The sequence below is a fragment of the Aquitalea pelogenes genome, from assembly GCF_041914625.1.
Taxonomy (GTDB): Bacteria; Pseudomonadota; Gammaproteobacteria; order Burkholderiales; family Chromobacteriaceae; genus Aquitalea; species Aquitalea pelogenes.
Genome location: NZ_JAYSDA010000006.1, coordinates 55258 through 110255, shown reverse-complemented (window position 1 = coordinate 110255; position 54998 = coordinate 55258). Strand labels below are relative to the sequence as shown.

Annotated in this window: 55 protein-coding genes (1 of these 55 running past the window's edge); 30 read left to right on the top strand and 25 right to left on the bottom strand. The window is 61.6% G+C overall.

What is annotated here, in order from left to right; translation table 11 throughout:
- Nucleotides 1-83 carry the 3' end of an aspartate carbamoyltransferase regulatory subunit gene (pyrI, locus tag ACE3SE_RS07035; protein ID WP_045845950.1) on the top strand. The gene continues 376 nt to the left of window position 1, outside the view, so the window shows 83 of its 459 coding nt (coding positions 377-459); its start codon lies beyond the left edge, outside the window; it ends in the stop codon at nucleotides 81-83.
- 182 nt (nucleotides 84-265) lie between these two features.
- Here the strand turns inward: pyrI and ACE3SE_RS07030 are convergent, their stop codons facing one another.
- Nucleotides 266-778 carry a GNAT family N-acetyltransferase gene (locus ACE3SE_RS07030; protein WP_374554353.1) on the bottom strand — a complete coding sequence of 171 codons (513 nt, stop codon included), beginning with the start codon at nucleotides 776-778 and terminating at the stop codon, nucleotides 266-268.
- A gap of 60 nt (nucleotides 779-838) precedes the next feature.
- Entirely contained in the window at nucleotides 839-1732 is an 894-nt protein-coding gene (locus ACE3SE_RS07025) for an NYN domain-containing protein (protein WP_374554352.1), read from the bottom strand.
- Between the two features lie 172 nt (nucleotides 1733-1904).
- On the opposite strand from ACE3SE_RS07025, the gene ACE3SE_RS07020 reads away from it, so the two are divergent.
- Nucleotides 1905-2144: a hypothetical protein gene (locus ACE3SE_RS07020; RefSeq protein ID WP_045845953.1), complete on the top strand. Its 240-nt coding sequence runs from the start codon at nucleotides 1905-1907 to the stop codon at nucleotides 2142-2144.
- 151 nt (nucleotides 2145-2295) lie between these two features.
- On the opposite strand, the gene ACE3SE_RS07015 is transcribed toward ACE3SE_RS07020, so the two are convergent.
- A complete protein-coding gene (locus ACE3SE_RS07015) occupies nucleotides 2296-5772 on the bottom strand; it encodes an indolepyruvate ferredoxin oxidoreductase family protein (RefSeq protein ID WP_374554351.1) in 3477 nt (1158 codons plus the stop codon).
- 391 nt (nucleotides 5773-6163) lie between these two features.
- Here ACE3SE_RS07015 and rarD point away from each other — a divergent pair, with 391 nt between their 5' ends.
- The 8 genes from rarD (at nucleotide 6164) to gmhA (ending at nucleotide 11682) form a co-directional block, all read left to right on the top strand.
- Nucleotides 6164-7078, top strand: coding sequence for an EamA family transporter RarD (rarD, locus tag ACE3SE_RS07010; protein WP_062788950.1), 915 nt, complete (start codon nucleotides 6164-6166; stop codon nucleotides 7076-7078).
- Between the two features lie 141 nt (nucleotides 7079-7219).
- Nucleotides 7220-7420, top strand: coding sequence for a hypothetical protein (locus tag ACE3SE_RS07005; RefSeq protein ID WP_374554350.1), 201 nt, complete (start codon nucleotides 7220-7222; stop codon nucleotides 7418-7420).
- Between the two features lie 165 nt (nucleotides 7421-7585).
- Nucleotides 7586-8050: a GNAT family N-acetyltransferase gene (locus tag ACE3SE_RS07000; protein ID WP_374554349.1), complete on the top strand. Its 465-nt coding sequence runs from the start codon at nucleotides 7586-7588 to the stop codon at nucleotides 8048-8050.
- Between the two features lie 5 nt (nucleotides 8051-8055).
- Entirely contained in the window at nucleotides 8056-8985 is a 930-nt protein-coding gene (locus tag ACE3SE_RS06995) for a methyltransferase domain-containing protein (protein WP_374554348.1), read from the top strand.
- Nucleotides 8982-9635 (top strand): alanyl-tRNA editing protein, encoded by a 654-nt coding sequence (locus ACE3SE_RS06990; RefSeq protein WP_131356872.1) that lies wholly within the window; start codon nucleotides 8982-8984, stop codon nucleotides 9633-9635. Before ACE3SE_RS06995 ends, ACE3SE_RS06990 begins: the two co-directional genes overlap by 4 nt.
- On the top strand, nucleotides 9629-10024 hold the full coding sequence (locus tag ACE3SE_RS06985; protein WP_374554347.1) for a GFA family protein: 396 nt from the start codon (nucleotides 9629-9631) through the stop codon (nucleotides 10022-10024). The genes ACE3SE_RS06990 and ACE3SE_RS06985 overlap by 7 nt, the downstream gene beginning before the upstream one ends.
- A 56-nt stretch (nucleotides 10025-10080) precedes the next feature.
- Nucleotides 10081-10968, top strand: a complete 888-nt coding sequence (locus tag ACE3SE_RS06980) for a DMT family transporter (RefSeq protein WP_374554346.1) — start codon at nucleotides 10081-10083, stop codon at nucleotides 10966-10968.
- Between the two features lie 129 nt (nucleotides 10969-11097).
- Nucleotides 11098-11682, top strand: coding sequence for a D-sedoheptulose 7-phosphate isomerase (gene gmhA / locus ACE3SE_RS06975; RefSeq protein WP_062788943.1), 585 nt, complete (start codon nucleotides 11098-11100; stop codon nucleotides 11680-11682).
- 254 nt (nucleotides 11683-11936) lie between these two features.
- Here gmhA and ACE3SE_RS06970 read toward each other — a convergent pair whose 3' ends face one another.
- The gene (locus tag ACE3SE_RS06970; protein WP_045846006.1) at nucleotides 11937-12722 is read right to left on the bottom strand and encodes an inositol monophosphatase family protein; all 786 of its coding nucleotides are present in this window, start codon (nucleotides 12720-12722) and stop codon (nucleotides 11937-11939) included.
- Between the two features lie 272 nt (nucleotides 12723-12994).
- Between ACE3SE_RS06970 and ACE3SE_RS06965 the strand changes: the two genes are divergently transcribed.
- Nucleotides 12995-13723: a 16S rRNA (uracil(1498)-N(3))-methyltransferase gene (locus ACE3SE_RS06965; RefSeq protein WP_374554345.1), complete on the top strand. Its 729-nt coding sequence runs from the start codon at nucleotides 12995-12997 to the stop codon at nucleotides 13721-13723.
- A 465-nt stretch (nucleotides 13724-14188) separates the two neighbouring features.
- Here ACE3SE_RS06965 and ACE3SE_RS06960 read toward each other — a convergent pair whose 3' ends face one another.
- Together ACE3SE_RS06960 and ACE3SE_RS06955 are read right to left on the bottom strand one after the other, a co-directional pair.
- Nucleotides 14189-14758: a hypothetical protein gene (locus tag ACE3SE_RS06960; protein WP_199102964.1), complete on the bottom strand. Its 570-nt coding sequence runs from the start codon at nucleotides 14756-14758 to the stop codon at nucleotides 14189-14191.
- Nucleotides 14759-14846: 88 nt separating this feature from the next.
- Nucleotides 14847-15692 carry a D-hexose-6-phosphate mutarotase gene (locus tag ACE3SE_RS06955; protein WP_374554344.1) on the bottom strand — a complete coding sequence of 282 codons (846 nt, stop codon included), beginning with the start codon at nucleotides 15690-15692 and terminating at the stop codon, nucleotides 14847-14849.
- Between the two features lie 183 nt (nucleotides 15693-15875).
- Here ACE3SE_RS06955 and hutC point away from each other — a divergent pair, with 183 nt between their 5' ends.
- From hutC to hutH, 6 genes are all read left to right on the top strand, one after another.
- Nucleotides 15876-16592, top strand: coding sequence for a histidine utilization repressor (hutC, locus tag ACE3SE_RS06950; RefSeq protein WP_231588830.1), 717 nt, complete (start codon nucleotides 15876-15878; stop codon nucleotides 16590-16592).
- Between the two features lie 123 nt (nucleotides 16593-16715).
- Nucleotides 16716-17540 (top strand): undecaprenyl-diphosphate phosphatase, encoded by an 825-nt coding sequence (locus ACE3SE_RS06945; protein WP_045845965.1) that lies wholly within the window; start codon nucleotides 16716-16718, stop codon nucleotides 17538-17540.
- A 198-nt stretch (nucleotides 17541-17738) separates the two neighbouring features.
- Complete coding sequence (gene hutI, locus ACE3SE_RS06940; RefSeq protein ID WP_374554343.1) at nucleotides 17739-18989, top strand: imidazolonepropionase; 1251 nt, start codon at nucleotides 17739-17741, stop codon at nucleotides 18987-18989.
- On the top strand, nucleotides 18986-19921 hold the full coding sequence (gene hutG / locus ACE3SE_RS06935) for a formimidoylglutamase (RefSeq protein WP_374554342.1): 936 nt from the start codon (nucleotides 18986-18988) through the stop codon (nucleotides 19919-19921). Before hutI ends, hutG begins: the two co-directional genes overlap by 4 nt.
- A 168-nt stretch (nucleotides 19922-20089) precedes the next feature.
- A complete protein-coding gene (gene hutU / locus ACE3SE_RS06930) occupies nucleotides 20090-21772 on the top strand; it encodes a urocanate hydratase (protein ID WP_374554341.1) in 1683 nt (560 codons plus the stop codon).
- Nucleotides 21773-21989: 217 nt separating this feature from the next.
- Nucleotides 21990-23522 carry a histidine ammonia-lyase gene (gene hutH, locus ACE3SE_RS06925; protein WP_374554340.1) on the top strand — a complete coding sequence of 511 codons (1533 nt, stop codon included), beginning with the start codon at nucleotides 21990-21992 and terminating at the stop codon, nucleotides 23520-23522.
- A 79-nt stretch (nucleotides 23523-23601) separates the two neighbouring features.
- Here hutH and ACE3SE_RS06920 read toward each other — a convergent pair whose 3' ends face one another.
- The 4 genes from ACE3SE_RS06920 to ACE3SE_RS06905 form a co-directional block, all read right to left on the bottom strand.
- Nucleotides 23602-24726, bottom strand: a complete 1125-nt coding sequence (locus ACE3SE_RS06920; RefSeq protein WP_131356897.1) for an SLC13 family permease — start codon at nucleotides 24724-24726, stop codon at nucleotides 23602-23604.
- A gap of 54 nt (nucleotides 24727-24780) precedes the next feature.
- Nucleotides 24781-25080, bottom strand: a complete 300-nt coding sequence (locus tag ACE3SE_RS06915; protein WP_374554339.1) for a superinfection immunity protein — start codon at nucleotides 25078-25080, stop codon at nucleotides 24781-24783.
- Between the two features lie 40 nt (nucleotides 25081-25120).
- Complete coding sequence (locus ACE3SE_RS06910) at nucleotides 25121-25747, bottom strand: LysE family translocator (RefSeq protein WP_374554338.1); 627 nt, start codon at nucleotides 25745-25747, stop codon at nucleotides 25121-25123.
- 81 nt (nucleotides 25748-25828) lie between these two features.
- A complete protein-coding gene (locus ACE3SE_RS06905; protein WP_374554337.1) occupies nucleotides 25829-26722 on the bottom strand; it encodes a DMT family transporter in 894 nt (297 codons plus the stop codon).
- Nucleotides 26723-26802: 80 nt separating this feature from the next.
- Here ACE3SE_RS06905 and ACE3SE_RS06900 point away from each other — a divergent pair, with 80 nt between their 5' ends.
- A complete protein-coding gene (locus ACE3SE_RS06900; protein ID WP_374554336.1) occupies nucleotides 26803-27396 on the top strand; it encodes a helix-turn-helix domain-containing protein in 594 nt (197 codons plus the stop codon).
- 42 nt (nucleotides 27397-27438) lie between these two features.
- Here the strand turns inward: ACE3SE_RS06900 and ACE3SE_RS06895 are convergent, their stop codons facing one another.
- Nucleotides 27439-27978, bottom strand: a complete 540-nt coding sequence (locus tag ACE3SE_RS06895; RefSeq protein ID WP_045845975.1) for a DUF2059 domain-containing protein — start codon at nucleotides 27976-27978, stop codon at nucleotides 27439-27441.
- 117 nt (nucleotides 27979-28095) lie between these two features.
- Nucleotides 28096-28668: an RBBP9/YdeN family alpha/beta hydrolase gene (locus tag ACE3SE_RS06890; RefSeq protein WP_199104330.1), complete on the bottom strand. Its 573-nt coding sequence runs from the start codon at nucleotides 28666-28668 to the stop codon at nucleotides 28096-28098.
- A 226-nt stretch (nucleotides 28669-28894) separates the two neighbouring features.
- On the opposite strand from ACE3SE_RS06890, the gene ACE3SE_RS06885 reads away from it, so the two are divergent.
- From ACE3SE_RS06885 to ACE3SE_RS06875, 3 genes are all read left to right on the top strand, one after another.
- Nucleotides 28895-29893 (top strand): sulfate ABC transporter substrate-binding protein, encoded by a 999-nt coding sequence (locus tag ACE3SE_RS06885; RefSeq protein WP_045845977.1) that lies wholly within the window; start codon nucleotides 28895-28897, stop codon nucleotides 29891-29893.
- A gap of 337 nt (nucleotides 29894-30230) precedes the next feature.
- On the top strand, nucleotides 30231-31004 hold the full coding sequence (locus ACE3SE_RS06880; protein WP_374554335.1) for an alpha/beta fold hydrolase: 774 nt from the start codon (nucleotides 30231-30233) through the stop codon (nucleotides 31002-31004).
- On the top strand, nucleotides 30937-31920 hold the full coding sequence (locus tag ACE3SE_RS06875) for a dienelactone hydrolase family protein (RefSeq protein ID WP_374554334.1): 984 nt from the start codon (nucleotides 30937-30939) through the stop codon (nucleotides 31918-31920). The genes ACE3SE_RS06880 and ACE3SE_RS06875 overlap by 68 nt, the downstream gene beginning before the upstream one ends.
- 99 nt (nucleotides 31921-32019) lie before the next feature.
- Here ACE3SE_RS06875 and pyk read toward each other — a convergent pair whose 3' ends face one another.
- On the bottom strand, nucleotides 32020-33429 hold the full coding sequence (pyk, locus tag ACE3SE_RS06870; protein ID WP_374554333.1) for a pyruvate kinase: 1410 nt from the start codon (nucleotides 33427-33429) through the stop codon (nucleotides 32020-32022).
- A 602-nt stretch (nucleotides 33430-34031) separates the two neighbouring features.
- On the opposite strand from pyk, the gene glpK reads away from it, so the two are divergent.
- The 5 genes from glpK to yddG all read left to right on the top strand — a co-directional run bounded on the left by glpK (nucleotide 34032) and on the right by yddG (nucleotide 40115).
- Nucleotides 34032-35528 carry a glycerol kinase GlpK gene (gene glpK, locus ACE3SE_RS06865; RefSeq protein ID WP_374554332.1) on the top strand — a complete coding sequence of 499 codons (1497 nt, stop codon included), beginning with the start codon at nucleotides 34032-34034 and terminating at the stop codon, nucleotides 35526-35528.
- Nucleotides 35529-35769: 241 nt separating this feature from the next.
- Complete coding sequence (locus tag ACE3SE_RS06860; protein WP_045845980.1) at nucleotides 35770-36474, top strand: MIP/aquaporin family protein; 705 nt, start codon at nucleotides 35770-35772, stop codon at nucleotides 36472-36474.
- 292 nt (nucleotides 36475-36766) lie between these two features.
- Complete coding sequence (gene glpD / locus ACE3SE_RS06855) at nucleotides 36767-38302, top strand: glycerol-3-phosphate dehydrogenase (protein ID WP_374554331.1); 1536 nt, start codon at nucleotides 36767-36769, stop codon at nucleotides 38300-38302.
- A 140-nt stretch (nucleotides 38303-38442) separates the two neighbouring features.
- The gene (locus ACE3SE_RS06850; protein WP_131356919.1) at nucleotides 38443-39177 is read left to right on the top strand and encodes a helix-turn-helix transcriptional regulator; all 735 of its coding nucleotides are present in this window, start codon (nucleotides 38443-38445) and stop codon (nucleotides 39175-39177) included.
- Nucleotides 39178-39251: 74 nt separating this feature from the next.
- The gene (gene yddG, locus ACE3SE_RS06845; RefSeq protein WP_374554330.1) at nucleotides 39252-40115 is read left to right on the top strand and encodes an aromatic amino acid exporter YddG; all 864 of its coding nucleotides are present in this window, start codon (nucleotides 39252-39254) and stop codon (nucleotides 40113-40115) included.
- 6 nt (nucleotides 40116-40121) lie between these two features.
- On the opposite strand, the gene ACE3SE_RS06840 is transcribed toward yddG, so the two are convergent.
- The 5 genes from ACE3SE_RS06840 to ACE3SE_RS06820 form a co-directional block, all read right to left on the bottom strand.
- Nucleotides 40122-40670 carry a peroxiredoxin gene (locus tag ACE3SE_RS06840; RefSeq protein WP_045845983.1) on the bottom strand — a complete coding sequence of 183 codons (549 nt, stop codon included), beginning with the start codon at nucleotides 40668-40670 and terminating at the stop codon, nucleotides 40122-40124.
- Nucleotides 40671-40818: 148 nt separating this feature from the next.
- Nucleotides 40819-41583, bottom strand: coding sequence for a DeoR/GlpR family DNA-binding transcription regulator (locus tag ACE3SE_RS06835; protein ID WP_445290648.1), 765 nt, complete (start codon nucleotides 41581-41583; stop codon nucleotides 40819-40821).
- A 98-nt stretch (nucleotides 41584-41681) separates the two neighbouring features.
- A complete protein-coding gene (locus ACE3SE_RS06830; protein WP_374554329.1) occupies nucleotides 41682-42281 on the bottom strand; it encodes an MOSC domain-containing protein in 600 nt (199 codons plus the stop codon).
- Between the two features lie 7 nt (nucleotides 42282-42288).
- The gene (locus ACE3SE_RS06825) at nucleotides 42289-43389 is read right to left on the bottom strand and encodes an NAD(P)/FAD-dependent oxidoreductase (protein WP_374554328.1); all 1101 of its coding nucleotides are present in this window, start codon (nucleotides 43387-43389) and stop codon (nucleotides 42289-42291) included.
- Entirely contained in the window at nucleotides 43389-44825 is a 1437-nt protein-coding gene (locus ACE3SE_RS06820; RefSeq protein ID WP_045845987.1) for an aminotransferase-like domain-containing protein, read from the bottom strand. Before ACE3SE_RS06820 ends, ACE3SE_RS06825 begins: the two co-directional genes overlap by 1 nt.
- Nucleotides 44826-44939: 114 nt before the next feature.
- On the opposite strand from ACE3SE_RS06820, the gene ACE3SE_RS06815 reads away from it, so the two are divergent.
- Nucleotides 44940-46202 carry a benzoate/H(+) symporter BenE family transporter gene (locus tag ACE3SE_RS06815; RefSeq protein ID WP_374554327.1) on the top strand — a complete coding sequence of 421 codons (1263 nt, stop codon included), beginning with the start codon at nucleotides 44940-44942 and terminating at the stop codon, nucleotides 46200-46202.
- Between the two features lie 51 nt (nucleotides 46203-46253).
- On the opposite strand, the gene ACE3SE_RS06810 is transcribed toward ACE3SE_RS06815, so the two are convergent.
- From ACE3SE_RS06810 to ACE3SE_RS06800, 3 genes are all read right to left on the bottom strand, one after another.
- Nucleotides 46254-47279: a fimbrial protein gene (locus ACE3SE_RS06810; protein WP_374554326.1), complete on the bottom strand. Its 1026-nt coding sequence runs from the start codon at nucleotides 47277-47279 to the stop codon at nucleotides 46254-46256.
- Between the two features lie 110 nt (nucleotides 47280-47389).
- On the bottom strand, nucleotides 47390-48004 hold the full coding sequence (locus ACE3SE_RS06805; RefSeq protein ID WP_374554325.1) for a hypothetical protein: 615 nt from the start codon (nucleotides 48002-48004) through the stop codon (nucleotides 47390-47392).
- A gap of 202 nt (nucleotides 48005-48206) precedes the next feature.
- Complete coding sequence (locus tag ACE3SE_RS06800; RefSeq protein WP_045845990.1) at nucleotides 48207-48656, bottom strand: DUF441 domain-containing protein; 450 nt, start codon at nucleotides 48654-48656, stop codon at nucleotides 48207-48209.
- A 373-nt stretch (nucleotides 48657-49029) separates the two neighbouring features.
- Here ACE3SE_RS06800 and ACE3SE_RS06795 point away from each other — a divergent pair, with 373 nt between their 5' ends.
- Both ACE3SE_RS06795 and ACE3SE_RS06790 read left to right on the top strand, forming a co-directional pair.
- Nucleotides 49030-50418 carry an aminopeptidase P family protein gene (locus ACE3SE_RS06795; RefSeq protein ID WP_374554324.1) on the top strand — a complete coding sequence of 463 codons (1389 nt, stop codon included), beginning with the start codon at nucleotides 49030-49032 and terminating at the stop codon, nucleotides 50416-50418.
- A gap of 415 nt (nucleotides 50419-50833) precedes the next feature.
- Nucleotides 50834-51436: a CBS domain-containing protein gene (locus ACE3SE_RS06790; RefSeq protein ID WP_045845992.1), complete on the top strand. Its 603-nt coding sequence runs from the start codon at nucleotides 50834-50836 to the stop codon at nucleotides 51434-51436.
- Nucleotides 51437-51460: 24 nt separating this feature from the next.
- Here ACE3SE_RS06790 and ACE3SE_RS06785 read toward each other — a convergent pair whose 3' ends face one another.
- Complete coding sequence (locus ACE3SE_RS06785) at nucleotides 51461-51952, bottom strand: Lrp/AsnC family transcriptional regulator (RefSeq protein WP_062786964.1); 492 nt, start codon at nucleotides 51950-51952, stop codon at nucleotides 51461-51463.
- 119 nt (nucleotides 51953-52071) lie between these two features.
- Between ACE3SE_RS06785 and ACE3SE_RS06780 the strand changes: the two genes are divergently transcribed.
- Nucleotides 52072-52977: a DMT family transporter gene (locus ACE3SE_RS06780; protein ID WP_374554323.1), complete on the top strand. Its 906-nt coding sequence runs from the start codon at nucleotides 52072-52074 to the stop codon at nucleotides 52975-52977.
- 82 nt (nucleotides 52978-53059) lie between these two features.
- Here ACE3SE_RS06780 and ACE3SE_RS06775 read toward each other — a convergent pair whose 3' ends face one another.
- The 3 genes from ACE3SE_RS06775 to ACE3SE_RS06765 all read right to left on the bottom strand — a co-directional run bounded on the left by ACE3SE_RS06775 (nucleotide 53060) and on the right by ACE3SE_RS06765 (nucleotide 54945).
- Entirely contained in the window at nucleotides 53060-53440 is a 381-nt protein-coding gene (locus ACE3SE_RS06775; protein ID WP_374554322.1) for a hypothetical protein, read from the bottom strand.
- A gap of 120 nt (nucleotides 53441-53560) precedes the next feature.
- Nucleotides 53561-54529: a DUF2145 domain-containing protein gene (locus tag ACE3SE_RS06770; RefSeq protein WP_374554321.1), complete on the bottom strand. Its 969-nt coding sequence runs from the start codon at nucleotides 54527-54529 to the stop codon at nucleotides 53561-53563.
- On the bottom strand, nucleotides 54493-54945 hold the full coding sequence (locus ACE3SE_RS06765; protein WP_374554320.1) for a hypothetical protein: 453 nt from the start codon (nucleotides 54943-54945) through the stop codon (nucleotides 54493-54495). Before ACE3SE_RS06765 ends, ACE3SE_RS06770 begins: the two co-directional genes overlap by 37 nt.
- Between the last annotated feature and the right edge of the window lie 53 nt (nucleotides 54946-54998).

Here is a 54998-nt window from a genome sequence, read left to right as displayed (position 1 = left end):
GCGCACAATCCAAGGACGTGAAAATGAAATGCAAGTATTGCGAAAAGGTGTTCAGTAAGGATATTGTTGCAGTCGTGCGCTAAGTCGTGCAGAGGCAGAGAATAGAGAACTTCAAGAACGGACGCTGTTTCAACAGCGCAGTAGCAGAACAGAAAACGCCGCAGGAAACTGCGGCGTTTTTCTTTATTCCCGCCTCCCTTACAGGGCAAGGGCGGGAGAAAGGGAGTAGACGGGAAAGCTGCCTGCCAGGCAGCCAGCTTGTTGATCAGGCCGGGCCTTCGCTCTGGCCGTCGATGAATTTCTGCATGTAGACCAGGTCCAGCCAGCGGCCAAACTTGAAGCCCACCTGCGGCAGTACACCCACCTTGATGAAGCCCAGTTTCTCGTGAAAGCGGATCGAGCCTTCATTGGCGGCATCCACCGCGCCCAGCATGGTGTGCTTGCCCAGCGTCTGCGCGCGCGGGAACAGGGCGCTGACCAGAGCGCTGCCAATGCCCTTGCCACGGGCGGCCGGGGCCAGATGCACGCTGTGCTCCACGGTAAAGCGGAAACCGGGGCGCGGGCGGAAATCGCCAAAACTGGAAAAGCCCAGGATTTCGCCGTTTTCTTCGGCTACCAGGACCGGATAGCCTGCGGCCAGACGGTCCTGGAACCAGACGGCAAACTCGCCGGGATTGAGCGGGTCGTCATTGTAGATGGCGGTGGAGGTGGCAATCACCTCGTTGTAGATATCCAGGATGACGGCCAGATCTTCCAGCTTGGCATCACGAATTTGCATGGTTTCTCCTCTTGCTTGCTTGGTGGCCGGGCAGGGCAGTGCCACGGCCGATAGTCTGTTTCAGCCTTGTTCGGCCGGGGTATCGGTTTTCTTGCGCGGGCTGCGTTTTTTACGCACGCTGGCCGGCTTGCCGGTGCTGGCTGACTCTGGGCTGTCCGGCTTTGCCGCCGTGTTGTTGGCCGTCTCGCTGCTGTCGATTTCCTTGAGCCGGATTTCACTGTGCAGCTTGGAGCCGTTGCGCTGCTCCTGCACGGTGAGGAAATCCAGTTTTTTCACCATTTGCGACAGGCGCGAATGGCCGTAATTGCGCGGGTCGAACGAAGGGTCGTTCTTGGCGATGTAAGACCCAACTGCTGATAATTCTGCCCAGCCGCTTTCCCGTGCCACCGCGTCGATGGCAGAGGTGAACATGGCTTGCAGCGGGTGGATGTCCCTGGGTGCTGCGGGTTTGCTCTTGCTTTGGCGCGTGCTGCGTGTCTTGGGCTTGTCGCTGCTGACTGCCACCTCCGGTGTTTTTTCCGGGCGCAGGATTTCGGTAAACACGAACTTGTCGCAGGCGGCGATGAAGGGGCGCGGTGTCTTGGATTTTTCGCCGATGCCGATGACAGTGAGCCCGCCTTCGCGCAGGCGGGTCGCCAGCCGGGTGAAGTCGCTGTCGGATGACACCAGGCAGAAGCCATCGAAGTTGCCGGTGTACAGCAAATCCATGGCGTCGATGATGAGGGCCGAGTCGGTGGAGTTCTTGCCGCTGGTGTAGGCAAACTGCTGAATGGGGTGAATGGCGTGTTTGTGGAGCACCTCTTTCCAGCTCTTGAGCTGGGTGGTGGTCCAGTCGCCATAGGCGCGCTTGACAATGGCCGTGCCGTATTTGGCCACTTCGGCCAGCAGTTCGGCGGTGAGGCTGGCCTGGGCATTGTCGGCGTCAATCAGTACAGCGAGTTTGCGGTTTTCCATGCACGCGGTTCCCGTGGGGCAATGGGTCATGCTAAGCCGCAGGCAAGCGGACGTCAAAAACTGTGCAGCTTGTGATCAGACGGCTGCGCCGGCTTTTCATGTTGCCTTGCACAAAGCTGGCACGGCATTTGCTGTACCAACAGTGGCATATCGCCCAACAGGAGGTTTCGCCATGCCCTTCTTTTCAAGCCCGCGCAAGCATACCCCCGCTGTGCAAAAAACCAGTGATATCGTGATGTTCAACTACCGTCGTCCGGTGCGTGCCCGTCAGGTGGCACTGGGCAGCAATGGCCGGCTGTGGCTGGTGGAGGCGCTGGATGCGGTCCATGGCATCTGGGTCTGGCAGGATGAATACAATGGTGTGGACCAGGCGCTGGATGAAGCGCGCCGCCTGAGCCTGATGCTGTCCTGATGGCCCAGCGAGGCTTTTGTCGCATCGGCACTGCCTTGAAACAGTGCAGTGATTCACCAGAACCGGGATTTTTTGATCAAAAAAAGGGCGCGGATGATGTCATCCGCGCCTGAACCACCCTCTCTTTACTGCTACAACACTCACAAATCCATCAGGCTACCTTGCGTTTGCCTGCCTGCTGGCGAAACTGCTCCAGCAAGGTTTTCTGTTTGTCACTGGCCTGACGATAGGCCGCTTCCTTGACATGACCAAAGCCACGCACGCCTTCGTATAGCTTCACCAGCTCGGTAGCCGTTGCCAGATTGTCCAGGCTCAAACCAGATAGCAGGCCGTCAACCAGTTGCTCGAACTCGGTAATCAGCCGGCGTTCCAGTTTGCGGTCGCTCTGCCAGCCAAACGGGTCCAGTGCAGTGCCACGCAAGAAGCGCAGCTTGGCCAGCAACTTCATGCCCTTGAACAGCCAGGGGCCGAAGGCGATTTTCTTGGCCACGCCACCGGTCACCCAGCTGGCACCAATATGGAAACGCAGCTGGTAATCACCTTCGAACTGGCTGGCAAGCTCGCGCAGGAAGTCGCCATCGGTGTACAGGCGGGCTACTTCGTATTCGTCCTTGTAGGCCAGCACATGGAAGTAGGCACGGGCCACCGCCAGCGACAGGCTGCTGCTGGCCGGGTTCAGCGCCTGTTCCGCTGCCTGAACCTTGCCCACCAGCGCTTTGTAACGCTCGGCCAGCGCCTGGTTCTGGTAGTTCAGCAGTTCCTTGGCGCGGTGATGCAGTACGCCATCCAGCGTTTCACGTGGAACAAACTGCACCACGGAAGACGGGTTGGTCAGTGCTTCCACCCGGCCCGGATCGTGGGCGGCATGACGCCCCCAGATAAAGGCCTGCTGATTGAATTTCACCGCAGCGCCATTCAGGCGGATGGCTTCCATCAGCGCTTCTTCGCTGACCGGCACCAGGCCCTTCTGCCAGGCGTAACCCAGCATGAACATATTGCTGGCAATGGCATCGCCCATCAGCGCGGTGGCCAGACGGGTGGCATTGACTTCCCAGAAGCGGCCGGCACCGACCGATTCGATTACCGCATCCTTCATGGCACGGCTGGGGAAGCGTACGTCCGGGTTTTTCAGGAAGGCGCTGGTAGGGGATTCGTAGCTGTTGACGATGGCGTGGCTGAAGCCCTCGCGCATCTTGGCCAGTGCTTCCTCCGCGGCGGTGACCACCAGGTCACAGCCCAGCACCAGGTTGGCATCGCCAGCGGCAATGCGCACGGCATGCAGTTGCTGCTGGCTGTTGGCAATACGCACGTGCGACCACACCGAGCCGCCTTTTTGTGCGAGGCCTGCCATGTCCAGTACGGTAACGCCCTTGTTGTCCAGATAAGCAGCCATGCCCAGTACCTGGCCGATGGTGACCACACCGGTGCCGCCCACGCCGGTAATCATGATGCTGAACGGGTCTTCAAGCGCCGGAATCTGCGGCGCAGGCAGGGTGGGCATGCTGTCCAGCGTGGCGGCGGCACCGCTTTGCTTTTTCAGCGTGCCGCCTTCCACGGTGACAAAGCTGGGGCAGAAGCCTTCCACGCAGGAGTAGTCCTTGTTGCAGCTGGACTGGTCGATCTTGCGTTTGCGGCCCAGTGCCGTTTCCACCGGCAGCACCGACAGGCAGCCGGATTTCTTGCTGCAGTCGCCACAGCCTTCGCACACTTTTTCGTTGATGAAGGCGCGCTTGGCCGGGTCGGGGAATTCACCGCGTTTGCGCCGGCGGCGCTTTTCTGCGGCGCAGGTCTGGTCGTGAATCAGCACGGTGGTGCCTTCGGTTTCACGCAGCTCTTTTTGCAGGCGGTCCAGTTCGCGGCGGTGGAACACGTCCACGCCGGGAGCCAGGCCTTGCACGCTCTGGTATTTGTCCGGGTCGTCACTGGTGATGACGATGCGCTTGACGCCTTCGGCCGCCAGCTGGCGGGTAATCATCGGCACGTCCAGATAGCCATCCACATGCTGGCCGCCGGTCATGGCCACCGCGTCGTTGTACAGCAGCTTGTAGGTGATGTTGACCTTGGCCGCCACCGCCGCGCGGATGGCCAGCAGGCCGGAGTGGAAGTAGGTGCCGTCACCCAGGTTGGTGAAAATGTGTCTGGTATTGGTGAACGGTGCCTGGCCTACCCAGGTAATGCCCTCGCCACCCATCTGGGTGAAGGTTTTGGTGCTGTCGCCTTCAATCCAGTGCGCCATGTAGTGACAGCCGATGCCGGCCACGGCGCGGCTGCCTTCCGGCACGCGGGTGCTGGTGTTGTGCGGACAGCCGGAGCAGTAATGCGGCACGCGGGCAATGGCTTCGCGCGGCTTCACCAGCTGGGCTTCTTTTTCGTCGTAGAACTTCAGCCGGTCGTGAATCACCGGGCTGTCGAAAATCAGCGCCAGGCGGCTGGCAATGGCGCGGGCAATCATGGCCGGGGTCAGCTCGCCGGCAGCGGGCAACAGCCAGTCGCCGTGCGGCAATGCCCATTCACCTTTTTCGGCAAACTTGCCCACCACGCGCGGGCGCACGTCATCACGCCAGTTGTATAGCTGTTCCTTCAACTGGTATTCGATGATCTGGCGTTTTTCTTCCACCACCAGGATTTCATCCAGCCCTTCGGCAAAGTGGCGCACGCCTTCCGGTTCCAGCGGCCACACCATGCCCACCTTGAAGATGCGCAGGCCGATGTCGGCGGCCAGGGCTTCGTCGATGCCCAGGTCGTCCAGCGCCTGCATCACGTCCAGATAGCTCTTGCCACAGGTGATGATACCCAGACGCGGCTTGGGCGAATCCAGCGTGATGTGGTTGAGCTTGTTGGCGCGGGCATAAGCCAGCGCGGCATACAGGCGGTGGTGCAGCACGCGTTTTTCCTGCACCAGCGGCGGGTCCGGCCAGCGGATGGACAGGCCGCCTTCCGGAATGGGGAAGTCCTGCGGAATGACAAAGTTGAAGCGTTCCGGCGAAATGTCCACTACCGCCGAGCTTTCGATGGTGTCGGAAATGGCCTTGATGGAAACCCAGCAGCCGGAGTAGCGGCTCATCGCCCAGCCGTGCAGGCCGAAGTCGATCACTTCCTGCACGCCGGACGGGGACAGTACCGGAATCATGCTGGCGGCCAGGATGTGGTCGGACTGGTGCGGAAAGGTGGAGGACTTGGCCGCGTGGTCGTCACCGGCCACCAGCAGCACACCGCCCTTGGCACTGGTGCCAGCCACGTTGCCGTGCTTGATCACGTCGCCGGAGCGGTCCACACCGGGGCCCTTGCCGTACCACATGGCGTACACGCCATCGTACTTGGCCCCTTCGAACATGTTGACCTGTTGCGTACCCCACACCGCGGTGGCGGCCAGGTCTTCGTTCAGGCCGGGATGAAACACCACATTGTGTTGCTTGAGGTAGGGCTCGGCCTTCTGCATGGTCTGGTCGACATTGCCCAGGGGCGAGCCACGATAGCCGGTGACATAGCCTGCGGTATTCAGCCCGGCTGCACGGTCCAGCTCCTGTTGCAGCATGGGCAGGCGAACCAGCGCCTGGATGCCTGTCATCAGCACCTGGCCGGTGGGGGCGGTGTATTTCTCTTCCAGATCAACATGACGGATCGACATGGTTTCTCCTCCTGCCGCTCAGGTCCTGTCCGGTAAGGTGGCCGGTACGGCCTGCGGCTTGTTTTCGCTTGTGGCGGGGGCGGGTTTTCCGGCAAGAAAGCACCCGCCTTTCATTATGTTGTAGGCCGTTTTGCTGCCAGAGAGCAGCCTTTTGGCAGGCACAGTGGCAGGGGCTTCATGTGGCGGACTGTAGCTTACGTTTACGTCAACGTCAAAGGTATTGACGGACAGGCAGGGCAACTGCGGCGATTGTGCCAGTGCAGCATGGTCTGGCCGTGTTGCCGCGGCCGATTGTTTGTCTGGCAGAACAGCATGTTATGGCAGCCATGGTTTTTCTGCGCGGCAGAAGCCGTTAAGCTGCACAATCAAAAAACCAGTCATCGAGCGTGTCATGTCCGCTATCCCTTCCCGTCAGGATGCCACCCGTGGCGTCCTGTTTGCGTTTATTGCCTTCGTTATCTGGGGCCTGTTTCCGCTGTACTGGAAGCCGCTGCACCAGGTGCCTGCCTTGCAGATTCTCTGTCACCGCATTGTCTGGTCTGCCGTGTTTGTGGCCGGCATCCTCACCGTGCGTCACAACTGGGCCTGGCTGGGCGAGGCAGTGCGCCAGCCGCAAAAGCTGGCCATTTTCGGCTTGTCCTCGCTGATGCTGTCGCTGAACTGGCTGATTTACATCTGGGCGGTGAATGCCGGCCATGTGGTGGAAGCCAGCCTGGGTTATTTCATCAACCCGCTGTTCAATGTCTTGCTGGGGCGTCTGTTCCTGGCGGAGAAGCTCACGCCCATCCAGCGCACGGCGGTGGCGCTGGCTGCGGCCGGTGTGGCCTGGATTACCTGGTGTACCGGCACCTTGCCGCTGATTGCCCTGTCGCTGGCGGCCACCTTCGGCCTGTATGGCCTGCTGCGCAAGAAAGCACCGCTGGCCTCGCTGGAGGGACTGGCGCTGGAAACCTTCCTGATGGCACCGCTGGCCTTGCTGGCGCTGGGCTGGTTTCAATGGCAGGGGCAGGGTGCTTTCCTGCATCAGGCGCTGTCGCTGGATGTGCTGCTGGTGGGTGCCGGCGTGGTGACTGCCATCCCGCTGTTGCTGTTTGCCGCCGGCGCGCGACGGCTGAAGCTGGCCACGGTGGGATTGATCCAGTACATCGGCCCCACCATTCAGCTGGCACTGGGTGTGCTGTTGTTTGGTGAGCCCTTCGATAGCGGCAAGCTGTTCGGTTTCAGCCTGATCTGGCTGGCCTTGCTGCTGTATTCGGCCGCCGGCCTGCTGCAAATGCGGGCCGACAAGCGAACAGCTGCCGCCTGATGTCTCCCTGCGTGCCAGTTGTGCAGCAATAGGTAATCACCACGACTTGGCACTGTAATGACTTTGGCATTAAATGTGCAAATCATGGCCTGTCATATTTTATTCCCAGTCAGGCCGGGTTTTTGCACAGGAAATGTCAGCATGGTACGCATCTTTTCCCGGGTGAAGCACAGGCGGCAAGCCCGGTCCTCCTCCTTGCCCGAAGAGCTGTCGGCGCATGAATATGCCCGCCTGAGCCAGACCTCAGGCGAAGTGCCCCCAGAGGTGGCGGCACATGCCGCGCCGGATAGCTGGCTGCAACGCTGCTGGCAATACTGTAAACAGCGCATGCACCGTGAATAGCCGTTGACCGCAAACGGCTTCCGGTCGACACTGCCAGCTGGCCTGACCGGCGCGTCCATACCGCCTTGTCGGGCAGCAATGCCTTGATCCGGCAACCATTGCCGTGGCATTGAATGCAGACACCGTGCCGGCCTCATCCGGCACCGACCATTACGGAGCGTGCGCATGCCTCAGTCGCTGCCACTGGAATTTGATTGTGATCCGGCCCGGCTGGACCGCGACATGATTCACCATTACCTCAGCCAGCAGTCCTATTGGGCTGCGGGGTTGCCGCGTGACATTCTCGAGCGCTCGCTGGCCGGCTCGCTGTGCTTTGGCGCGTATGCCGACGGTCAGCAGGTGGCCTTTGCCCGCATGATTACCGACCAGGCCACCTTTGCCTATCTGGCCGATGTTTTTGTGCTGCCCCAGTGGCGCGGGCAGGGCATCAGCAAGGCCTTGATGAATTTCGTCATGGCGCATCCCGGCTTGCAGAACCTGCGGCGCATGATGCTGGCCACGGCGGATGCGCATGGCCTGTATGCGCAATATGGCTTTACCGCGCTATCCAGCCCGGAGCGCATGATGGAAAAGCTGGATCAGCAGGTCTATCAGCGGCTATCCGCTGAATTGAGCGCGCAACAAGGATAGGAATCATGGAACTGGCAACTCAGTATTTGCAGGGCAAGGGAATCGAGCTGGGGCGCGGCGCGCATAATCCGCTGGCTCCGGCCGACTGCATCAGCGTGGCGCCGTGTGACGGGGTGCGCTATGTGGATGAACGCGACCTGGCCGACTACCGGGTGTATGCCGCCGAACAGCAGCGGCATGGCCGCGGGGTGGATCAGGTGGATGTGGTGGCCGAGGCTACCGACCTGCCGTTTGCCAATGGCGAGCTGGACTACGTGGCCAGTTCGCATGTGCTGGAGCACCTGCCTGCCATCTTTACCGCCTGGCAGGAATGGTTGCGGGTGCTACGTCCGGGCGGCATCAATTTCATGATTGTCCCCAAGCGCGATGCGCTGGTGGAGGACAGCGTGCGGCCGATTACCGGCTTGCAGGCCCATGTGGAGGCCTTCGAGCAAAGGGTGACGCCGCAATCCCTGCTACCGGAACTGCCCTGGCGCACGCATTATCACGTGTTCACCCTGCAAGGCCTGTTCGATGCACTCAACTGGTTCAACCAGCAAGGTCTGGGCGCTTACTGGCTGCTGGAAGCACAGGAGGAAAGCGACAGTAATGTCGGCAACGGCCATACCCTGGTGCTGAGCAAGCAAACCAGCTTGCCGGCACTGGAAGGCAGCGTTGGCCAGCTGGGCAGCGCCTTCAGCAGCGAACGCTATGAGGAGGCGGCCTTGCTGGCCCGCCAGGCCCTGTCGCTGAATTTCCGTATTCATGAAGCCTGGTTCATCCTGGCCATGTCCCAGCTGCAACTGGGCGATTCGCGCGCGGCCGTGCAGTCGCTGACCCAGGCACTGGTCTTGCAGCCCAAGCATGCCGAGTACCGCAATGTGTACCAGCAACTGCTGGGCCAGCCGTTCAGCTACCCGATGAGCCTGGTCGACTACCTGGCGCGCATGCTGTGACCGGCAAGCTGTTCTGGACCGATCCTTACCAGACCACGCTCACCACCACCGTGGCGCGGGTGGACGGCCAGCAGTTATGGCTGCAGGACACCATCTTCTATGCCTTTTCCGGCGGGCAGGAAAGCGATGCCGGCACCATTGCCGGCTGGCCTGTCGAACTGGCGGAAAAACAGGGACAGGACATTGTCTACACCCTACCGCCGGAGCATGGCCTGACTGCCGGGGCGCAGGTGACGGTGGCCATTGACTGGCCGCGCCGCTACCGCCTGATGCGCTTGCACTTTGCCGCCGAACTGACGCTGGAAACCATTTACCGCGACTTTGCCGGGGTGGAGAAAATCGGCGCACACATTGCGGCGGACAAGGCGCGCATCGACTTTGCCCTGCCCGAACCCATCACCCCGCATCTGCCCGCCATCACGGCCAGCGTGCAGCGCCTGATCGATGCTGACAGCGAGATTGTCAGCGCCTTCTCCGACCTGGAAGCCCAGCGGCGTTACTGGGAAGTACCCGGCTACTGCCGGGTGCCCTGTGGTGGCACGCACTTGCGCCGTACCGGCGAGGTGGGCCGCATTGCGCTCAAGCGCAAGAATATCGGCAAGGGCAAGGAGCGGGTGGAAATCACCCTGCTGGACGGTGCGCCATGCTAGGCAGCTGTCTGTGCGGTGCCATCACGTATGAAGCGGATCAACTGGACCTGCCCGTCAGCCATTGTCATTGCCACACTTGCCAGAAAGCCCATGCCGCGCCCTTTGTGCCAACGGCCGGGGTGCTGCGCCAGCATTTCCGGTGGCTGTGTGGTGTGGAACAGCTGGGCAGTTTTCAGTCCTCTCCCGGCAAGCTGCGCCATTTCTGTCGCCAGTGCGGCAGCCATCTGCTGGCCGAGCGCGAGGGCAGCCCTTATGTCATCCTGCGCGTGGCCACGCTGGACGAGGCCCCGGCACAGCAGGCCAGTCAGCATATCTGGACCAGCCATGACCGGCCCTGGCTACTCGCCGACACGGCACCGCGCTGGCCGGAGTGGCCGCCGGACAGGTAAGCTGGCGCTTTTCCCAACACCTATCCGGCCCTGTGCCGGGGACTGACTGGATTGTCATGTGGTACGACCTTGCCGCCGTGGGCGCGGCAGCCTGCTGGGCCTGGGGCGCCATTCTGGGCGCCGGCCCGGCCATGCATTTTGGCCCCTTCACCTTTACCCGCCTGCGGCTAAGCCTGATGACGCTGCTGTTGGGCGGTATCAGCCTGGCCATTGGCGGCTGGCACAGCATGCAGTGGGCCAATGTGCTGCCCGCCTTGCTCTCCGGCCTGACCGGCATTTTCCTGGGCGACACCCTGTATTTTTCTGCAATGAACCGGCTGGGGCCGCGGCGTTCCGGCCTGCTGTTTGCCACGCACTCGGTATTTTCCGTACTGCTGGGCATGTTGTTTCTGCAGGAAAAGCTCAGCCTGCTGGCCTTTGTCGGCAGTGTGATGGTGTTTGGCGGTGTGATGCTGGCAGTGGCATTTGGCCGTGGCAAGCAGCAAGGGAAGGCCTGGGAGCATCCGGCCCATTTCAAGCTGGGCGTGGCACTGGGCATGGCGGCAGCACTGTGCCAGGCCTTGGGCACCTTCTTTGCCAAACCGGCGATTGCCGGCGGGCTGGAGCCGGTCACCGCTTCGGCCATCCGCATGGGTGTGGCCTGTCTTGCGCACAACGTGCTGTGGCTGGGTGGCCTGCCGCTGGCCAGGAGCCGTGGCGTCTACAGCCTGCGCATGCTGGGGCAGACGGGGCTGAACGGCGTGGTGGCGCTGGGCCTGGGCATGACGCTGATCATGCTGGCACTGCAACATGCCAATGTGGCCACGGTGGGCATGCTCTCCGCGCTCAGTCCGGTGTTGATCCTGCCCATGCTGTGGTGGGTGAACAAACAGCCGCCGGCGCTGGTGGCCTGGCTGGGCGCTTTTGTCAGCTGTGCCGGTACGGCCTTGATCGTACTTCGCTGAAATTTACCCGCCTGCCATTCCCTGTGGCAGAAGGCATCGGGGTATGATGTCGGGGCTGGCACATGAGCCAGCCCTGTTTACTGGTGGCAATGGCAGTGTGCCTTTGCCCGCAAGCATGATGGATCGCTGATGATTTCCCATATCCAGTCCAGCCTGACTGAAGCGCAAACTGCACTGAACAATCTGCTGGCCAATCCAGAGGCGCTGGCCAGCATCGAGGCCGCTGCGCAGCAACTGATTGCCAGCCTGGCCGCCGGTGGCCGCATCTTTTCCTGCGGCAATGGCGGCTCCATGTGCGATGCCATGCACTTTGCCGAAGAGCTGACCGGCCGTTACCGCAACAACCGGCGCGGCATGGCGGCCATTGCCATTTCCGACCCCAGCCACATGAGCTGCGTGGCCAACGACTTTGGCTACGAACACGTGTTTTCGCGCTATCTGGAAAGCCATGGCCGGGCTGGCGATGTGCTGATCGGCATCAGCACCAGCGGCAATAGCCAGACCATCGTCAACGCCGCCACGGTGGCGCGTGAGCTGGGCATGAAGGTGATCATCCTCACCGGCCGTGCCGCCACCCGGCTGGAACCGCTGGCCGATGTCTACGTCAACACCCCGGGCGGCCAGTATGCCGACCGCGTGCAGGAGCTGCACATCAAGGTGCTGCACATCCTGATCGAGCTGGTGGAACGGCATTTCTGCCCGGAAAACTACTGATTGCTGCATTGTTGGATCGGTAATAAAAACGGCCCAGATGGGCCGTTTTAGGCTGCTGACAAAGTAATCTGGTTCGCTTGCACCGGACCCGGCAAAGCCAGGCCTTACGACCAAGCACCTGATTGCGCAGCCTTCCCGTCTAATCCCAATCCTCCCGCCCTTTCCCTGCCAATTTAAGCAGCGAGCCTCGCTTTCTTTTCAGAAAGCGAGAGGGGGTTTGTCAACAAGTTGAAACGGCCCAGACGGGCCGTTTTTTACTGATTCGCCCGCACCCAGCGGTGCCACTGGCAGTACAGCTCGGGATCGATGGCGGCAATCACCGAACGTTTCCACACGGTATCCGTCCAGTAGTCGTCGGTATTCAGGCTGGCCAGCCGGCCGCCGGCTTCTTCCAGGATGACCGCGCCGGCAGCGTAATCCCACAGCCGCTGACCGCCATGCAGGTAGAGGTCGTAGCGGCCTGCTGCCAGAAAGCACCAGTCCAGCGTGCTGGAACCCATGCTGCGCTGGCTGCCGAACGGTGCCACGCTGCTCATGCGTGCCGCCAGTTTGCCGGAGCGCAGGTATTTCACTTCCACCGCAGCAATGGCATCGCCCATGCTGTTGCGGGTGGTTTTCAAGGGCAGGCGACGGCCGTTGAGCCAGGCCCCCTGGCCGCGGCGGGCATAGAACATTTCGTCGGACACCGGGTTGTAGATCACCCCCAGCTCGCTGACGCCGCGCACCACCAGCGCAACGGAAATGGCAAAGTAGGGCAGGCCGTTGACGAAGTTGGTGGTGCCGTCGATGGGGTCCACCACCCACAAGCCGTCAGGGTTGTCCTGCCACAGCGCATCCTGCTCTTCGCGCGTCATTTCCTCACCCAGCACCGGGTGCGGCAACACGCGCGGCAGCAGTTCGCCCAGCGCCTGCTGGCAGGCCATGTCGGCTTCGGTAAACAGCGAGCCGTCGTCCTTGCGCGTTTTACCCACGCGCAAAAAGCGCGGCATCACCTCCTGGCGTGCCACGTCACGGACAACCTGCATCACCTGTTCAACCACCTGCATTATGTTCTCCTGGGTCCCGCTGCTATCGGTCAGCCGGTGCGGGCAAGGTAGGGTAAGCTTGGCTCACTCTGGAAGAATAGTTGCAAATCCGGCATGCCATGCCCCCATTCAATGGTGGTGCTCATCAGGAATGCGGACGCGTCATGCGTCGTCAGGGCCGGGCCTGGCGGGAAAAGCTGTCAGAATAGCCACTTGCCAAAGACGAGTTGTTGCAACTGCAGCAAACAAAGCAAAATACCGTTATCACCACGGACTTTCAATACGCCATGCCAAGGTTTTTTATCGAAACAGCCCTGGCGGCAGGCCAAACCCTGTCGCTGCCCGATGCCGTTGTCCGTCACATCCAGGTGCTGCGCCTGAAGGAAGGCGACAGCCTGACCCTGTTCAACGGACAGGGCGGGGAATACCAGGCCAGCTTGCTGTCACTGCAAAAGCGCGATGCCAGCTGTGAAATCACCCGCTTTGACGACATCAGCCGCGAATCGCCCATCTGGCTGGGCCTGGCGCAGGCCATTTCCAGTGGCGACCGCATGGAATTCACCCTGCAAAAAGGGGTGGAAATGGGCGTATCGCTGTTTCAGCCGATTGCCGCCGAACGCTCGGTGGTGAAGCTGTCCGGCGACCGGGCCGACAAGCGGGTGCTGCGCTGGCAGGAAATCGTGCAATCAGCCTGTGAGCAATGCGGCCGCAATACCTTGCCGCAGGTGCTGCCCATCCTCAGCCTGAATGAATGGCTGCAGCAGCAACAGCAGGCGGATGCACGGCTGATCCTGTCGCCCCTGGGGACGCAAAAGCTGGCGGATATCGCCAGCGCACCCAAGCGGGCCTGGCTGATGGCCGGGCCGGAAGGTGGTTATTCCGCCCGCGAGGAAAGTACCGCGCTGGATGCCGGCTGGACCCCGCTGAAACTGGGCCCGCGCATCCTGCGTACCGAAACTGCTGCGCTGGCGGCGGTGGCGGCGGTGCAGGCGGTGTGGGGGGATTACTGTATCTAGAGCTTCGCCGTTGTTGCCAACTCCGGCAGGGAATTAAATTTTGAACCGCTTCGCGGTGCTGTTTTTCATGGCGGGGCTGCCCGCCGAGCAGGCAGGGGAGCTGCCTCGCCAGCTCCCCTGCACCCCTGGGCGACCCCGGGTTGCGCGAAACCCCGCCTGATTCGGGCCGGGCAAGGCACCGCCGAACTCGCCATTCGCTATTGTCGAATGGCTCAGACATTGCGGCGGCTTAAAACCTTGCCCAACCCGCCCCAGTCGGCGCGCGCCACGGGGAGAAGGGGCTGCGTCGTCAGCGTGATGGCTTCCGGTTTTGCCACAGCACCGGCATGTAAACATCACCGTGCAGCGGACAGCCAGCTGTTAAAACGTAGGCATTGCGATCCCGCTATGACTTGGCTGGTAAACGCGGCCAACAAAAAGCCCGGCTAGGCCGGGCTGGTGTCAGGTATCCACATACCGGCCATTTCAAGCCGTGGTGGCGATTTCCTGTTGCCGGTAAATCAGCGCACCGGCCAGCAGCAACTCGTGCTCGCTCAGGGAAAACTGACCGGGCGGCGCGGCGCGTTCGAACAGGAAGCGGCGGCCTTCGTATTCCACCCAGGCGCTGATGGTCTGGTCGTGAAAACGCCCCAGGATTTCACTGGAGTGTGTCACCGCATTCACATCCGGCACCACAATGCCCACCGGCAGCGGCACTTCCTCGGCCACTTCCCAGTTTTCCCGCGCCGGCAGCTGCGGGCTGTTGCGGGTGGCCAGTTGCAGCCACAGGCGGTAAGCCCACAAGGGCAGCATCACGCGGTGTACCCGTTTGTCGTCGGTGATGACGCAGGCAATGGGAAAGCGATGATGGCACGCCGGGCAGGTGCCTTTGGCGGCCAGAAACAGCTTGTCCTGCTGCAGGCTGGCCAGTCCGGACATGTGTTCGCACCCTACCATGGCATGGCAATGCGGGCAGTGCTTGCCAAAGCGGCGCACCCGGTTGCCATTGGAAAAGGTGACGGGGAGATAACTGGAAATCGTGTTCTGTCTTGCCATTGACTACCTGTCCACTACAACGCCAAGCATGGCGCGATGCTGTGCAGTATACCCTGTCCACCGGGATGGGGGCATCGGGAAGCCGGCTTCAGTCGGCCCTTATCTGGCAGCCCAGTGTATGGCTGCTTCCCGGTTCCAGCGTGTAGCTGTCTTCACCCGCATTGGCTGCCTCGATGCAGACAAAGTCGTGCCAGCCCTCGTCCGGCAGGTCGGCCAGCCGTGCCGCCTTGTCCTGCCAGGGGTTCCACAACACCACGCTGCCAGAACCGCTGCGGCTGATGCGCAGGCAGCGCTGCCATTGCGGGTCGTGCAGGATGACATCGGCCTCGCTGTAGACAATGGCATCGAACTCGCCATTCAGCTGTAGCGGGCTTGATGGCAAGCGACTGTAGCGAGCGGCTACCTTGTCTTCGAAAACGGCTTCTTCCACCCCGGTCAGCTGAATGCGGCGGCTGTCGCTGACCGCGAGATAACTGTGCAGCGCCGTGCTCATCGTGTGTGGCTGCTGGCTGTGATTATGGGTGTGCAGCTGCATGGCAATGTGGTCGGACAGGGTGTATTCCAGCTCAACATCCAGCCCTTGCCAGTGCGGGCCTTGCAGTTTCACGTGAAACGCATCGCCATCCTGCTCCACTGACAGCAGCTGCCAGTCTTGCTGCCGCGCCACACCATGGGCCGGAGCGGCAGTGTCGGTCGGGTGCGGGCCAAACCAGGGCCAGCAAACCGGTACGCCACCGCGAATGGCCTTGCCCTGTTGCAGCATGGCTTGTGGCGACATGTACAGCCAGGGCTGTTGTCCATAGGGCTGGAAGGAAAGCAATTGCCCACCCAGCAAGGACAGGGTGGCGGAGAAACTGCCGCCATCCAGTTGCAGCAGGGTGAGTGCATTGCCAAGCGGAATCAGCTGGGCGGCGGGGGGCAGGGAAATGGACATTCGGATGACTCGCTGGCGGGAAATGGACAAATCATAACTCAAGGCGGCCGTGACAACTGCCTGGCGGGTGATGGGCAGAGCGGGCAAGGCTGTTGTACATTGGCTGAACTCTGCGCTGGATCAGCCACAGCCGCCGCAGTCCGGTCTAGAATGCCTCATCTTAACGTTTGCATGGAATACAAGGTGTCTGCCACAGCTCAACCGCGCTATCTGCGTATCAAGGAATACATTCTGGAAGGCATCCGCAAGAAGGAGTTCCTGCCAGGCTGCAAGATTCCACCCGAGCTGGAACTGGCCAGCCAGTTTTCCGTGTCGCGCATGACCGTCAACAAGGCGGTACGCGACCTGGCCGAGGCCGGCATCCTGCTGCGCTTTGCCGGGGACGGTACTTATGTGGCCGAGCGCAAGGCTGAATCGCCGCTGCTGGACATCAACAATATCGCTGCCGAAGTGGCGGCGCGCGGCCACACCCACAGTGCCGACGTGCACCAGCTGGAAACCATCGCGGCAGGTGAAGAGATTGCCCTGCAACTGGGGGTGAAGGTGGGCACGCCGATTTATCACTCCATTCTGGTGCATCGCGAAGACGGCCTGCCCATTCAGCTGGAAGACCGCTATGTGAACCCGGCCTGGGCACCGGATTACATCCTGCAGGATTTCACCCGCCGCACGCCCAATGAATACCTGATGGAAACCTGCCCGCTGACCGATATCGAGCACAGCGTGGAAGCCATTTTGCCGGATGCTCGCGAGCTGGCCATGCTGGATATCGCCGCTGGTGAGCCCTGCCTGCTGGTATTACGCCGCACCTGGTCGTACAAGAATCTGGTGACTTTTGCCCGGCTGGTGCATCCGGGCGGACGTTACAAGCTGCGCTCGCAAAGCCGGGTGAAGAAATAAGGCTGGCTACGTGTATCGGTTCGGCGCTGCACATCAGTTGTGATTCTGTCATCGCGACAGGTTATGCTAGCGGATTATTTCTCTGCTTCTTCCTTTTAACCCGCCCACATCATCAATCACATCATGGACACACTGCTTTTGCTCAAGGCAGCCATTCTCGGCATTGTCGAGGGGCTGACCGAATTCCTGCCCATTTCCTCCACCGGTCACCTGATCCTGGCCGGCGAGTTGCTCAAGTTCAACGACGAGCGCGGCAAGCTGTTTGAAATCGTCATCCAGTCCGGTGCCATCCTGGCGGTGATCTGGGAATACCGCGCGCGCATCGCCGCCGTGGTCGGTGGTGCACGTCATGATGCGGCAGCCCGTCGCCTCATCCTCAACCTGGCCATCGCCTTCTGCCCGGCCGCAGCACTGGGCTTTCTGTTCAGCAAGGCCATCAAGGCCCACCTGTTCAACGCGCCGGTGGTGGCCAGCATGTTCATCATCGGTGCGCTGGTCATCATGTGGGCCGAGCGTCGCCAGCACAGCATCCGGGTGCAGACGGTAGAGGAAATGAGCCCGCTGGATGCGCTCAAGGTAGGCTGCGCCCAGGCCTTTGCGCTGGTGCCGGGTACTTCGCGTTCCGGTGCCACCATCATCGGCGGCATGCTGTTTGGCCTGTCGCGCAAGGCGGCTACAGAGTTTTCCTTCTTCCTGGCCATTCCCACGCTGATCATTGCCTCGCTGTACTCGCTGTATAAGGACCGCGCGCTGCTGGCGGCGGACGATCTGGGCATCTGGGCGGTGGGCCTGCTGTTTTCCTTTGTCTCGGCCTTCTTCTGCGTGCGCTGGCTGCTGCGCTTCATTTCCAGCCACAGCTTCATGGTGTTTGCCTGGTACCGCATCGTGTTCGGCATCATCGTATTGCTGACCTGGCAGTACGGCTGGGTGAACTGGGTGGATAGCTGAAAGTCGTCAGTAGATAATTGACTATACAAATACTGTTGGATTTTTGATGCACAAAGGGAGCCGTTGGCTCCCTTTTTTATTTGCACAAATATTTGATAAATAAAGACTTTTGTGCAAATACATATTGTATGCAAAGTTGAATCGTGGTTGACAAGCATCAATGCAGGGTTTATTTGTATATACAAATCAGGAGCAGACATGAGCAAGCCTATCAACCGCACCCGCAGCCTGTGGCTCAATGCCCGGCTGGCCACCATGGATGCGCAGCACCCCGCGCCCTACGGCGCGCTGCACGACCACGTGCTGGTGGTGGAGCAGGGCCGTATTGCCGCCATCCTGCCGCAAGGCCAGCTGAACCCGGCCAGCTTTGATGGCGAGGTGGTGGACGTGGCCGGCCGCTGGATCACCCCCGGCTTTATCGATTGCCACACCCATCTGGTGTACGGCGGCAACCGGGCGGCGGAATGGGAACAGCGTTTGCTGGGCGTGCCGTATCAGCAGATTGCCGCCCAGGGCGGTGGCATTGTCTCCACCGTGCGCGCCACCCGTACACTGAGCCAGGCGCAACTGGCTGCTGCCAGCCTGCCGCGCTTGCAGGCGCTGATGGCCGAGGGCGTCACCACGCTGGAATCCAAGTCCGGCTATGGCCTGAACCTGCAAGACGAAATCAAGCAATTGCGGGTAGCCCGCCAGCTGGCAGACAGCCAGCCGGTGGAGATTGCCCCCACCTTGCTGTCCGCCCATGCCTTGCCGCCGGAATTTGCCGGTGATGCCGATGGCTATATCCAGCACGTCTGCCAAGACATTCTGCCCACCGTGGCAGAACAAGGCCTGGCCGAAGCGGTGGATGTGTTCTGCGAAAGCGTGGGTTTTTCCCCGGCGCAAACCCGCCGCGTGTTTGAAGCCGCGCAACAACACGGCCTGCGGGTGAAGGGCCATGTCGAGCAGCTGTCCAATCTGCAGGGTGCGGCGCTGGTGGCCGAATTCGGCGGCCTGTCGGCCGACCATATCGAATACCTGGACGCTGCCGGCGTGGAGGCCATGCGCACGGCAGGCACGGTAGCGGTATTGCTCCCCGGCGCATTTTACTTCCTGCGCGAAACGCAAAAGCCGCCAGTCGAACTGCTGCGTGCGGCCGGTGTGCCGATGGCGGTGTCCACCGATCTGAACCCCGGCACCAGCCCGTTTGCTTCCATCCGGCTGGCGATGAACCAGGCCTGCGTGCTGTTCGGCCTGTCGCCGGAAGAAGCGCTGGCCGGTACTACCCGCCATGCCGCCCAGGCACTGGGCCGTGGCCACAGCCACGGCAAGCTGGCGCTGGATCATGTCGCCGACCTGCTGCTGTGGGATATCGAACACCCTGCCGAAATCGTCTACGGACTCGGCGTCAACCCGCTGGCCGAACGGGTATTCCGTGGCCAGCGTCCGGGCAAGGAAACAACACAATGACTCCAGACATGAAGCTGTGGACCGGCCGTGTGGACGCCGGTGAAGGCGAACTGGCGCGCCGTTGGCACCAGCTGGCCACGCCGTTTGCACCCGGCCTGCCGGCAGGCATCGCCATTGCCGGTTTTGCCTGCGACGAAGGCGTGCGCCGCAATCAGGGCCGTGTCGGCGCAGCGGCAGCCCCCGCCGTCATCCGCAAGGCGCTGGCCAATCTGGCCTGGCATCAGGCTTATCCGCTGTGCGATATGGGCGATGTGGCCTGTAGCGATGGCGATCTGGATGCAGCCCACCTGCGGCTGGCGGCGGCGGTGGAGCAACTGGCGCGTGCCGGGCACTTTCCGCTGGTGCTGGGTGGTGGCCACGAAACCGCCTACGGCACCTGGCGCGGCCTTGCCGCAGCGCATCCTGAGAAGGTAATCGGCATCATCAATTTCGACGCCCATTTCGACATCCGCGAGGCAGCCGAGGCCACTTCCGGCACGCCGTTTGCGCAGATTGCCGCTGACTGTGCCGCGACTGGCCGTCCCTTCCATTACCTGTGCCTGGGCGTGGCCGAGCCATCCAACACCCAGGCACTGTTTGCCCGTGCCGGGCAGCTGGGCGTGCAGTGGCTGCTGGACAGCGCACTGAATCAGGCGGGCCTTGCCAATGCCCAGCGTACGGTGCAGGACTTCATCGACCAGGTGGACATGGTCTATCTCACCATCGATCTGGATGTGCTGCCCGCCAGCGTGATGCCCGCCGTATCCGCCCCTGCCGCCATGGGGGTGGAGCTGCCGGTGGTGGAAGCACTGGTCACCGCCATTGCCGCCAGCGGCAAGCTGGCCGGGGCCGATCTGGTGGAGCTAAACCCGCAATTCGATATCGACAGCCACGGCGCGAAGACGGCGGCCCGGCTGGCGTGGAGTATCACCCGTCATCTGGCCTCGCAGTAAGAAGCGCGAACAAAACCGCGTAGCGAACCCGGGCCAAGGCGCGCCGCCGCAGACAGTACATGCCGTACGGCAAGGCGGCGCAACGCTGGAGCGGGGGTTTTGTCAGCGGTTCCCGGTAAGGAATTCAGGGCAGTTGCCCGACAACATGGCAGTACCAAGGAGACAGCAATGAGCGCAGCACAACAAGACAGCCGCTTCGACCCGACCCGTGTGATCCGCGCCCCGCGCGGCACCGAACTTTCCTGCAAAAGCTGGCTGACCGAAGCCGTCTACCGCATGATCCAGAACAATCTGGACCCGGAAGTGGCCGAGCATCCGCAAAGCCTGGTGGTATATGGCGGCATCGGCCGCGCCGCCCGCAACTGGGAATGTTTCGACACCATCCTGGACGTGCTCAAGCGTCTGGAAGACGACCAGACCCTGCTGATCCAGTCCGGCAAGCCGGTGGGCGTGTTCAACACCCACACCGACGCGCCGCGCGTGCTGATTGCCAACTCCAACCTGGTACCGCACTGGGCCAACTGGGAGCACTTCAACGAGCTGGATAAGAAGGGCCTGATGATGTACGGCCAGATGACCGCCGGCTCCTGGATCTACATCGGCTCGCAAGGCATCGTGCAGGGGACTTACGAAACCTTCTTTGCCGTGGCCAACCAGCACTTCGACGGCAAGCCGCAAGGCCGCTGGATCCTGACCGGTGGTCTGGGTGGCATGGGTGGTGCCCAGCCGCTGGCCGCCACCATGGCCGGCTTCAGCATGATTGCCGTGGAATGTGATGAAACCCGCATCGACTTCCGCCTGAAAACCCGTTACGTGGACCGCAAGGCCACATCGCTTGACGAGGCGCTGGCCATCATCGAAGACGCCAAGCAAAGCGGCAAGGCGGTGTCCGTCGGCCTGCTGGGCAATGCCGCCGACGTGTTCACCGAGCTGGTGAACCGTGGCATCACCCCGGATGTGGTGACCGACCAGACCTCCGCTCACGACCCGGTACACGGCTATCTGCCGCAAGGCTGGACGGTGGAACAATGGCGCGCCAAGCAAAAGACCGACGCCGCTGAAATCACCGCTGCCGCCAAGAAGTCCATGGCCGTGCAAGTGCGCGCCATGCTGACCCTGCAACAGCGCGGTGCCGCCACGCTGGACTACGGTAACAACATCCGCCAGATGGCGCTGGAAGAGGGCGTAGAGAATGCCTTCGACTTCCCCGGTTTTGTCCCGGCCTATGTGCGCCCGCTGTTCTGCGAAGGCATCGGCCCCTTCCGCTGGGTGGCGCTGTCCGGCGACCCGGAAGACATCTACAAGACCGACGCCAAGGTGAAGGAACTGATTCCGGATGACCCGCACCTGCACAACTGGCTGGACATGGCGCGTGAGCGCATCAGCTTCCAGGGCTTGCCGGCACGTATCTGCTGGGTGGGCCTGAAAGACCGCGCCCGTCTGGGTGCAGCTTTCAACGAAATGGTGAAGAATGGCGAACTCAAGGCGCCGATCGTGATCGGCCGCGACCATCTGGACTCCGGCTCGGTGGCTTCGCCCAACCGCGAAACCGAATCCATGCTGGATGGTTCGGATGCCGTGTCCGACTGGCCGCTGCTCAACGCCCTGCTGAATACCGCTGGCGGCGCCACCTGGGTGTCCTTGCATCACGGTGGTGGCGTGGGCATGGGCTTCTCGCAGCACTCCGGCGTGGTGATCGTGTGTGACGGCACGGATGAAGCCGCCAAGCGCGTGGGCCGTGTACTGCGTAACGACCCGGGTACCGGCGTGATGCGTCATGCCGATGCCGGTTACGACATCGCCAAAAATTGCGCGCGCGAGCAGGGCCTGGACCTGCCGATGCTGAAATAAGCCGGGTAGAGCATGCCCGATCCAGCGTTGCGCCTCCTTGCCGTACTCCATGTACTGTCTGCGTCGGCGCGCCTTGACTCGGCCATTCTCTGTGCAGGCATCACGCTATTTAGTGCCATCACCCTGCCTGCTTAGGCAGGGCTGGCGCTACAACAAGAACATGGCTGGCCGCGCCTGCGGGCGTGAGGCCAGCTGACAATCAATAGAGACTGAAACCATGAGCATTCTCAATATCGTACCGGGCCAACTGACACTGGCCGACCTGCGCCGCGTTTCACGTGAAACCGGCCTCAAGCTGCAACTGGACCCGTCCTGCCACGCCGGCATCGACGCTTCTGCCGCCACCGTGGCACGCGTGCTGTCCGAAGGCCGCACCGCCTACGGCATCAACACCGGTTTTGGCCTGCTGGCCAATACCCGCATTGCACCGGACGAGCTGGAATTGCTGCAACGTTCCATCGTGCTGTCGCATGCTGCCGGTATTGGCGCGCCGATGGACGATTCCACCGTGCGTCTGGTGATGGCATTGAAAATCAACTCGCTGGCGCGTGGTTTTTCCGGCATCCGCCGTCAGGTGATCGAAGCGCTGGTCACGCTGTTCAACCACGGCATCTACCCGGTGATTCCACAAAAGGGTTCGGTGGGCGCGTCCGGCGACCTGGCCCCGCTGTCGCACATGAGCGCAGTGTTGATCGGCGAGGGTGAAGCCTTCGTCAACGGCCAGCGCGTACATGGCCGTGAAGCCATGCAGGCGGCTGGTCTGGAACCGATCACCCTGGCCCCGAAAGAGGGCCTCGCCCTGCTCAACGGCACGCAAGCGTCCACCGCCTTTGCGCTGGAAGGCCTGTTTGCCGCGGAAGACCTGTTTGCCTCTGCCGTGGTGGCGGGCTCCATGTCGGTGGAAGCCGCGCAGGGCAGCCGCACCCCGTTTGATGCCCGCATTCACGCCGTGCGCGGCCATGCCGGCCAGATCGATGCCGCCAGCGCCTACCGTGCGCTGCTGGAACACAGCGAAATCGAACACTCGCACGAAAACTGCGGCAAGGTGCAGGACCCGTACAGCCTGCGCTGCCAGCCGCAGGTGATGGGTGCCTGCCTGACGCAGATCCGCCACGCCGCCAGCGTGCTGCAAGTGGAAGCCAACTCGGTATCGGACAACCCGCTGGTGTTTGCCGACGACAACGACATCCTGTCCGGCGGCAACTTCCACGCCGAGCCAGTGGCCTTTGCCGCCGACAATCTGGCGCTGGCACTGGCGGAAATCGGCTCGCTGTCCGAGCGCCGCATGGCACTGTTGATCGACAGCAACCTGTCCAAGCTGCCGCCCTTCCTGGTGAATAACGGCGGGGTGAACTCCGGCTTCATGATTGCCCAGGTCACCGGCGCGGCACTGGCTTCGGAAAACAAATCGCTGGCCCACCCGGCCTCGGTGGACAGCCTGCCGACTTCCGCCAACCAGGAAGACCACGTGTCGATGGCCACCTTTGCCGGTCGCCGTCTGCGCGACATGGCCGGTAACACTGCCGGCATTCTGGCGGTGGAACTGCTGGCCGCCTGCCAGGGTGTGGACTTCCGCGCCCCGCACAAGGCCAGCGCCAAGCTGGAAGAAGCCAAGGCCGAACTGCGTGCGCAAGTGCCGTTCTACGACAAGGACCGCTACTTCGCACCGGATATCGAGAAGGCCGCTGCGCTGGTGGCCAGCGGCAGTTACAACCGCTTTGTCGCGGCTGGCTTGCTGCCCTCTTTGTAAGCACGGCTAGTCATCAGGAGCTTGGCCCGGCACCGTCACGGTGACCGGGCTTTTTTGCGTGGAATGGCGGGACGGGATGTCAGAGCAGGCAGTAGCCCAGCACGCCTGCCAGCAGCAGCGCGGGCAGGGAATACAGATGAAAACGCAGCCAGATGCCGCGCTCGCCCGCCATGCGCAGGGCAATCAGGTTGGCCAGAGAACCCAGCACACAGCCAAAACCACCGGCATTCACCGCATAAGCCAGCACCTTGTAGGCGCTGCTGTATTTCACCAGCAGGATGGTGGCAGGCACATTGCTGATCAGCTGCGAACCCAGCAGTGCGGTCAGGTACAGGCCGCCGCTACTGAGCCCGGCCACGGCATCGGTCCAGTGGCGTACCAGCGGTAGCCCGGTCAGCAGGCGGATATCGACAAACATCAGCATGAACACGGCAATCAGGCTCCAATCCACCGCCAGCAGCAGGGCCGGGCGCAACAGGGCCATGCCGGCCAGCACCGCAGCCAGGCCCCATAGCGCATGGCCGGATTCCAGCGCCACGATAAAGCCGATGTACAACAAGGCGCAGCTCCACAACAGACCGGGCTGATAGCCGCTGGCGTCGTCGTGCAGTTCGGCATGAATGCGCTGGCCGGGAAACGCCAGGGCGGTGGCCAGTAGCAGCAGTGCCATACTGCCCAGTGCCAGCGGGGCCATCTGCCAGGTAAACGCAGCAAAGGACTGGCCGGACAGCTGCCACAGCAAGATGTTCTGCGGATTGCCGATCGGGGTGAGCAGCGAACCGGCATTCACCGCCAGCGCTTCGAATATCACCAGCCGGCCAATGGGCAGGCCGGCAATACCACGCAGGCTGAGGGTGAGCGGCACCACGATGAACAGTGCCACATCATTGGTGAGCACGGTGGACAGCAGGGCGGACATGCCCACCAGAAACAGCGCCAGCGATCTTTCCCGCGTCAGCCGGTTGATGATGAGGCGACCCAGATGACTCAGATAACCGCTTGCTTCCACGCCCTTGGTCAGCAACAGCAGGCCGGACAGGGTGGTGATGGTGGGCCAGTCTATCCAGTGGACAAACTGGCTGGCCGCCGCGGGCTGTGGCAGCCATAGCAGCAGCATCAGTAACAGCAGCACATGCAGCAGCCGGTCGTGCAAGAACGGGGCGAGCAAGGCGGCCAGACGAGAGGGGGAGGTGTGTGCAGACATGGCGGCAGCTTACGGGAAGGCTGCCGCCATCATCAAGCTGCATGCACGGCGGCGTCAGTCCTCGGTGCGCAAATCGTCACGCTTGATGGCCATGCCCATGGCCACGATCCACGGCAGCAGCAGCCAGCCGCCCAGCACATTGATGAGGACCACTTTTTGCAGACGGGGGCTTTTCACCAGCCAGCCGGTGATGCTGGGAATCAGATAAGCCGGAATCATCACCAGCGCGTCGCCCATCCACATGGCGGTGGTGACGAACAGCGGCTGATTGTTGAAGGTGCCATACAGCCACAGCAGCACGGCCAGCGCCAGCACGATGATGAACAGGCCTTTGAGCAGATTGACGATTTTCATGACAGACAAACAGGGGTAATCAGATAAGCGGCTAGGGTAATCACGCCTTTGCCGCCTTGGCAAACCCCACGGACAAACCTGCTGCAATAAACGCCAGACCGGCACTGATATTCAGCCCGGCAATCAGGCGTGGCCGGGCGGCTATCCAGCGCGCCAGATGGCTGGCACTGATGCCCATCAGGCCAAAACCCAATGTTGTCAGCAAGGCAAACCAGCCGCCCAGCAACATCATCTGCCCGGCCACACTGCCCTGACCGGTGCTGATGAATTGCGGCACGAAGGCCATGATGAAGATGCCCACCTTGGGGTTGAGGCTGCCGGACAGAAAGCCGCTGCGGAACACCTGCCACAGCGGCAAGGGGTCGATACGGGAAAAACGCACCAGGGTGCGGTGGCGGATGGCCTGCCAGCCGAGGTAGACCAGATAGCAGCCGCCAGCCAGCTTCACCAGCAGGAAGGCGGTGGCTGAGGCCTGCAACAGTGCGGTCAGCCCCAGCGATGCCGCCGTGACATGCACGAAGATGGCACAGCCGGAGGCGAGCGCCGACATGGCCGCTGCCCGCTTGCCCTGCGACAGGCCACGGGCAATGGCCAGCAGATTGTCCGGGCCCGGTGCCGCCACCAGGGCCAGGCAGGTGAGGGTATACAGCAAAAAACTGTGCGACATGGCCAGTACCTTGTGCGGCGCAAAACACCCATTAAAGCGACAACACCCAGCAAAAACAACTATTTGTGCATTGTTTTCCGCCTAATGGCCCTGACGCCCGCCCAACTGGCTGATCAGCACGCTGGCCACAATCAGCGCGGCACCGCTGATGGCCATCAGCCCCAGTTGTTCGCCGGCCAGTGCGCCAAGCAGGCCCGCCCATACCGGCTCCATCGCATAAATCACGGTGGCCCGTGTGGCGGGGACGGTTTTTTGCGCCCAGTTCATGGCGATCTGGATGACGGCGGTGGCCAGCCCCATACCCAGCAGGCTGACCAGCAATACCGGATGCGGCTGTGGCGCGGCTTCGCCACTCAGTTGCCAGCCCAGTGCAGCCAGCAAGGACACGGTCAGCAATTGCACCACCGCCACCCGGCGCGGGTGACACTGGCCGGCAAAGCGGCCCACCAGGCTGATTTCCAGCGCAATCATGGCGGCCCCGGCCACAGTCAGCCATTCGCCTGCGCCGAAATTGAATTGCAGGCCACGCGGGTCGGACAACAGCACCAGCCCGCCAAAGGCCACGATGATGCCCAGCCAGGCCGCCAGCCGTGGCCGGTGGCGGAACAGCAGCAGCTGGAACAAGGGCACCAGCGGTACATACAGGCCGGTGAGAAAGGCCGACTTGCTGCTGGGAATCAGCTGCAAACCCAGCGTCTGCAGGCTGTAGCTGCCAAACAGCACGCTGCCTACCAGTGCGCCGGTCAGCAGCTCGCGCCGGGTCAGGCCCTGCAGCTCGCGCCAGCTCAGCAGCAGGGCAATCAGGCCGGCCACGCCAAAGCGCAGGCTGACAAAGCTGAAGGGGCCAGCCCATTGCAGCGCGTGCTGCACCACCAGAAAGGTAAAGCCCCAGATCATGGTGACGCCGATCAGCACCAGGTCGGGCAGGCGGGATGGGCCGGGTTGCAGGCCGGCGGTGGCGGTCAGCGGTGTCATGGACGTGCTCTCGTTGCGGGTGGGGAGTCTGTGAAATATAATGCACAAATCACCATTTGGGCAATATATTGCACATGGCCATGAGCAAGGAAGCAAACGGTTCGCTGCAAGTCATGCAAAACGTGGCAGACAATCTGCGTCTGGCACGCCTGCAGCAAGGCTACAGTCAGGAAGTGCTGGCCACGCGGGCGGGCATCAGCCGCCGCATGCTGGTGAATATCGAGGCCGGGGAAAGCAATGCCAGCATTGCGACGGTGGACAAGCTGGCCTCGGCACTGGGGCTGAGTTTTGTCGACGTGGTGCGCCCGCCGTCGTCAAGCGACAAGGCCCGGGCCTTGCCGCTGCGCATCTGGCAGGGCGAGCAGGCAGACAGCCATGCCAGCCTGCTGGAGTCGGTGGTCAAACCCGGTGTGACACTGGAGCTGTGGCGCTGGCAGCTGGCGGCCGGGGATAGCTATCTGGCCGAGGCTGACGCGCCCGGCTGTCAGGAGCTGCTGTATGTACTGGCCGGACAGCTGCAATTACAGTTACCGCTGCAACAGCAAACCCATGTGCTGCAAGCCGGGCAGTCCTTGGCTTTTGCATTGGATCAGCCATGCAGCTATCACAATGTGGGTGCTGAGCCCTGCATGTTCACCAAGAGTGTGCTGATGGTGCCACATCAGGATCAATGAAAAACGGCCCCGCAGGGCCGTTTTTCATTGTCATGCGCGACCTTATTTGCTGATGGACTTGCCGTAGGTTTCGGCGGCCGTGCGCATTTTCGGCAGCAGGGTCTTTTCGGCGGCAGTCAGCATGTTCTTCATGATGTTGTCGATCACCACCGGCTGTTGCTTCATCAGCTTCTGGCCGGCCGGGGTCTTGTAGAAGGCCACGATCTGCTGCATTTCCGCGGCAGAGAACTGCGCGCTGTAGCTCTTGACCACTTCCTGCTCGAACTGCTTTTTCACAGCGGCAGAGTTGAAATAGTCAGCGGCGGTCTTGTGCACGCCATCAGCATAGGTCTTGAAGCCGTCCTGGGCCTTCTTTTGCTGTTCCGGGCTCAGGTTGACCTTGTTCTTCACCAGATATTCCTGCAGCAGCGGGCCGGCAGAAGCGGTGGTGCGGTTGGCCAGATCATTCGGCATATTGTTCAGGCCGATCACCTGGGCCAGTTCCTTGGCGGCGGCATCCTGTGCGGCATCGGCATGAGCCAGCATCGGCAGGGTCAGTGCAAGGGCGGCAATGGCGGTCTTGATCGGGCTAGCAGCAAACATGGGACATCCTTTTCGGCAATGGCATCTGGGACACAAGGCTGGCAGTGTGACACCGCCAGAGAGTGTGGTCAAAGCTGCTTTGAGGATGTTCGGTCAATGACAGTTCCCGGTCCGGCCTCAGGCCGCCAGGCTGCCCTGGGCGCGGGCACGCTCCAGCAAGGGCGGCAGCAGGGCCAGTCCTTCCTCCCATTGCTGATGGCCGGAGGCCACATTGATATGCCCGGCTTGCCGCAGCCAGGTGAGCGGGCTTTGCCAGTAACCTGCCATGCGTGCGGCGCGGGCAGACTTGCAGAACGGGTCGTTGTCGCTGGCCACCACGCGGCTGACAAAGGGCAGTGGCTGGCGCGGCAACGGGGCAAACGGCATCAGTTCGCGCGGCACGAAGGGTCTTTCCACATCGGCCGGGGCCACCAGCAATGCACCGGCAATCCGTCCCGGCTGCAAGCGGGCATAGTGCGCCACGGTAATGCAGCCCAGGCTGTGGGCAATCACGATGGCCGGGCGGCGTGCCTGCGACAGGGCGTGGTCCAGTCCGGTCAGCCAGCTGTCCAGGTCCGGCTGTTCCCAGTTGTCGTTTTGCACGCGGATGGCGTTGAGGCGCTGTTCCCAGTGGCTTTGCCAGTGATCGGCCGCGCTGCCCCTCCAGCCTGGCTGGATGATGAAATCGAAGTCGTCGGCAATGGTGGTCATGACAGGTTCCCGGAAACAGATGCAGCAACTATAAGTCAGAATCTATAGCCTAAAAAGTGATAAATAATTGTTTTTATATTTCATTTGGTAATTTGATGAGGCCGGGGTTTTATTGCCACATAGACTTATTTCGAATAATAGAATGAAAAACAATCATTTCTAGTGCTAAACAAATCCTGATTACATTGTGCCCATCAAACGACACCCATCGCCTCAGGAGCCACTCATGACTATCCGCACCAATCTGAAAGCGCTGGCAGCCGTGCTGCTGCTGGCTGTGACACCGCTGAAGGCAGCCGAACTGCTGAATGTGTCCTACGACCCCACCCGCGAGCTGTATCAGGATGTGAACAAGGCCTTTGCCGAGCAATGGAAGAAAAAGACCGGCGAAGAGCTCACCATCAAGCAGTCACATGGCGGTTCGGGCAAGCAGTCGCTGTCCATCCAGCATGGTCTGGCTGCCGACGTGGCCACCCTGGCCCTGGCTTACGATATTGATGTGCTGGCCGATGAAGGCTTGCTGCCGAAAAACTGGCAAACCCGTCTGCCGGACAACAGCTCGCCCTACACCTCCACCATCGTGTTCCTGGTGAAGAAGGGCAACCCGAAGAACATCAAGGACTGGAATGACCTGGTGCGCAATGACGTGCAGGTGATCACGCCGAACCCGAAAACCTCCGGTGGCGCACGCTGGAACTACCTGGCGGCCTGGGGTTATGCGCTGAAGAAAAACGGTGGCAACGAAGCCAAGGCCCGTGCCTATGTGGCCGAGCTGTACAAGCACGTACCGGTACTGGATTCCGGCGCACGTGGTGCCACGCTGACCTTCACCCAGCGCGGTCTGGGCGATGTATTGCTGGCCTGGGAAAACGAAGCCGTGCTGGCGGTAAAGGAAATGGGCCCGGACAAGTTTGACATTGTCACCCCGTCCATCTCCATTCTGGCCGAGCCGCCGGTGGCGGTGGTGGACAAGGTGGTGGACAAGAAAGGTACGCGCAAGCAGGCCGAGGCCTATCTGAAGTTCCTGTACACCCCGGAAGGCCAGACCATTGCAGCAGAAAACTACTACCGCCCGCGTGACCCCAAGATTGCGGCCAAATACGCCAGCCAGTTCCCCAAGGTGAAGTTGTTCACCCTCAAGGACGTGTTTGGCGACTGGCGCAGCGCGCAGAAAAAACACTTTGCCGATGGCGGCGTGTTTGACCAGATCTACAGCAAGAACTGATTTTCTCCAGCAAGGATGAACCATGACAGGCCGCACGATGCGGCCTGTCTGATTTTGATTGCCTCACTCGCTTTCTGAAAGAAAAGCGAGACACCCTTACAGGGTAAGGGCGGGGGGATAGGGAATAGATGGAAAGGCTGCGGAATCAGTCACTTCATCGAAAGGCCCGGCTTTGCCGGGTCCAGTAGGTTCGACACGAATCACTGTGTCAGCAGTCTGACAGGCCGCACGATGCGGCCTGTTTTGCATTCCGTTTCCATTCTGTCTGCATCTGCCGCTTGTCACGTGGCTGCGGTAGACTGAGCGACGCTCAATTCATCTGTTTCCCGCCATCCGCATGCAAGTATTTCACAGCCCTCATGGGGCATTGCGTTATCACGACCTGCCCGGCAGCGGTGTGCCGCTGCTGTTTGTGCATGGCCTGGGCTGTGCCGCTTCCAGCGACTTTCCCCGCGTGGCGGCCGATCCTGCGCTGGCCGGGCGCAGGCGTCTGCTGCTGGATTTGCTGGGTGCCGGTTTTTCCGACCGGCCGGACGACTTTGCCTACAGCGTGGCCGCGCATGCTGAAACCGTGGCGGGCCTGATCGATCATCTTGGCCTGCCGCAGCTGGACATCGTTGGCCACAGCATGGGCGGGGCCGTAGCCATTACCGCCAGCAGCCTGCGCCCGGACAAGGTGGCGCGGCTGGTATTGCTGGAGCCGAATCTGGATGCCGGCGGCGGAGTGTTCAGCCGCGCACTGGCGGCCATGAGCGAGCAGGAATTCGTCAGCCGTGGCCAGCGCCGCATGGCGCGGCTGGCCAGCCGTGAAGGCAGCCCGCTATGGGCCGGGTCGCTCTCTGCCAGTCATGCGCCTGCCGTGCACCGTGCGGCGGTATCGCTGGTACAGGGTGGTGAACCCGGCTGGCGCAGCCAGTTATTGGCACTCTCCATGCCGCGCAGTGTGGTGGTGGGCGAGCGCTCCTTGCCTCAGCCGGGGCTGACCAGTCTTGCGCAAGATGGAGTGAGCGTGCATGTGCTGGCTGATGCCGGCCATGCCATGAGTGAAGACAACCCTGCCGGCCTGGCTGCCTTACTGGCAGATATTCTGGAACAAGACCATGTGGCGTGAATGTCGCTGTTACTGCCTGGCCATGCTGCTGGCCCTCAGTCTGGTGCTGCCGGTACGGGCTGCCAGTCTGCCTGCCCCGCAGGAAGTCAGCATTCCACTGCCTGGCGCAGGTCTGTTTGGCAGCACACTGGACATGCCGGCACTGCTGTACCGCCCGGCAGGGGACGGACCGTTTCCTGTACTGCTGTTTTCCCATGGCCGTGCCGGCAGCACGCAGGAGCGCCATCAACTGAAATACCCCATGGGCCGCAGCCAGATTGCCTACTGGCTGGCCAAGGGCTTCATCATCGTGGCGCCCATCCGGCCCGGTTATGGCAATACCGGAGGCGGCGACCCGGAATATCACAGCGCCCGCATGCTGGCACCGGGCCAGTGCAGTGGCCATCCGGATTATCGCCATACCGCCGAGGCAGGCGGTGCGGCAGTGCAGGCGGCCATTCGCTGGATTGCCCGGCAGCCCTGGGGCGCGGGCCAGCCCATCGTACTGGAAGGCCAGTCGGTTGGCGGCCTGCTGACGGTGGCGGTGGGGGCCAGCGCACCGCCTGGCGTGGTGGCCTATATCAACTTTGCCGGTGGTGCCGGTGGCAACCCGGAAAAATCGCCCGGACAAAGCTGCGAGCCACAAGCCCTGACGGCCTTGTATGCCGACTTTGGCCGCCACACCGTATTACCCAATCTGTGGCTGTATGCCGAAAACGACCAGTACTGGGGAGCGGATGAACCCGTCGCCTGGCATCAGGCCTTCGCTGCTGGTGGCAGCCCCACTCGCTTTGTCCATGCGCCTGCGGTGGCAGATGGCGATGGCCATGGCCTGAGCCGTCACCCGGCCGCACTGTGGGCGGCACCGCTGGATGACTTCTTGCAAAGCCTGCCGGTGCTGGCCGGGCGCATGAATCGCGTCGCTGCAACACCCTGATGTCCGGGTGCTGCCAACTTCGGCAGCAATAAATGAAAAGCCGCCAGTGGATGATGCACAGGCGGCTTTTTTCATGCGGCAGATGGCCACGATGGATGATCAGGGATAGACGATGCGCAACAGGTTGGTGGCTCCCGGCGTACCGAATGGCACTCCGGCGATGATCACCATCGGCTTGCCTTGTTCGGCTAGCCCCAGCTTGGTGGCGCAGAAGGTGGTTTTCACCACCATGTCTTCCAGGTTTTCCGCATCCGGCCCGTTATAGGCCACCACGCCCCATACCAGGGTCAGGCGGCGGGCGGTGCTTAGTCGTGGCGAGATGCCCATGATGGGCGTATGCGGCCGTTCGCGCGCCAGCCGCAGGCAGGTGGAACCGGAGGTAGTAAAGGCGGCGGATACGGTGACCGGCAGGATGGCGGCCACCTTGCGCACGCAGGCGGCAATGGCGTCGGCCTGTTCCGGCGCGTCGGCGGCGCTGTAGTCCAGTGCCATCACGCGGCGGTAGTCCGGTGCGCTTTCCACGCGGCGGATCACCCTGTCCATGATCTGTACTGCTTCCACCGGGAAGGACCCGGCGGCGGTTTCCGCCGACAGCATCACCGCGTCGGCACCTTCATACACGGCGGTGGCCACGTCGTTGGCTTCGGCACGGGTGGGGGTGGGGGCGGTAATCATGGATTCCAGCATCTGGGTAGCCACAATCACCGGACGGCCCAGGTGACGGCACTGATGCACGATACGGCGCTGTACCACCGGCACGTCTTCCGGCGGCAGCTCCACGCCCAGGTCGCCACGTGCCACCATCACCGCGTCGGCCAGCTCGGCAATCTCGTCCAGCTGGTCCACGGCCGACGGTTTTTCAATCTTCACCACAATGCCCACGCTGCTGCCTATCATCTGGCGCAGTTCGCGTACGTCTTCAGCTGTTTGCACAAAGGACAGCGCAATCCAGTCTGCCCCTTCCTGCAGGGCGAATTCGGCGTCCTTGCGGTCTTTCGGGGTAATGGCCGACAGCGGCAGGATGGTTTGCGGCAGGTTGAAACCCTTGCGGTCGGACAGCTCGCCGCCTACCACCACGGTGGTTTCAATCACCCGGTCCTGTACACGTTCCACGTGAAACGACAGCTTGCCGTCGTTCACCAGAATGTGATGGCCGTGTTCCAGCGCGGCAAAGGCTTCCGGGTGCGGCAGGGTGACCTGGCTGGCATCGCCGTCCACCTGGTCCAGCACAAAGCGGTAGGGCTGGCCCACGCGCACGGTGGCAGGCCCTTGCGGGAAGGTGCCAATGCGCAGCTTGGGGCCTTGCAAGTCAACCAGCACGCCAATGGGGCGACCAAGCTCGGTTTCGGCGGCGCGGATGGCAGCCAGCCGGGCACGGTGATCGTCGTGGCTGCCATGACTCATGTTCAAACGGAATACGTTCACCCCGGCGCGGGCCAGCGCCAGGATTTGCTGCGGGGTGCTGGATGCCGGGCCCAGCGTGGCGAGAATCTTGGTATTGCGGAGCATGTACTTGTCCTTGTCGATGCCGGCCTGCGTGGCCGTGGCGCGGTGTTGTCCGGGGACCTGATCTGCTGGCGGATTGCCAACGGCTGTCTCTTGGTTTTTGCCATGCTGCCACAACTGGCATGTAGTGGCTTTGCTACCTTGCAGGCACTTGGGCGGGGTGTTGCCACCTTGTCAGTCGGGAAATATTCCGGGTGCGTGATATGTGCGTTTTGCTTGCGTTGTCTGACGCTGGTGTTGTTATTTTGCCTCGTCCGGCAAATGGCGATGTTTGCTGCAAAGCAAGAAAATGCCAAATCCTTGTAGTGAAAGGCTTACAGACCATTTGCATTTCGGCTATCTTGCGCTGCAAAAACGGCATTGCCACGCCGGTACGTGGTCGGAATCAGGCTGGTGGCGAAAGTTTCATGCGTATTGATTGACAGCTGAAGCGTGTTAACTAGAATGAGCCGAAAATAAAACGAACAATATAAATACAAAAAACAACATAACAAAGATTGCCCGCCCACCCCGCCTTGCGCAGGGCCTGTGGCGTTGCCGTCAAAACCAGTCAGCAAAAACGCTCGGCCAGCAACGGCCTTTGGATTGCCAAGGAGACACCTCACATGAAGAACCAGTTCATTCTGGCGCTGGATCAGGGCACGACCAGTTCGCGTGCCATTCTGTTCAACCAGGCTGGCGACATCGTATCGCTGGCGCAAAAGGAATTCCGCCAGATTTACCCCCAGCCGGGCTGGGTGGAACACGACCCGCAGGAAATCTGGGGCGGGCAGGCCGGTGTGGCTGCCGAAGCCGTGGCCAAGGCCGGTATCGATGGCCGCAGCATTGCCGCCATCGGCATTACCAACCAGCGTGAAACCACCATTGTGTGGGACCGCGAAACCGGCCTGCCGGTGTATAACGCCATCGTCTGGCAAGACCGCCGCACTGCCGCCTTCTGCGACCAGCTGAAGGAACGCGGCCTGGCCGACATCATCCGCAGCAAGACCGGCCTGCTGGTGGATGCCTATTTCTCCGGCAGCAAGATCAAGTGGATTCTGGACAATGTGCCGGGCGCGCGTGCCCGTGCCGAGGCCGGCAAGCTGGCCTTCGGCACCGTGGACAGCTGGCTGATCTGGAACTTCACCCACGGCAAGGTACACGTTACCGACGTGTCCAATGCCTCGCGCACCATGCTGTACAACATCCACACGCTGGAGTGGGATGCCGAACTGTTGGACATCCTGAGCATTCCGGCCAGCATGCTGCCGGCAGTGAAAAGCTCCAGCGAAGTGTACGGTCACACCCATGCCGCCCATCTGGGGGTGGAAATCCCGATTGCCGGCGTGGCAGGCGACCAGCAGGCCGCCTTGTTCGGCCAGCAATGCACCCGTCCGGGCATGGTGAAAAACACCTACGGCACCGGCTGCTTCATGATGATGAATACCGGTGAACAGCCGATTGAATCCACCAACAAGCTCTTGACCACCATTGCCTGGCAAGTGGATGGCAAGGTGCATTACGCGCTGGAAGGTTCCATTTTCATTGGTGGCGCGGTGGTGAAATGGCTGCGCGACGGCCTGGGCATCATCCGCCACTCGGCCGATGTCGGCCCGCTGGCGCAGGAAGTGGCCGATAGCGATGGCGTCTACCTGGTTCCGGCTTTTGCCGGCCTGGGTGCGCCGCACTGGAACCAGGATGCGCGCGGCACCATCGTCGGCGCCACGCTGGGAACCAAGGCTGCGCACATTGCCCGCGCCGCACTGGACAGCATTGCCTACCAGACCATGGACGTGCTCAAGGCGATGGAAGCCGATACCGGCATGGCCATTGCCGAATTGCGCGTGGATGGCGGAGCCACCGTCAACGAACTGCTGATGCAGTTCCAGTCCGACATTCTGGGCGTGGACGTGGTGCGGCCGAAGATTACTGAAACCACCGCGCTGGGCGCGGCCTATCTGGCTGGTCTGGCCGTGGGTTACTGGGCTGGGGTGGAGGACATCCAGGGTCAGTGGCAGCTGGACCGCCGCTTCCAGCAAGGCATGGCGGCTGAACAGGTCGATGCCAATGTCCGTGGCTGGGTGCGCGCCGTCAATGCCGCCAAGGCCTGGGCCGACGCCTGATGACTGTCCCTCGCACGGCGGCTGTCCGTGCTGACCGCACCCATGCCCGGGGTGTGTGCAGCTGGCCTGGTGCCGCCAGCCCGGCCGTGTGAATTTCCTGTGTGATGTATGGCAGCAGCCGGTGGCCGGACGACAGCAAGATCGTCCCGCCCGGGCCTGCTGCCAGTTACTGACGCCATGAAAGAGCAGCCATCAGCCAGAGTAGCCGGTGGTAGCGGGAGTCATGGCGCGGAGACCCTGCATGAACCCTTTGTTTGGTGAATTTATCGGAACGGCCCTGCTGGTATTGCTGGGCAATGGCGTGGTGGCCAATGTGCTGCTGAGCAATACCAAGGGCCATAACAGCGGCCTGATCGTGATTGCCTTTGGCTGGGCGATGGCGGTGTTTGTCGGTGTATTCAGCGTGGCGGCCATCAGTGGTGCACATCTGAACCCTGCGGTTACCGTTGCGCTGGCGGTGGCCGGCAAGTTTGAATGGGCCCGAGCTCCGGGTTACATCCTGGCGCAGATGCTGGGCGGCATGATGGGTGCGCTGCTGGTGTGGGTGATGTATCGCAAGCATTACGAAACCACCGACTGCGCGGATTTGAAGCTGGCCACCTTCTGCACCGGCCCGGCTATCCGCAGCCTGCCGGGCAATCTGCTGTCCGAGGTGCTGGCCACCTTCGTGCTGGTGTTTGCCATTCTCAGCATGGTGGCGCCCAAGCTGTCGCTGGGTGCGATGGATGCGCTGCCGGTGGCCTTGCTGGTACTGGGTATCGGTGTGTCGCTGGGCGGCACCACCGGCTATGCGATGAGCCCGGCGCGCGATCTGGCGCCGCGCATCATGCACGCGCTGCTGCCCATTCCGGGCAAGGGCTCCAGCGACTGGGGTTATGCCTGGGTGCCGGTAGTCGGTTCCTTGCTGGGTGGCACGCTGGCGGCGCTCACTTATACCCATCTGTAAACCTGTTGCTCCTGGTGCCCCGCTGCTGGCGGGGCCGGCAAGCCACCTGCGGGTGGCTTTTTTTTCGTCTGCGGCATGGCTGGTCCAGCGGATGGGCGATAAATGGAATGGAAAACAAAGATTGCTGTGGTCAATACGCACATTGCAACGCACAAAACGAACATAAACGAACATTATGTGTTGAATTGATCTTCGTATGACGCTACGCTAACACCATCAACACACGCAATCCGCCTTCTTGCCCTGTAGTGACAGGCGCAAGCCGGATACAGACAAGACCGAGGATGAAACTGTGAAACCCTACGACCTGATGGTGATTGGTGGCGGCATCAATGGAGCCGGCATTGCCCGCGATGCAGCAGGCCGCGGCCTGTCGGTGCTGCTGTGCGAAAAGGACGATCTGGCCGCGCATACCTCGTCGGCCAGTACCAAGCTGATTCATGGCGGCCTGCGCTATCTGGAATATTACGAGTTCGGTCTGGTGCGCAAGGCGCTGCAGGAGCGCGAAGTGCTGCTCAAGGCCGCGCCGCACATCATCTGGCCCTTGCGCTTTGTCATGCCGCACGACCAGGCCCAGCGTCCGGAATGGATGATCCGCTGCGGGCTGTTCCTGTACGACCATCTGGCCCGGCGCGAAGTACTGCCCGGCTCGGAAACCATCAGCTTTGCCAAACATCCGTCCGGCGCACCGCTGAAAGCCGCATTCAAGCGTGGCTTTGTCTATTCCGACGGCTGGGTGCAGGACGCCCGGCTGGTGGTGCTCAACGCCATGGCGGCCGCCGAGCACGGTGCGCGCATTGTCACCCGTACCGCCTGTGTGGCGGCGCGGCGCGAAGGCGAAAACTGGCTGTGCACCTTGCAACACGAAGATGGTCGTCAGGAGCAGGTGAGGGCGCGCGCCGTGGTGAATGCCGCCGGTCCCTGGGTGGAAAGCCTGCTGAAAGACACCTTGCAGCTGCCGTCACCCAAGTCCATCCGTCTGGTGAAAGGCAGTCACATCGTGGTGAAAAAGCTGTTTGATCACCCCTATGCCTATATTTTCCAGAACCCGGACAAACGCATCATTTTTGCCATCCCGTACGAAAACGACTTCACCCTGATCGGCACCACCGATGTGGAATACCACGGCGACCCCGGCAGCGTGCAGATTGATGGCGACGAAGTGGACTATCTGTGCCGCATGAGCAACCGCTACTTCAACAGCCACATTGGCCCGGACGACGTGCTGAGCACCTATTCCGGCGTGCGCCCGCTGCTGGACGACGAAGCCAGCAATGCCTCCAGCGTGACGCGTGATTATTCGCTGGAACTGGACAATAACGGTGCGCCGATGCTGTCGGTGTTTGGCGGCAAGATCACCACCTACCGCAAGCTGGCGGAAGAAGCTGTGGACCGCCTGGCACCGCTGCTGGGTAATCACCAGCCCACCTGGACGGCCGGTGTGCCGCTGCCCGGTGGCGACATGCCGAATGCCGATGCGGCGGCTTTCCTGGCGGCCAGCCAGCAGCGCTATCCATGGCTGCCTGCTGCTCTGGTGCAGCGCTATGTGAAAAGCTACGGCACGCGGCTGCATACGCTGATCGGCAGTGCCCGCAGCCTGGCCGACCTGGGCGAAGAAGTGCTGCCCGGCGTGTATGAGGCCGAATTGAGTTATCTGGTGGATCAGGAATGGGCGACCAGTGCCGAGGACATCCTGTGGCGACGCAGCAAGCTGCGTCTGCACCTGCCAGCCAATGCCAGTGTCGTGCTGACTGACTGGCTGGCCCGTTATCGCCAGTGCGCGGTGCAGCCGGACAGTACCGCAGTGCACAGCGCCCAGCCGGGCTAAGCGTCACGATTTGTTGTGGTCGTATCTTGTTGTATCAGGGCTTGCGCCCATCTCCTCCCGTAGGCCCCACCCACCCCGGTGGGGCATTTTTTTTGTACGAGCATGCACCCAGCCCCAGCTCGCCCCGCTACCATAGCCGGATGTCCCGCCATGACGACCTGTTGCTGGAGCTGCGCAGTTACCAGCAGGAAAGCCACCAGCATCAGCATGATTACCATCAGCTGGTGCTGCCGGCGCATGGCTGTCTGGAGCTGGATGTCGAAGGCCGTGGCGGCGTGGTGCAGGCCGGCCAGCTGGCGGTGATTGCCGCAGGCAACAGCCATGGCTTTGCTGCGCCCGGTGACAATGCCTTCGTGGTGGCCAATGTTCCGGCCACGCTGGCACCGCAACTGGCCAGCCTGCCTGCCTTTTTGCCGCTGGATGCCGGCATGCTGGCTTATGTGGAGTTTCTGCGCGCCGAGCTCTCCCGGCCTCATACGGGAGAAAACGGCAGGCGGCAGATGCTGCTCTTGCTCACCCAGTTACTGGCCGAGCGTGCCGGGGCCGACAGCAGGCTGGACCGGCGGGTGGCCGCTGCCCGCGCAGTGCTGGATGCGCGCTTTGCCGAGGACATCAGCCTGGCGCAGCTGGCGGCGGCAGCACACCTGAGCGTGCGCCAGCTGTCGGAGCTGTTCCGCCGCCAACTGGGCATGAGCCCCGGCCAGTACCAGCTGGAGCAGCGCATGCAGCATGGCTGGCTGCTGCTGGAGCAGGGCAGCTTGCCGGTGCAGCAGGTGGCCGAGCAATGCGGCTATGCCAGCCTGTCCGCCTTCAGCGACCGCTTCCGCCGCCATTTCGGCATCGCGCCCAGCCATTTCCGCCATCCGGCCAAATAAGCCCGCCAGCCCGGCAAAGTCGCCGCGCGCCATCCTGCCTACACTGCGCTTTTGCTTGTCTGAGAGTATTGCCCATGCTTACCCGCCACCAGGCTACGCTGATCGGTAGCCTGTCCATCCTGCTATGGGGCAGCCTTGCGCTGCTGACCCGGCTGACGGCCGGGGTGTTTCCGCCCTTTCAGCTATTGGCTATGACCTTTGCGCTGGCCTTTGGCCTGATGCTCGTCAAATGGCTGCGCGCCGCTCAGTCGCCTATCCGCTTTCTGCGTCAGCCGCCGCTGGCCTGGGCGCTGGGAGTGGGCGGGCTGTTCGGTTATCACTTTTGCTATTTCCTGGCCATGCGGCTGGCCCCGGCGGTGCAGGTCAGCCTGCTGGCCTATTTGTGGCCGCTGCTGATCCTGCTGTTTTCCGCCTTGCTGCCCGGCCATCGCCTGTCACGCTGGCATCTGTTGGGCGGCCTGCTGGCACTGGGTGGCTGCTGGCTGTTGTTGGGTGGCGGGCAGGGCGGTTTTGCCCGCCAGTACCTGCCTGGCTACCTGATGGCCTTGCTGTGCGCGCTGATCTGGTCGCTGTACTCGGTGGCCAGCCGTCTGGTGGCACAGGTGCCGACCGATGCGGTGGGCTGGTTCTGTGCCGCAACTGCCGTGCTGGCGGCGCTGTGTCATCTGTATGGGGAGAGTACGGTGTGGACTGCACCGTGGACGGCCTGGCTGGGCGTGCTGGCGCTGGGGCTGGGGCCGGTGGGCATTGCCTTCTTCACCTGGGATATCGGCATGAAGCAGGGCAATCTGCCGCTGCTTGGCGTGCTGTCCTACGCCGCACCGCTGATCTCCACGCTGTTGCTGCTGGGCGCAGGCCTGGCCACACCCAGCTGGAGCCTGTTGCTGTCTTGCCTTGCCATCATCGGTGGAGCGGCGCTGGCGGCGCGGGCTGGCTGAGGCTGCTCAGTGCCCCGCCGCCTTCCACGCTTCCAGCGCCTTCAGCGTGTTGCTGACATGCTGGTCTGGGGCCATGGCGTTATAGCTGTACCAGACTTTATGGTCCGGCGTGATGACGTAGGAGACGCGGCTGGCGTAGCTGGTGCCGGGAATCATCACTGCGTCGTAGGCTTTCATGATCTTGCGATCCTTGTCCGCCGCCACCGGGAATTTGCTGCGGCATTCGGACACGGAAAAGCGTTGCAGCTTTTCGATGTCGTCGCCGGACACGCCGATCACCGTGGCGCCCAGCGCCTTGAACTTGTCGGTGGCTTCGGCAAACAGGTGGGCTTCCACCGTGCAGCCGCTGGTAAAGGCCGCCGGGTAGAAGTACAGCACCACCGGGCCGTGGCTCAGCGCCTCGTTCAGCGAGTAATGAAAGCGTTTGCCGCCCAGCGAGGCTTCGGTGCTGAAGTCGCTGGCCGGGGCACCTTTGCTCAGTTCGGCCTGGGCCGTGGTGGCCAGCAGCAGGGCGGACAGGCCGATGGACAGGGTGTGGCGGGTGAATGCAGACATGGGGGGCTCCTCGACATTCGGGCTGGAACAGTTTTTGGCAGCTTGATGTGGCAGAGGTTCGCACAGCGCGGCTGGCAAAACCTCGCAGAAAATCCGGGTCAGGGCCTGCCGACGCAGACAGTACAGCAAGGCGGCTTTTTAGCGGGTCTCAGTCGGCGACAAACAGCTGGGTGCCCGCTTCGGTAATCACCGCCTGCATTTCCGGCGGCACCGGCTTGTCGGTAAACAGCGCATGCACCTGCGACAGATGGCCCAGTTCCACCAGTGCCGGGCGGCCGAACTTGGAATGATCCGCCGCCAGCAGCACCTGGCGCGATTGCTGGATGATGGCTTCCGAAGTGCGTACTTCACGATAGTCGTAATCGCGCAGCACGCCATCGTTTTCGATGCTGGAAATGCCGATGATGCCGTAGTCCACCTTGAACTGGCGGATCAGCTGCACCGTGGCTTCGCCGGTGATGCCGCGGTCGCGCTTGCGCAGCACGCCGCCCAGCACGATGACTTCGCAATCCGGGTAGTCGCACATCATGTCGGCCACGTGCAGGTTGTTGGTGATCACCCTGAGGCCGCGATGGCGATGCAGCGCCTTGGCCACCTCTTCGGTGGTGGTGCCGATATTGATGAACAAGGAAGCATTGTCGGGAATCTGCTTGGCCAGCAGCGCGGCCAGGCGGCGTTTTTCCTCGATGCACAGCACCTGACGGGCGTTGTAGGCCACGTTTTCCACACTGGACAGCACGCTGGCACCACCGTGATAGCGCTGCAGCAGCTGGTGTTCCGCCATCAGCGCAATGTCGCGGCGTATGGTCTGGTGGGTGACGCCAAAATGGGCGGCCAGCTTTTCCACGGTGACATAGCTTTCGCGATGGACGATGCCCAGCAGTTCCTGCTGGCGCTGATTGAGAATGATCATGGTGGCGGGTCGTTTGTCAGTATGCTGCGGTGTTGGAGGCTGTCTGATTCTACATGAGCGGCGCATTTCGCCAAATGCTGTCGGCTTGTGCGGTGGCTTCAATCCAGCCGGCGCAAGCGGCGACGGAAGGCTTCGGCCATGCTCAGCTCTCGCGGGCCGGGCTGGATGCGGAAGCTTTCCCCGGCGCGCAGCGTGCCGGTTTGCAGTACCGCCAGATAAAAGCCGCAATGCCCGCTTTGCGCCATCAGCTTCACCGCCAGGCGCATGTCCATGTGCGCCTGGAACTTGAAGCAGGGCTGGCGTGGTTCGGTAATCTGCAACCGGCAATCGGCAAATTCCAGCACATCGCCCACGTAGGCATCCTGTTCCAGCAGTCCGCTGATGGTGAGGTTTTCTCCCAGCATGCCGTGGTGCAATGTGCTGCCGGCATGGCGCGAACCATGCTGCTGGCAGGCTTGCTGCCAGAACGGGTAGTGCTCCAGCGGGTAGGCGTAGATGGCCTTGGCCAGCCCACCGTGTACGGTGGGGTCGGCCTGCTCGTCGCCCGTCAGCCCCAGCTTGCCCACCGCAATGGACTCGGGCCGTTGCAGGGTGCTGACCGGCAGCTTGTTGATGCCACTCATGATGCGGCGGCCTTCGATCAGCATGGGGCTGACCGCTACCAGATTGATGGAGTGCAGGGTGGGGCGGTCTGTCATCTCTGCCTCATGTGGTGTGATTGGCCATGGCACCCACCAGCGCCGCTAGCGCCAGGCAACTGGTCAGGCCGGGGGATTCGATGCCGTACAGATTGATCAGCCCGGCCACGCCATGCTGTGCCGGGCCCTGGATGACGAAGTCGGCATCCGGCTCGCCCGGCCCTGCCAGTTTGGGGCGCACCCCGGCATAGCCCGGCTGCAATGCACCGTCCGGCAACTGCGGCCACCAGCGGCGGATGCTGTGATAGAAGGCAGCGGCGCGCGCCGGGTCCAGCTGGTAGTCCACGCCGTCTATCCATTCCACATCCGGGCCGAAGCGCGCCTGTCCGGCCAGATCCAGCGTCAGGTGGCAGCCCAGCCCGCCCGCTTCCGGCAGCGGGTAGATCAGCCGCGAGAACGGCGAACGCCCGCTCAGGCTGAAATACACACCACGGGCATAGTGGGCAGTCGGGATGGTTTCACGTGGAACACCGGCCATGCTGCTGGCGACAGCCGGTGCCCACGCGCCGGCTGCGTTGATGACCGATCTGGCCTTGATGGTGATGCCGGCGATTTCCAGTTCCATGCCATCTGCCACTACCCGGCCACGGCTGAGCGGGGAATGGCAGGCCAGTTGCGCGCCGTGGGCTTCGGCATCAGCCAGCAGGGCTTGCAGCAAGGCATGGCTATCGATAATGCCGGTGGAGGGAGACAGCAAGGCGGCATGTGCTTGCAGTTGCGGCTCCAGCGCACGTACCCCGGCGGCATCCAGCCATTGCAGATCCTCCACGCCATTGGCGACAGCGCGGCGGGCAATATCCTGCAAGCGCGGCATGTCGTCAGCTGTGTTGGCCAGCAGCAGCTTGCCGATACGCTGGTGCGGGATGTGCCGCTCGGCGCAATAGCGGTACAGCATGCTGCGGCCCTGCACGCACAGCCGCGCCTTCAGGCTGCCTGTGGGGTAGTACAGCCCGGCGTGAATCACCTCGCTGTTGCGGCTGCTGCAATGCTGGCCAATCTGGCCTTCTGCCTCGCAAACCAGCACCTCGCGCCCGGCCATGGCCAGTTGGCGGGCAATGGCCAAGCCCACCACGCCCGCGCCTATCACCACGCAATCCACCTGATCCATCACAGCCGTCCGGCCAGTTGTTCTGCTGCCAGCCAGCCCAGCAGGTGGATGTCCTCGGCCAGCTGGGTGGACCAGGGCTGGCCGCAGTTGATACGCAGGCAGTGGCCAAAACGCGGCTCGGCAGAAAATACCAGGCCGGGAGCAAAACTGATGGAGCGGGAGAGCGCGGCTTCCAGCAGGGCCTGGCTGTCCAGCCCTTCCGGGCCTTCCACCCACAGCAGCATGCCACCCTGTGGGCGCCGGACGCGGGTGCCGCGCGGGAAGGCGTCCAGCACGGCATCGCTCAATTGTTCCATTTGCTGTTTCAGTTGCTGGCGGATGCGCTGGCTGATGCGGGCGTAGTCGCCGCTGGCCAGCATCTCGGACAACACGCCAAGCAGGATGGCCGGGCTGACCAGGCTGCTGCTTTCGCGCAGCCGCTCCAGCGCGGCATGGTGCCGCCCGCCGGACAGCCAGCCTAGGCGGAAGGCCGGGGCAAAGCTCTTGGTGAAGGACGAGCAGTAAATCACGTCGCCGTCATGGTCCCAGGCCTTGAGCGGGGCCGGATGCTGGTTGCCGAAATACAGCTCGCCGAATACATCGTCCTCGATGATGGTGAGGCCGTGACGGCGCGCCAGTTGCAGCAGGCGCTTTTTGTTGTCGTCCGGCATCAGCGCACCGGTGGGGTTCTGGAAGTTGGTCACCGTCACCAGGCATTTCACCGGCGCACCGTGGCGCAGGGCGAATTCCAGCGCCTCCAGTGACAGCCCGGCATCCGGCGTGCAGGGAATCTCCAGCGCCTTCAGGCCCAGTGATTGCAGGGTTTGCAGCAGGCCGAAGTACACCGGGGTTTCCACCGCTACCACATCGCCCGGGCGGGTGAGGTGGCGCAGCGACAGGCTGATGGCTTCGGTAATGCCCTGGGTGAACAGGATGTGGTCGGCCGGAATATCCAGCTGCCAGCCAGAGGCCAGACGGCGTATTTGCTGGTACAGCTGTTGCTGGTCGGCAGTGGGCAGGTAAGCGCCAATCAGCTCCGGCTGACGGGCCAGCCGCATTTGCATGCGCCGTGACAATTCCTGCGCCGGATACAGGCTGTGGTGCGCCTCGGCCATGTGCAATTGCTGGCGGATGGACGAGGCCGACAGGCGGATCAGATTGCTCATGCGGCTGTCCACATCCACCAGCGCGGCGGCGGTGGGGCCGGGCGGGGTGATATGGCCGCTTTCTGCCACATGGCGCGGCAGCGCAGCAAAGAAACCGCTGCGTGGACGTGCCACCACGCGCTGCTGTTCTTCCAGATGGCGGTAAGCCGCCAGCGCGGTCAGGGTATTGACGCCGTGTTCGGCTGCCAGCTGACGTACAGCAGGCAGGCGGCTGCCTGGCGGCCATTCGCCACTGTCCAGCCGCGCTTGCAGCTGGCGGGCGATATGCAGGTAGAGCGGAGTGTCGGTCATCGCTGTTCTATATAACAGATTCAGCCCAGTCTACGCTGTTTGCCCGCCGTGTGGGAAGGCAGACCGGCCGACATTGTTTACCCTGTGTGCATTGACGCATCCTGGAGTTCATCCATGTCCACGCTTTCCCCGCGAGAGTCTCCTGCCAGCCAGACGCATGCTGATCGTGTGCCGTTCAGCTGGTCCCATTTCTCGCCTTCGGCCGGGCTTGCCGCAGTGCTGGCACTGCTGGTGGGCTATTCCGGCCCCTTTCTTATCATTGTGCATGCCGCCCAGTCTGCCGGACTGAGCGCGGCACAGCTTGGCTCCTGGGTATGGGCGGTGTCCATTGCCTCCGGCGTGGCCGGTATCTGGCTGACCTTGCGCTGGCGCGTTCCGGTCATTACCGCCTGGAGCACCCCCGGCGCGGCGCTGCTGCTGGCGGCGCTGCCCGGCGTGCCCTATGGCGAGGCAGTGGGGGCGTTCCTGGCAGCCGCCGTCATTGTCACCCTGGTGGGGGTGAGCGGTGCCTTCGACAAGCTGATGAAGATTTTCCCGGCCTCGCTGGCGGCCGCCATGCTGGGCGGCATCCTGTTCCACTTTGTTGCCGACGTGGCCGCTGCCGCCAGCCAGCAGGCGCTGCTGGTGGTGCCGATGACGGTACTGTTTTTCATTGGCCGCAAGCTGTTTCCTCGCTTTGCGCTGCTGGCCGCCATTGGCCTGGGGCTGGCCATTGCCAGCTGGCAAGGCATGTACGGCACGGCAGGCAGCTGGCAGGGCAGCAGCGGCCCCTTGTTCACCATGCCGCAGTGGTCGTGGACGGCTTTCGTCAACCTGGCCTTGCCGCTGGCACTGCTGGCACTTACCAGCCAGTTCTTGCCCGGCATGGCGGTGCTGTCTGCTTCCGGTTACCACATTCCGGCCCGCTCGCCGGTCACCGTGCTGGGGCTGGTTTCAGTCATCACCGCGCCGCTGGGCGGCCATGGCGTGACGCTGGCGGCCATCATCGCCGCCATCTGTACCGGGCCGGAGGCCCATCCGGACCCGCAACGCCGCTACATGGCCGGGCTGGTGTGCGGTGTGCTCTACATCGTGCTGGGCATTGCCGGTGGTGCACTGGCCGGCCTGGTGCTGCTGCTGCCCAAGGCGCTGGTGGTGACTGCTGCTGGCTTGGCGCTGTTCGGTACGCTGGCGTCCTCGCTCACCGCTGCGCTGATGGACGAAGGCCACCGCGAAGCCGCCTTGCTCACCTTTGTCGTGGCAGCATCGGGTGTCACCATCGCCGGGCTGGGTTCACCGCTGTGGGCGGTGCTGGCCGGTGGCAGCGTAAGCTGGCTCTTGAAAGCGCGCCCCAAAAGTACGCCGGCCAGCAAACCGGTGATGCAGGGTAAAAACTGAGTGTTGAGTCAGACAAGACAATGGCCGCCTGCATGTGCAAGCGGCCATTTTTTATTGGTAGGACAGGGTGAAGGTGGCACTGGTAGACAGTGAGCCAGCTGATACCGTACCAGTGCGGATATAGGAGACTGTAAATGGAAAGCTTTTTGCGCCACTAAAACTATTGCCCAATGTAATCTGGTTTGTATTGCCCGAAATGGAAGAATCTGCACCAAAATTGATGATGGAGTTGAGATACTTCAACTGCATGCCAACGCCTTTCGCAGAAGACCCCGTACTGGCAGTAAGAATATTACCCGTCTGAGTTTTGTTGTTGTTATCAGTAAAGGTAATTCCAACAGTTGTTTGGTTAGGGCAATTAATATTAAGTGAAAATGGAATTGTGCCACTGGTGTCGTTAATGCTGCGGAATGCAGTAGTACTCATTGTTGGTAAACTGACAGAAGCTGGATTGCTTACTGTGCAGGTTAATGCACTGTTAGTGAATGTATTTGCCTGTAAGGTGGATTCATAACCAACCCAAGATCCACCTATTCGCATAATGCCATGGACCGCTTGGTCAATATTAATGGTTCCAGTGCTGGCAAATGCTTGTGTTTTATAAAGTGCTATATAAAATTTTCCGGTGACATTGACATTACGTATGTCAGACACGGTACATGCCAGTCGATTCCGTACGTAGCCGTCTCCAGTATTGGTACCATTTACCCATGCAATGGTTGTGGGGCAAGAGGATGGCACCGTGAATACTATTCCCGCGGCATAGCCAATCCCATTTATATTTGTGCTGTATATATCCCGCCCATTAACGTTGCCAACCAGAGTGCCTCCCGTTAGCTTTAATCCCATGTCGCCCACAGGATTGCTACTGGCGTTGTCACAGTTGAATTGAATGCCTGATGTTGACGCAATATCACTACCGATTTGGCTGAAAGCGGGCATGTCCCGATTAAATGTAATATTGGGTATTGTAATGCTACTGGCGGATTTTATTGGAGTGCAGCCAGCATGACAGTAGGTTGAAAGCATTCCTGTCAAAATGAAGAAAGCCATTAATAGTAGTATGCGATTTTTCATGATAAAAGACCAATTGTGCGGTGTATTTCAACCATCTTGTGGGTGTGAGATGATTGTGTAATGTCAAAACATATAATTGAGATTGAATTAAAAGGAAATGATGATGATTTTTATATGGCACTATATATTTGTGATATGTGGTTGTAGGAACATAGAATTGTAAACGTGCTTTGGTATGGTTTTTCAGCGTATTTCATGCTAAAGCTCTTTGTGTCAGGGCATTTCTTAAGAATATGACGACTTAATTCTTTTATATAAATAAGAAATTTCCGACAAGCTTTTTGATATTTCTTTGGCTGCGGGATGAGTGCCAATTGCATGCCGAGTTGTAGCTGCTTATGCAGATGTTCTCTGCAAATAGTACCAGTGGTATGAGGTAACAATCTGCTTGCTGACCATGCAGAATGGTTTTTGTATACAATCTGAAGATTGCGCAATTTCCCACCATAAAATGTCTGGTAGTAGGGTGAATCTGCTGATGGGTGGCCAGATAAGTGCCTTCTACGGCGACTCATCAACAGTGCCGTAGCACGTGACCGTTGCCCATGCCGGACAGCCTGTTGTGGTTTGTCGGCAATGTGGATATGCGGAAGAACTTCCACGACAACATCTTTGCCTCTGCGCAGGATTCCAGCTTTGGCTATTTCTTTGGCCAGAGCCCGCCGAACATGGTGATAGTGATAGCTGTTTGCTGAGGGCGTGTCCAAAGACACGTCAGCCAGCAAGCCGGTGATGCAGGGCAAAAACTGACAACCGCTTCAAACAGAACAATGGCCGCCTGCATGTGCAAGCGGCCATTTTTTATTGGCAGGACAGGGTGAACGGGCTGCTGACGGGCAGCGAAGACCGCGCGGTCATTCAGGCTGCTGTGCCCAGCATCAGTAAATCGACCTGCAATCTGCTGCGTCTTGAGGCAGTCCGGGCGGCTCAGAGCTTCAGCAGCCCCAGTACCAGCGCAACCACGCCGCCGGCAATCAGCGGCCCCACCGCCAGCCCACGGAAAAAGCACACGCCGATCAGCGTGCCTATCATCAGTGCCGTTACCGCTTCGGGCGAAGACTTCATGAAGGGCACGCCCTGCCCGGCAATCCAGGCCACCAGTAAACCGGTCAGCACCGCGATGATGCCGGCGGGCGACTTGAACACATTGGCAATGCTGTTGCCATCCACCCGGCCGGATACCACCGGAACCAGCACGGCGGCGGTGAGGATAGCCACGCCAACATTGATGCCTTTGGATTCGATCACCGGCAACCAGCTGTCCAGCCCCAGCAGCTTGATCAGCAGCAAGACCAGCGCGGCGATGGATACCGTGAAATTGTTGCCGATCAGCGAGATGGCCAGGATGAACAGGATGGGGAGATTATCAAAATGCATGCGTATCACTTGAGAAAGAAAGGCGTGAATCCGGCCAAATGAGCACGCTGGCAAGGCCTGCCGGGGCAGCTGCCGTGCCAGAACAAAAGCCATGCAATTATACGGCGGTCAGCCCGCCAAGCTGCCGGCAATCAACAGCTAAATATTGATTGCATGCCACTGCTGCTGGCCGTGTGCCAGCTTTTGCACAGAGAGGTTGCAGCTGCCTGCACACACCATGAGAGCGGCATGGTGGCAATGCTGGTCATGTTCCGGCTTGCCGTGTACAGTGTCTGCTCTGTATACAATCCGCAGTTTGCGTGATTTTTCGCCATAAAATGCCAGCTGGCCGGTAGTTGTGCGGATGGCATGGCCAGATAAAGGAGTATGAGTGATGTTTTCTGCTGCCACCTATCAGCAGCGCCGCAGCGCGCTGCAGCAGTCCATGCCGGACAGCCTGTTGTTGTTTGTCGGCAATGTGGATTCGCCGATGAACTACCACGACAACATCTTTCCCTTTGTGCAGGATTCCAGCTTCCGCTACTTCTTTGGCCAGAACCAGCCGGGCATGGCGGCGCTGATCGACACCGCCGCAGGCACTACCACCCTGTTCGGCAATGAGCCGGCGGTGGCTGACATCGTGTGGACCGGCCCGCTGCCAACGCTGGCCGAGCGCGCCGCCTCTGCCGGTATCAGCCACAGCCAGCCTTATGCCGTGCTGGAGCAGGCGCTGGCTGCCGCCCGTGCTGCCGGGCGCGACGTGCATTATCTGGCACCTTATCGCGGTGAGACCCGGCTGGAGCTGGGCCGCCTGCTGAATGTGCATCCGGCCGAAGTGGCAGCTGGCTTCTCGCCCGCGCTCACCCGCGCCGTGGTGGCGCTGCGTGAAATCAAGAGCGCGGAAGAAGTGGCGGAAATGGAAGCTGCGCTGGCGGTGACCGGAGCCATGCATGTGGCCGCCATGCAGGCCTCGCGCCCCGGTGTGGTGGAACATCAGGTGGTGGGCATCATGGAAGGCATCATGCGCCGTCACGACTGGCAGCTGGCTTATCCGTCCATTTTCTCGCGCCGCGGCGAAGTGCTGCACAACCATGCCCACGACAATGTGCTGCAAAAGGGCGACCTGGTATTGAACGACACCGGCTGTACCTCTGGTGGCGGCTACGCCAGCGACATTACCCGCACCTTCCCGGTGGGCGGGCGGTTCAACCAGCAACAGCGCGAGCTGTACAACATCGTGCTGGACATGCAGTTGCAGGCCATTGCCGCCATCAAGCCCGGCGTGCGCTACCTGGATGTACACAAGCTGGCGGCGCGGGTGATGGTGGAAGGCATGAGTGCACTGGGCTTTTTCCACGGCCCGGTGGAGGAGATTGTCGAATCCGGAGCCTATGCCATTGCCTTCCCGCATGGCCTGGGGCATCAGATCGGCATGGACGTGCACGATATGGAAGGCCTGGGCGAGGACCTGGTGGGCTATGACGACAGCGTGCAGCGCAGTCCGCTGTTCGGCCTGGGCTATCTGCGGCTGGGCAAGGCATTGAAGGCGGGCATGGTGCTGACGGTGGAGCCGGGCATTTATTTCATTCCGGCGCTGATTGCCGCCTGGCAGGCCGAGGGCCGTCACAGCCAGTACATCAACTATGAACGCTTTGCCGACATGAGCGGTTTTGGCGGCATCCGCATTGAAGACAATGTGCTGGTGACGGAAACCGGCAGCCGTGTGCTGGGCGAGCCCATCCCCAAAACGGTGGAAGAGCTGGAAGCCATCATGCAGATGTAAGCTGTTTTGCGATCGCACCAGCAAAGAAACCGCCTTCACGGCGGTTTTTTCATGGTGGATGCCTGGCATGCACAGGCGCAGCTGTCTGGTGTAACCGCCATCTCTGGCTGCGCCAGGGGCAATGCAGTACAAGAGGCAGGTCTGGCGGGCTGGGCTGGCCACCTTGATTTTTCAGCACGGCTTGTGACTGTGTTAGCCGTTGCAGAAGCTGGCCGCTTGCGGGCAACACTTATTTGCAGCTTGGGCCATCACGATGGCCTTGCATCTGGAAAATCCTGCCTAGAATGAAATCTGGGCCGGAATAGGGGAGACAGTTCCGGTGCAAACCGTCAGCGACGTGACAGCCCGCCTGCCGCGCCACTGTGACCAGGCAACAGCCTAGCCAGACAACAACATCCATCAGCTGGAGAGTCACATGGAAACCACATTCCAAGCGCTGCCATCCATGGCCATGCCCAAACATACCGATCTGGTTCATCTGGACCAGCGCCCGCAGCGGCCCATCAATCTGAAAAGCCCGGCGCTGGAGGTGATGACCGACCTGCGCATCATCGACCCGGTGAGCATTGGCGAGGACGAAGCCCTGCGCCATGCGCACAACCTGATGATCAGCCGCGGCATTCGCCTGCTGTTTGTACAGGACGACGAAAGCAGGCTGGTGGGCCTGATCACCGCGTCGGACATTCTGGGCGAACGCCCGGTGCAGTGCATGCTGGAGCACGGCAAACGCCACGATGAAGTACTGGTGCGCGACGTGATGACTCCGCGCAGCGAGCTGGAAATGCTGTCGCTGGCCGATGTGCAGCACGCCACCGTTGGTCACATGGTGTCCACGCTGAAGCAGCAGGGCCGGCAGCATGCGCTGGTGGCCGAGCTGGACCTGAACACCGGCCATTACCAGTTGTGTGGCATGTTCTCGTCTTCGCACATGGCACGGCGACTGGGCATGCCGCTCAATTTCATGCGCGTGCCGCAGGCCTTGTCGGAAATCCAGCACGCCTTGCTGCACGAAGGCTGAACCGGTTACGGGCTGGCCTGGCTTTCAGTTGCCTTCGCCCGCCGTGTCTTGTGGCACGGCGGTGCTGTACTTGGTGGTTTCCATCACCACCAGCGATTCAAACTCGCGCACATTGTCATTGCTCATGATGTGCTCGCGGCAAAAGCGTTCGTAATCGCCCATGTCCCGCACCAGTACCACCAGCACAAAGTCCGGCCGCCCGGTCACGTGGTAGCACTCCACGACTTCCGGCGCGGCGCGGATGGCCTGCTTGAAGGCATCCACCAGCGCAATGCGCTCGCGCTCCAGAATCACATTCACCACCAGCCGTAACGGGCGTCCCAGCACGGCCGGGTCCACCAGGGCCACTTCGCGGCGGATGATGCCCTCGCTGCGCAGCCGTTTGAGCCGCCGGGTAACCGCAGTGGGCGACAGGCTGACGGCTTCGGCCAGTTCGTCGTGGGTGCGGCGCGCGTCTTCCTGCAGCAGGGCCAGCAGTTTGCGGTCGTAGCTGTCCAGCTGTTTTTCATCCGGCATATCAGTTTTCCTGCATTGAATATTCAAAATCATCAGTTTGGATGCATTCTGGCGCAGTAAAACGCATCAGTGCAAGCCTGTGGGCTGCTTAAACTGGCGGCATCCATCGGAGATGCACCATGTCGGCTTCCAGTACCACCCTCAATCCCTTCCTGTCCCGCACCACCGCGTCCGCACGCTGGCTGCCCATGCTGCTGTTTGCCGCACTGGTGACGCTGTGGGCCTACAACTATGTGGTGATGAAGCAGACCTTGCAGGCCACCACGCCCATCACCCATCTGATTTTGCGTACCACGCTGGGCAGCCTGACCCTGTTTGGCGTGCTGCTGGCGCGTGGCTGTGCCATCCGGCCACAGCGTCTGGCGCAGGCTGCACAAGTGGGGATGAGCACCACCTGCCTGTACAGCCTGTCCATTACCCTGGCGTTGGTGGCGGGGGCGGCGGGGCGTACCTCGGTGCTGGTGTTCACCATGCCGTTCTGGGTGGCGCTGCTGTCGCGCTGGCTGCTGGCCGAACCGTTTGGCCGGCGTACCGGCCAGGCCTTGGCCGCGGGTTTTGTCGGGCTGATGCTGATTGTGGCGCCATGGCAGCTGCATGGCGGGGTATTGCCCATGCTGCTGGCGGTACTGGCCGGTTTCTTCTGGGCCTTGGGTTCGGTACTGAGCAAGCGGGCGACGCGCTGTGATCAGCTCGACAGCCTGAATTTTTCGGCCTGGCAGGCGCTGATCGGCCTGTTGCCGATTCTGGCCCTGTGGCCGTGGGCGGATTTTGCCCATATCCACTGGTCCGGCAGTTTTGTGCTGGGGCTGTTGTATGCCGGGGTATTGTCCAGTGCGGTGGGCTGGCTGGCCTGGTTGTGGCTGCTCAAGCGTTTGCCTGCCAGCACGCTCAGTTTCAATGCGCTGGTGATTCCGCTGCTGGCGGTGGCCATGGCGGCGGTGCAGCTGGGGGAATGGCCTTTGGCGCGCGAGCTGGCCGGCATGCTGCTGGTGGGGGTGGGGATTGTGCTGATTGCCCGGCGCTGAACGCCGCTGAACTGGGTTTGCAAAACAAACAGGCCGCTGCAAAGCGGCCTTTTGCATGTTGACGATGCCGTTGGATGCAGACTCACACCACCAGCGAAATCAGCGTGCCCACCGTCACTGCGGCTGCGGCCCAGCGGCCGGCGGTGAAATAGCTGTTTTCTGTCTGGGTGGGCGCCGGGGCAGGGTCGACTGCCGGGTCGGGCAGGTTAAGCACACCGTAGGTAAAGGATTTGACGGCGGATGGCGCGTTGTCATCCGTGCTGGCGGCATTGCTGTCGCTGCTGGCCTCATCCGCCTTGCCCTTGCTTTGCAGTTTCACGATGGTGGACGGCGAGGCGCTTGCCGCCTTGCCATCACTATCCAGCGTGTTGCTGTCTTTACCGGCCCTGGCGGCAGTCTTGCCACTGCTGCCCAGTGTGCTGGTGCCGCTGGTGTTCACCGCGTTTGTTTTGCTGATATCCATCACGGTCTCGCTGCATACAAATGATGATCGGATGCTTCATTATCGGCATGCCAGCGCGCAGGCATGAGGCCGCTGGATGTAAAGATCGGGTAAAGAAAGGTTAAGCGTGCCGGTTTGTAGTCAGCCCAGCTGCTGCACGGTGTCACCCTCGGCCGGCTGGCAATCATCCGCCATGTCGTCCCAGCCGCGGTGAGTGACCAGGGTCTTGCCACGCAGGCACACCTGTATGCGCTCGGTCCCGGCGGCCTGCTGGCGCACAAAACCTTCGATTGCCGCGGGCAGGCTCACCTGATAGCGGTTTGCCGCCAGTTCGCTGTCCGGGTGGTCGCCATTGTGCACCAGCGGCACCACATTGGCCGCCCACACCATGTAGCGGTGTTTCACATCGACGGTATCCGGGCGGTAGCCCTGTTGTTGCAGCCAGTCCTGTGCCTGCTTGCGGCCGTCGCCTGCGCGCGGTAACTGCCCCCAGGCATGGGCCAGCAGCTCCACCAGCCACTGGTTGCAGTTTTGGTAGCGGGTGGAGAAGGGATAGGCGTTGGCGCTGTAGTCCGCACCCAGGAGTTGCAGCGACAGCTTGTTGTCCAGCGCGGCTGTTACCAGTTGTTCTTCCTGTTTTGCCGGCAGCAGCAGGATGGACAGGTAGACATTGCTGCCTTGCGGCTGGTCGATCAGGAAGCCCGGCAGGCCCTGGTCGTACAGGTGCGGCCGCTGTTCCTCACAGGCGTAGTACAGCTGGCGTACCGACCAGGGCGAGTTGGCATTGTTGCGCAGGCTGATGCCGGCGTGCGACAGGCGGATGTGAAAGCGCTCCAGGTCCAGCCCGGAGCGGGAGATGATGGCCGCCTGATGGCCGGATTCATCCAGCAGCTGGCGTACCTGCTGGCTGAACAGCAGCAGGTCGCTCTTGCGTGCCACGCTCTGCTGTGAGGCCTGTTCGCAGAACATCAAGGAAGACGCCGCCGCCGTGTTGGCCAGTGTGGCCGACACGGCAAACAGCCCTGCCATCAGCAGGGCTTGCAGTCGTCGGCCGGCGTGACGGTGCAGCAGGATCAGGACACTACCTTGGGCTGCACTTCGGACTTCCACGCCTGATCCAGCAGCAGGGCAAACGGTTGCTGGTTGTCAGCGCGGGCAAACACCAGGCCATAGGCCTGTTTTTGTGCATGCACGATCTGGCCGGTTTCCACGCCGCTGTGCTTCACATCGGCCTGTGCCACAAACAGATTGAAAGGCTCGGTATTGTTGGCGGCGGCTACCGGCACCAGGGTGAGCTGGGTTTTGCCCGCTTGTTCGGCCTGGGCCACGGCCACCACCTTGTAGTCGCCTTCGGCGATATTGCCGATGGCCTTGGAGGAATTCTGCAAGGAGGTGGAAATGCTGCCCACCGTGGCGCTGACACTGTCGGATACCGACAGCATGGAGACGGCGGCATTAGCCTGGGTGCATAGCAAGCCCAGCATCAGGCAGCAGGAAGAGGCTAGGGTTTTGTGCAATGTGATCATGGTATTGGCTATGTCCATCCGGAACGGAGTCTTGCGAAGAGAAAGCGCACTGC

What these genes read in the sequence shown, in the direction of transcription:
- ACE3SE_RS07030 (WP_374554353.1), bottom strand. Translation starts at nt 778, where the DNA reads ATGCAAATTCGTGATGCCAAGCTGGAAGATCTGGCCGTCATCCTGGAT.
- ACE3SE_RS07025 (WP_374554352.1), bottom strand. Translation starts at nt 1,732, where the DNA reads ATGGAAAACCGCAAACTCGCTGTACTGATTGACGCCGACAATGCCCAG.
- ACE3SE_RS07020 (WP_045845953.1), top strand. Translation starts at nt 1,905, where the DNA reads ATGCCCTTCTTTTCAAGCCCGCGCAAGCATACCCCCGCTGTGCAAAAA.
- ACE3SE_RS07015 (WP_374554351.1), bottom strand. Translation starts at nt 5,772, where the DNA reads ATGTCGATCCGTCATGTTGATCTGGAAGAGAAATACACCGCCCCCACC.
- rarD (WP_062788950.1), top strand. Translation starts at nt 6,164, where the DNA reads ATGTCCGCTATCCCTTCCCGTCAGGATGCCACCCGTGGCGTCCTGTTT.
- ACE3SE_RS07005 (WP_374554350.1), top strand. Translation starts at nt 7,220, where the DNA reads ATGGTACGCATCTTTTCCCGGGTGAAGCACAGGCGGCAAGCCCGGTCC.
- ACE3SE_RS07000 (WP_374554349.1), top strand. Translation starts at nt 7,586, where the DNA reads ATGCCTCAGTCGCTGCCACTGGAATTTGATTGTGATCCGGCCCGGCTG.
- ACE3SE_RS06995 (WP_374554348.1), top strand. Translation starts at nt 8,056, where the DNA reads ATGGAACTGGCAACTCAGTATTTGCAGGGCAAGGGAATCGAGCTGGGG.
- ACE3SE_RS06985 (WP_374554347.1), top strand. Translation starts at nt 9,629, where the DNA reads ATGCTAGGCAGCTGTCTGTGCGGTGCCATCACGTATGAAGCGGATCAA.
- ACE3SE_RS06980 (WP_374554346.1), top strand. Translation starts at nt 10,081, where the DNA reads ATGTGGTACGACCTTGCCGCCGTGGGCGCGGCAGCCTGCTGGGCCTGG.
- gmhA (WP_062788943.1), top strand. Translation starts at nt 11,098, where the DNA reads ATGATTTCCCATATCCAGTCCAGCCTGACTGAAGCGCAAACTGCACTG.
- ACE3SE_RS06965 (WP_374554345.1), top strand. Translation starts at nt 12,995, where the DNA reads ATGCCAAGGTTTTTTATCGAAACAGCCCTGGCGGCAGGCCAAACCCTG.
- ACE3SE_RS06960 (WP_199102964.1), bottom strand. Translation starts at nt 14,758, where the DNA reads ATGGCAAGACAGAACACGATTTCCAGTTATCTCCCCGTCACCTTTTCC.
- ACE3SE_RS06955 (WP_374554344.1), bottom strand. Translation starts at nt 15,692, where the DNA reads ATGTCCATTTCCCTGCCCCCCGCCGCCCAGCTGATTCCGCTTGGCAAT.
- ACE3SE_RS06945 (WP_045845965.1), top strand. Translation starts at nt 16,716, where the DNA reads ATGGACACACTGCTTTTGCTCAAGGCAGCCATTCTCGGCATTGTCGAG.
- hutI (WP_374554343.1), top strand. Translation starts at nt 17,739, where the DNA reads ATGAGCAAGCCTATCAACCGCACCCGCAGCCTGTGGCTCAATGCCCGG.
- hutG (WP_374554342.1), top strand. Translation starts at nt 18,986, where the DNA reads ATGACTCCAGACATGAAGCTGTGGACCGGCCGTGTGGACGCCGGTGAA.
- hutU (WP_374554341.1), top strand. Translation starts at nt 20,090, where the DNA reads ATGAGCGCAGCACAACAAGACAGCCGCTTCGACCCGACCCGTGTGATC.
- hutH (WP_374554340.1), top strand. Translation starts at nt 21,990, where the DNA reads ATGAGCATTCTCAATATCGTACCGGGCCAACTGACACTGGCCGACCTG.
- ACE3SE_RS06920 (WP_131356897.1), bottom strand. Translation starts at nt 24,726, where the DNA reads ATGTCTGCACACACCTCCCCCTCTCGTCTGGCCGCCTTGCTCGCCCCG.
- ACE3SE_RS06915 (WP_374554339.1), bottom strand. Translation starts at nt 25,080, where the DNA reads ATGAAAATCGTCAATCTGCTCAAAGGCCTGTTCATCATCGTGCTGGCG.
- ACE3SE_RS06910 (WP_374554338.1), bottom strand. Translation starts at nt 25,747, where the DNA reads ATGTCGCACAGTTTTTTGCTGTATACCCTCACCTGCCTGGCCCTGGTG.
- ACE3SE_RS06905 (WP_374554337.1), bottom strand. Translation starts at nt 26,722, where the DNA reads ATGACACCGCTGACCGCCACCGCCGGCCTGCAACCCGGCCCATCCCGC.
- ACE3SE_RS06900 (WP_374554336.1), top strand. Translation starts at nt 26,803, where the DNA reads ATGAGCAAGGAAGCAAACGGTTCGCTGCAAGTCATGCAAAACGTGGCA.
- ACE3SE_RS06895 (WP_045845975.1), bottom strand. Translation starts at nt 27,978, where the DNA reads ATGTTTGCTGCTAGCCCGATCAAGACCGCCATTGCCGCCCTTGCACTG.
- ACE3SE_RS06890 (WP_199104330.1), bottom strand. Translation starts at nt 28,668, where the DNA reads ATGACCACCATTGCCGACGACTTCGATTTCATCATCCAGCCAGGCTGG.
- ACE3SE_RS06885 (WP_045845977.1), top strand. Translation starts at nt 28,895, where the DNA reads ATGACTATCCGCACCAATCTGAAAGCGCTGGCAGCCGTGCTGCTGCTG.
- ACE3SE_RS06880 (WP_374554335.1), top strand. Translation starts at nt 30,231, where the DNA reads ATGCAAGTATTTCACAGCCCTCATGGGGCATTGCGTTATCACGACCTG.
- pyk (WP_374554333.1), bottom strand. Translation starts at nt 33,429, where the DNA reads ATGCTCCGCAATACCAAGATTCTCGCCACGCTGGGCCCGGCATCCAGC.
- glpK (WP_374554332.1), top strand. Translation starts at nt 34,032, where the DNA reads ATGAAGAACCAGTTCATTCTGGCGCTGGATCAGGGCACGACCAGTTCG.
- ACE3SE_RS06860 (WP_045845980.1), top strand. Translation starts at nt 35,770, where the DNA reads ATGAACCCTTTGTTTGGTGAATTTATCGGAACGGCCCTGCTGGTATTG.
- ACE3SE_RS06850 (WP_131356919.1), top strand. Translation starts at nt 38,443, where the DNA reads ATGTCCCGCCATGACGACCTGTTGCTGGAGCTGCGCAGTTACCAGCAG.
- yddG (WP_374554330.1), top strand. Translation starts at nt 39,252, where the DNA reads ATGCTTACCCGCCACCAGGCTACGCTGATCGGTAGCCTGTCCATCCTG.
- ACE3SE_RS06840 (WP_045845983.1), bottom strand. Translation starts at nt 40,670, where the DNA reads ATGTCTGCATTCACCCGCCACACCCTGTCCATCGGCCTGTCCGCCCTG.
- ACE3SE_RS06835 (WP_445290648.1), bottom strand. Translation starts at nt 41,583, where the DNA reads ATGATCATTCTCAATCAGCGCCAGCAGGAACTGCTGGGCATCGTCCAT.
- ACE3SE_RS06830 (WP_374554329.1), bottom strand. Translation starts at nt 42,281, where the DNA reads ATGACAGACCGCCCCACCCTGCACTCCATCAATCTGGTAGCGGTCAGC.
- ACE3SE_RS06825 (WP_374554328.1), bottom strand. Translation starts at nt 43,389, where the DNA reads ATGGATCAGGTGGATTGCGTGGTGATAGGCGCGGGCGTGGTGGGCTTG.
- ACE3SE_RS06820 (WP_045845987.1), bottom strand. Translation starts at nt 44,825, where the DNA reads ATGACCGACACTCCGCTCTACCTGCATATCGCCCGCCAGCTGCAAGCG.
- ACE3SE_RS06815 (WP_374554327.1), top strand. Translation starts at nt 44,940, where the DNA reads ATGTCCACGCTTTCCCCGCGAGAGTCTCCTGCCAGCCAGACGCATGCT.
- ACE3SE_RS06810 (WP_374554326.1), bottom strand. Translation starts at nt 47,279, where the DNA reads ATGAAAAATCGCATACTACTATTAATGGCTTTCTTCATTTTGACAGGA.
- ACE3SE_RS06800 (WP_045845990.1), bottom strand. Translation starts at nt 48,656, where the DNA reads ATGCATTTTGATAATCTCCCCATCCTGTTCATCCTGGCCATCTCGCTG.
- ACE3SE_RS06795 (WP_374554324.1), top strand. Translation starts at nt 49,030, where the DNA reads ATGTTTTCTGCTGCCACCTATCAGCAGCGCCGCAGCGCGCTGCAGCAG.
- ACE3SE_RS06790 (WP_045845992.1), top strand. Translation starts at nt 50,834, where the DNA reads ATGGAAACCACATTCCAAGCGCTGCCATCCATGGCCATGCCCAAACAT.
- ACE3SE_RS06785 (WP_062786964.1), bottom strand. Translation starts at nt 51,952, where the DNA reads ATGCCGGATGAAAAACAGCTGGACAGCTACGACCGCAAACTGCTGGCC.
- ACE3SE_RS06780 (WP_374554323.1), top strand. Translation starts at nt 52,072, where the DNA reads ATGTCGGCTTCCAGTACCACCCTCAATCCCTTCCTGTCCCGCACCACC.
- ACE3SE_RS06775 (WP_374554322.1), bottom strand. Translation starts at nt 53,440, where the DNA reads ATGGATATCAGCAAAACAAACGCGGTGAACACCAGCGGCACCAGCACA.
- ACE3SE_RS06765 (WP_374554320.1), bottom strand. Translation starts at nt 54,945, where the DNA reads ATGATCACATTGCACAAAACCCTAGCCTCTTCCTGCTGCCTGATGCTG.